Origin of the sequence: Aminivibrio pyruvatiphilus, from assembly GCF_004366815.1 — a bacterium.
GTDB lineage: Bacteria > Synergistota > Synergistia > Synergistales > Aminobacteriaceae > Aminivibrio > Aminivibrio pyruvatiphilus.
In genome coordinates this window covers 113,190-170,860 of the sequence record NZ_SORI01000005.1, presented here as the reverse complement: position 1 = coordinate 170,860, position 57,671 = coordinate 113,190, and the positions used below count along the sequence as shown (strand labels likewise).

Genomic DNA, 57,671 nt, shown 5'->3' with positions numbered 1-57,671 from the left:
TCTACGACTCCCTCATCGCCGTGGACCCCTACACCCTGGAGACCATCCCCTGGCTCGCCGAAAGCTGGACCATCGGGACGGAGGCGGGTCCGGCCGGCCCCCGCACGGTGCTCACCTTCCGCCTGAGGGAAGGGGTGGAGTGGCATGACGGCAAGCCCCTCACCGCCGCGGACGCCGCCTTCACCTACGAGACGCTCAAAAAGAACGCCGTTCCCCGGTATTTCGACAACGTGGACAATATCGACACCGTGGAAACCCCCGACGACCGCACTCTCAAAGTGACCATGAAAAACGTGAGTTTCTGGCACCTCCACAGGGTGGGGGGCATATCCATCCTCCCCCGGCACGTCATCGAAAAAGTGAACGACTGGAGAAGCTGGCTTCCCGCATCGGAAAAGCACCCCTCGGACCCCGGCCTGACAGGAATCGTCGGAACCGGTCCCTTCGTCTTCCGGGAGTACCGCCCCGGGGAATACGTCCGGCTGAGCGGGAACGAACGGTTCTGGCTCGGCAGGAAGAGGTGACGGAGGGGTGAGCGGCTACTGGGCACGACGGACGGGGAGCGCTCTGCTGGTCCTCGGGCTGGTGCTGGTCCTCAATTTCGTCCTGTTCCGCATGATGCCGGGAGACCCCGTGGCCTCCATCATCGACCCGAACTTCTCTCCCGAGGCCAAGGCCCGGCTGAGCGAAGTCTACGGGCTCGACAGGCCCCTCCCCGTGCAGTTTCTCCGGTATGTCAGGTCCACTCTGACCTTCGACTTCGGCATCTCCTTCCTCACCGGCCGCCCCGTGGTGGAAGAGCTGAAATCCAGGCTGCCCAACACGGTAATGCTTCTCGGCACCAGCCTTGTGCTGTCCTCCCTTATCGGGACCTGGCTCGGCATGAAGGCCGCGCTGAAACGGGGAAGCCTCCTGGAAAAGTGCGTCCTCTGGAGCGGCGCCCTGTCCTTCTCCTTCCCCTCCTTCTTCGTCCAGCTCGTGCTCCTCATGGCCTTCGCCGCGGCCCTCCCTCTCTTTCCCCTGAGGGGAACCCTGTCGGTCCCTCCTCCTGCGGGGGGGCTTCCCCTGCTGCTCGACTACCTGTGGCACATGGCCCTGCCGGTGTTTTCCCTCGTCCTCCTCGGATTCGGAGGATGGGCCCTCTACGTGCGGAACCTCATGGTGAAGATTCTCGGCGAGGATTTCATCCTTCTCGCCCGCGCCAGGGGGCTTCCGGAACGGAACATCATCCTGGGGCACGCCTTCCGGACCCTGCTGCCGCCGCTCCTCACCATCTTCCTGCTCTCCCTTCCCGGGATCGTCTCCGGGGCCGTGATCACCGAAACGGTATTCTCCCTTCACGGGGTGGGACGGTTCCTCCTGGAGGCGGTGACCGGCCATGACTACCCCGCCGCAGGAGCGTCCTTCTTCCTGCTGGCCCTCCTCACGGTGAGCTGCAATCTTCTGTCGGACCTGCTCTACGGCCTCACCGACCCCCGGGTGCGCATGGAAAGGGGCGGCGGACGATGAAGGGGCTGCTGAAACGGTGGAGCTTCTGGTGCCTTCTCGTCCTCGCGGCACTGGCCCTGTTCGGGACCCGGCTCTTTGACGCCCTCCCGGAAGCGGAGGTGGCGGCCCCCTTCTCGAAGCCCCTGTGGCTGGACCGCTCCCTTCCCCCCACCATGGACCTGGAACTTTCGGGCGGCCACTCCGCCGCGGAGCTGGATTGGGTCTTCGGTGCCCCTTCCCGCTTCTCCCTCCGGGTCGAAACGGCCCTTCCCGCCCCGTCCCGGTTCGTGGAATGGACCATCCCCGGCGGAAAGACCTTCCGCCTCACCCCCCTCAACAGGGGGGTGGAACTCGACGGGCGGGACATCGCCTTCAAGCGCTCCCTCGGACTGCCTCCCTTCGGGGACGCCTCCTCCGCCCTCTTTCCCGAAAGGGGAACCTACAGGATCGGGCTGTCCGGCGAAGGGGAATGGGAGGGCTCGGTGAAAATACGCCTTGAAGGGGGACGATGGGGCCTCCTCGGAACGGACCAGCGGGGCAGGGACATCGCCGCCCTCTTCGTGGCCGGAATCAGGGTCTCCCTCCTGGTGGGCATCTTCGCCACCCTCCTGGCCACCTTCCTCGGAACTTCCCTCGGCCTCGCAGCGGGCTACCGGGGAGGATGGACCGACGCCGTGATCATGAGGGCGGTGGACCTGCTGCTCTCCATCCCCCTGCTTCCCATCCTCATGGCCCTCGCCGCCCTCTGGGGAAAGGGGCTCTGGCAGCTCATCCTCATCCTGTCCGTCTTCTCGTGGATGGGCACCGCCCGGACCGTCCGGGCCCTGACCCTGACCCTCCGGGACGCCCAGTACATCGAGGACCTACGGGGACTGGGAGCCCCCGCTGGCTATATCCTCCGGCGCCACCTTCTGCCGGAGACCCTGCCCGTGCTGCTGGCCACCATGACCCTGGGCGTTCCCGGGGCTATTCTCTCCGAGGCGGGGCTCTCCTTCCTCGGCCTCTCGGACCCCAGGGTGATCTCCTGGGGAAGGATGCTCCACGAAGCCCAGTCTTTCGGCGCCTTCACGGCAGGAGCGTGGTGGATGCTCCTACCCCCCGGCCTCGGCATCACCCTCCTCTGCCTCGTCTTTCTGGACCTTGGAAAATACCTTGAAGAGCGGGTCGACCCCCGCCTGAGAGGAGGAAATGTCCTGTGATCGACATACGGAATCTCTCCGTCACCTACGGCCGGATGACCTCCGAAGGAAGGGGAAGCCAGGCCGCCGCTGTGAAAAACGTCTCCATGACCATCAGGAAAGGACTGTTCTCCGCCCTCGCCGGCGAATCGGGGAGCGGCAAGAGCACGGTGCTCATGGCCATCCCGGGGCTGCTTCCCCCGGGGACCGCCGTTTCCGGGGAAATCCTCCTGGACGGGAAAAACCTCCTCGCCCTGCCCGAGAATGAACTGAACCGCATCCGGTGGCGGAGGATCGCCATCGTCCCCCAGGGGGCCATGAACTCCTTCACCCCTGTGCTCACCGTGGGCCGCCACGTGGAGGAAGTGCTTTCCGTCCACCTGGGGCTCTCCCGGAAGGAGGCCCTGGACCGACTCACCCCCCTCTTCGCCCTGGCCGGTCTGGACGGGGAACTGGCCCGACGGTACCCCCACGAACTTTCGGGAGGCCAGAAGCAGCGGGCGGCCATTGCTCTCGCCCTGGCCTGCTCTCCGGACTACCTTCTCTGCGACGAACCCACCACGGCCCTGGACGTGATCACCCAGCGGGGGATCATCGTCACCCTGAAAAATCTCGTGGATGAAAAGGGGCTCGGACTCCTCCTCATCTCCCACGACCTTCCCCTTGCGGCCTCCGTCGCAGACAGGCTGCACATACTGAAGGACGGAGAGCTGGCGGAGGAGGGAGATCCCGCCGAGATCACCGCCAGGCCCCGGAATCCCCACACCCGGGCCCTCGTGAAGGCCCTGCTGGACCTGGAGGAAGGATCATGACAACCCTGCTGGACATCAGGAACCTCTCGGCGGTCTTTCCCGGCAGGAGGCGGCGGGAACCCGTAAGGGCCCTCTCCGGCCTCACCCTCACGCTGGAAAGGGGAGAAAGCCTTTCCGTCATCGGCGAATCGGGCAGCGGCAAGACCACCCTCATGCGGTGCATCCTCGGCCACGTTCCCCCGTCGGAGGGATCCATCACCCTCTTCGGGCAGGACACGGCTTCGGCGGACGGGGAGCAAATGACCGCCCTCCGGCGGCGGTGCGCCATGGTCTCCCAGGACCCCTACGGCTCCCTCCCTCCCACGCTCACGGTCCTCGGGGCGGCAATGGAACCCTGGCTCCTCGTCAGGGGAAAACATGCCGCGAAAGAAGGGGAAGAACGGGCCCGGAACCTTCTTGGAGAACTCGGGCTCCGGGACGAGGCCATCCTCTCCTCCCGGGTGCGCCTCTCCCTCTCGGGGGGCCAGCGCCAGCGGGTGGCCATCGCCAGGGCGCTGATCCTCGACCCCGAACTCCTTCTCTGCGACGAACCCACCAGCATGCAGGACGCCTCCACCAGGGGGGAGATCATCGAAATCCTCGCAAAGCGCCAGAAGTCAGGCATGTCCATGATCTTCGTCACCCACGACCTCTTCCTCGCCCGGAAGGCCGCGCCCAGGGGCATGGTCCTCCACAGGGGGACGATGGTGGAGGAAGGCCTGTGCCGGGACATCCTCTCCGCCCCGAAGCACCCCTACACCCGGGCTCTTGTGGCCGCGCTGCCGCGGCTGATCTCTCCCCGCATCCCCTGAAAAATCTATCTCAGGCTGCTTACAAACAAGAAACAGCGGAGGCCATCAACAAGCCTCCGCATCTTTATTTGCCCCCGAATTAAAAGACTTCGGGCAGAACGTTTTGAAGAAAGCAGGATACATCATTCCTGTAACACCGAGGCCAAATTATGCCTAATCATTTTTGATAATTTCACTATTTTTGTTCATAGATGATGCAAATTTATGAAAATATTAGCTCTTGCCTTATTCTTCGCTTAGAGCTACTATTTTTCCGAAACAGATTCCAGTCATTGCGTTAAACAACACATCCGGGAGAATTGCTCACGAAAGGAGCTGATGGTCTTTGCTCGATTTGGTGTTTGCGCTCTCAGGCAATAAAATTCCCGCTGATCACGGATATTTTCTGCATTCTGCCCTCTCCGGCATCTTCCCTGTCCTCCACAACATGAAACAACGCGGCAACACAGGAGTTCACCCGATTTACGGCATTCCCTGCGGCAACAGAATGCTGGCCTTGGGCGGCAAGAGCAGGCTGATTCTCAGGATCCCGGCAGACAAAGTGGCTGATTACCTGGAACTCTGCGGCAGACAACTCGAAATCGGCAGCGAGGTTATTTCTGTTGAGACCCCATCTTCCCGTAAACTCAGGCCTGCCGCAGCCTTGAAAAGCCGCCTCGTGACCATCAAGGGATTCACCTCTCCCCATGAATTCCTTGATGCCGCACACAGACAGCTTCAGGAATTGAATATCCGGGGCAAAACACACCTCATCCCCCGTAAAGACAGTCTCGCATCTGAAGGCAGATCGGACAACCGCGAAACATCCCCTTTTATAAAGCGTACTATTTCGATTAAAGGAAAGAGCATCGTGGGCTTTGCTCTTGTCGTCACCGATCTCACCGCCGACGAGTCCCTCCTGTTGCAAATTTCGGGGCTCGGAGGCCGGAGAACTATGGGGTGCGGCATCTTCGTGCCGGCAGAGTAGGAGCACAAGCTGTGGCTGTTCTCGCAAAGAAAAGCATTCTCATCAATGGGCGAATACAGGAAAAGACGCTCAGGCAGCATACGATGGACGTGCTTTCGGCGTTCACGGCTCTTTTCGGAGATGAACAAAAGCCCGCACCGTTCGCTGAACACTGGTTCCGGTTCTTCCGGATCCCGGATGGGGATCGAATGTCTTTTTTTCAATGCACAAAAGCGGCGGTCATCCTCCACGACGTGGGGAAATCGAACAACCACTTCCAGGAAGCGGTGAAAGGAGGCGGAGGTCAGTCTCTCCGGCACGAATTTCTTGGAGGATGGCTGATGGGCTTCGAATCCTTCAGGAATCTGCTCGAGCATGTCGATTCCGCAGATTTTCAGATTATCAGAGCTTCCGTCATGGGACACCACCTGAAACTGAGGAGAGGGATCATGGAAACGGCCGACTGGGATAGGCCTTACATTACCCTGTGTCCCGAAGGAATTCAGGAGCTTTTCGATCTCTTCGCCTCAGAGTTTTCACTCGGCTCTGCTTCCCAAATCCAAAGCCCTTCGCACATTTCCCTTCATGCCCTTTCGGACGATTTTGACTCTATCGAGTCCGACCTGGAACTCTCGTTTGAAGGGGATACAAGGCGTATCCGCCTTCTCCGGGCAGTCAGGACCGCACTCATTCTTGCCGACGCGGCCGGTTCAGGCCTTGCGAGAGAGAGGGACCAGACGGTTTTTATTCCGGTGGAACAGTGGATCGCGGACGCCTTCAACGATTCCCGCGTCCTGTCGGGGAACCGGATCGAAGACATGATCATCGCACCCCGTCGTAAACAAATCGAAGCCGGGCAAAAGAAGACCTTCTCCTTTTCCACCTTCCAGGTCGAAGCCGCCCGCCTCTCCGACCGCGCCCTTCTGCTCGCTTCGTGCGGCAGCGGGAAGACCCTGGCAGCCTGGAAATGGGGTACTGGTGTAGCTTCACGGCGAACAATCAACCGATTCATCTTTCTCTACCCGACCAGGGCTACCGCCACTGAAGGTTTCAAGGATTACGTCGCCTGGGCTCCGGAGACGGACGGCGCATTGCTCCACGGCACATCCGCCTATGAACTGCAGGATATGTTCGATAACCCTGACTCCCGTTCCGGGAAGGATTTCCTTTCCAACGACCGCCTCTTTGCCGTTGGATTCTGGCAGAAGCGCCTGTTCAGCGCCACGGTAGACCAGTTTCTCGGCTTCATGGGGCACGATTACCGTTCGTCGTGCCTCCTTCCTCTCCTTGCTGAAAGCGCCATTGTCTTTGATGAGGTCCATAGCTTTGATGCACGACTCTTCTCCGCTCTGCTCGGATTCCTCCGGGAATTCGATGTCCCGGTATTGTGCATGACCGCCAGCCTCCCTCCAAACCGCCTGAAGCAGCTGCAGGAGGCCGGCCTGGAGATATTCCCCCCCGAGCCGGCGTCCTTCCCCGATTTTTTTGAGAAATCATCGGCGCCCCGATACACGATCCGCCGCTGTACCAGGGAGTCCGCCAAAAAGGAAGCAACAGACACCCTGGGCAGAGGCGAGAAAATCCTCTGGGTGGTCAATACGGTCAAGCGATGCCAAACCCTCGCCGAAGAGCTATCTTCCATGGTTCCGGAAGCGCGGATAATTTGCTACCACAGCCGCTTCCGCCTTAAAGACAGGCAGGAGAGGCACAAAGAACTGATTGCGGCTTTCCGGGAGAATGGCCCCATGATCGCCCTCACCACCCAGGTATGCGAGATGAGCCTCGACCTGAGCGCAGCGCTCCTGGTTTCAGAATTCGCTCCCCTGACTTCCCTTATCCAGAGAATGGGGCGGTGCAACCGGAAACTGGAACTTGAAGGATACGGTCGGGTGCTCCTGTACTCCCCCGAAAAGGAGCTTCCGTACTCAAAAGACGAGATGGCAAACGTGGAGGCGTTCATCGGCGATTTGGACGGCAAAACAGTCAGCCAGGCAGACCTTCAGCAGCTCCTTGAAAGATTTTCGCCGGAAACGCGGGAAATGGAAAAACTGCTGCCGTTTCTCGCAGATGAAGGATTTGCCTTCTCTGCAGGAGACGGAATCCGTGATATTGACGGACACAGTGTTACAGCAATACTGGAATGCGATGCAGGAAACTATTGGAACCTTCGCAGAAACGCGCAGCCGGTGGATGGACTCATTCTCCCCGCCCCATTCAAGTGCACCGAAAAGGGCAAGGGGCTTCCGCCGTATCTCCGCGTCGCAAAAGGAGACTACAGCGAAAAACTGGGACTGCTCTGCTGAATGACTGATTTTTCGAAAGGAGGGTATTGCGTGGCGAAAAAGGCGGACGATCACAAGGAGACACAGGACACGCTGGAACTGAACTACATCCTGGGGCACCTGCCGTCGGCTCAGCACAAAACCGGGCTGGCGGGGCTCATTTTCCTTCTGGACACAATGGAAAAGCGAAAGATTCACCCACTCCCAGAAGTTTCGGAAGAAAGCGGCGGGGTATGGAAATTCCGTTTTACGAGGGAGAGCTTTCAAAAAGTCTTCGATGAACTCTACGATGCGGAAACCATAGAAGTTGAAAGCCCAACGAAATGGAACAACGCCGATCTCATCGAAATCAGGGAAAAAGTAACAGACAAGGGCAACTCGAAAAAGACGGAAAAAGTCTTTGTTTACGAAGTCGTCGTTCCCAAGGGGGCTTTCCTGAAAGGCGCATTGCCTGCAGACGATGAAGGGGGAAAAAAGCTCAAGCTGTGGCGGGACATGCTGTGGGCCACGTACCGCGGGAAACCAGCCGCCCGGGGAGTCTACAACGAAAGAGCGGGAAGAAACCCCTGCTCCTTCGCCGATAATTCCTGGAGCGCATTGCAAAAGAAACCGGGAGCCGGAGAGCAGCTCGCCGGCTCTCTGCTGCTCGGTGCCGAGGGATCCAACGCTGAAGGGGTTCCCCTCAAGGGAACCTTCGAAGAAAACCTCCTTCTCCAGTTTGCCCATACCGCCTGTCCTCTTTTCGTTACACGGGCCTTTTCCGTAAAACGGGGAAATAAAGAGAACCATTCCACCTACTCGGTTGAATGGACCGAAGGGGGATTTGTCCTCGTTATGCCGGAGATAGTGGATATCCGCAAATACCTGGCCCGGTACGCGAAGTGGCTCGGAAGCCAGACACCGACGACACGACACTTCCGCCCCTTTTCTTCACTCATCGACCTCCCCGAAGAAAGCGGACTGGAATTTCTTTCCGCCATCACCGAACGCCGGGTGGAAAAACAGGGGCGGGGCTTCTTCGACACCGTTGAAGGAGTGGAATACTACTACATGGTAAAAAAAGGCAATTCCGTCAATCTGCTCGCATCGGCGTACGTTCCTCTCAGCCCGGCCACGCTGGACCAGTACAACCACCTCGTAGCGCCCCAGGGCAGCAAAAAACCACTGAATTTCCTGTTCAAAACCTGCCGAATCCGCAACATGCTCGACGGCTCGCCATGGTACACCGGAATGGAAAGCATTTTCGAACAGTATCCTACGGAATTTTTCATCTGGTCCAGGGAAGGCAGCCCCCGAAACACACCATTCTTTGGACAGGACATACACCGGCATCTTAAGAGCATCGCGGAAAAAATTCAGATCGAAACGGAGGCGAACACCATGGGCACAAACACTCATGCCGGCCCTGCCGGCATCGACCGGGACGAGCGTCTCGCATCAAAGACACGGAGCATTGTCAGGCAGTTCGTTATCTCGGAATTGAAAGAACGGGTCCCCAAAGACCTGCCTGCCGGGAAAACGCACCTGGAATGGACCAAGGAAGACGGTGATCTTCACCTCTCTGAGGGATACCGGAATGCCCTTGAAAAGGTATGCTCCGGAGCCTTTCTTGCTCTCCGGGGGCGCAAGGGGGCGGACATCGCCGAATTTTTCACGGGAACACTGTGCGCCCACCCCCAGTTCCTGCGGAACTCATCGAAAGACGGTGAAAAGGATGACTATCTCCTCATAGCCCAAAGCCTGGTCGATCCGGACGAACGGGAAAAAATCAAGCTCTTCGCCATGCTTGCCCTTTCAGCCTGCTCTTATGTCTACACAAAAGACGAGCAGGAAAAAACAGAAACGAAATAACCTCACAAGGAGGGAATGACATGAACCTGTACGCCACAGTCCTGACATACGCGGCTCCCAGTGCCAACTACCGCGGTGAATCCGCCGAAAACCGGGCCGTTCTCCAGAAAATCACCAAAGGGCGCATGCAGTACGCGGTCATCTCGCCGGAAGCCATGCGCAACGCCATACGGGAAGGTATGAGGGCGACAGGCCTTCCCTGCAACCGGAGCAGGCTGCATGACGAAGAACAGCTTGCCGTCAAGTTCGACGACTATCCCGACGCGGACGCATATGCGGATGATTTCTTCATGGGGTGGCTCATCGCGGCCGGAAAAACCGACAGGGAAAAGATAGAAAAAGAACTGGAAGCGAAAGGACGCAATAGGGCCTCTTTTTCCTTCAAACGGGATTCCGTGCTGCGCATGAATCTCGCCGTCGCACTCGAACCATACCGGCACGACACGATCTTCTCCCAGTCACCGAAGCAGGTAGACAGCCCCTGGAAAAACGCCGACTCCTCCCAGCTTCTCCACAGGGAGACAACATACACGCCCTTTCAGTACCCCTTCGCCCTTAACCTCGACGAATGCAGGGAAAAACAGGCGTGGACGAAAGGCCTTCTTTCAATTCTCGGCCAGCTCGGCAATGTGGCCGGCAACCATGCCCGGAGCCTGTACGATATGTCCCCGGCGAGCTTAGTCCTCAGGCTTACCCCCAGACTTGCGCCCGGATATGACTCGTACGGGTTCAGAATCGCCGAGGATGGAACCCATACATTCCCGGAGATTGTGGACGCCCTGCTGAACGGTGATCTCCCCGGCGCGGAATTTTTTATCGGGGGGAAAATAGTCCGGGATCTGGACGATACCACCCGCAAAGCGCTCGAAAACAAGGGCGTCTTCCTTGAAAGAAGCGCCGAAAAGATACTTGAGCTCGCGGGCGCCCGCGCATTCGAGTAAAGAACATGCTCCGTCTCCGTGTAACGGCTCCCTTCGCCGCGTTCCGCCCAATGGCGGCCGGCAGCTTTCGCCCTACCGCAGATTTCCTGACTCCGTCGGCGGCGTTCGGACTGCTATTGAACATCGCGGGCGTGGAGATGCGCGGAGCAGAAGAAAAAAGCGGCGGAACCACTCTCATCGCAAACAGCCTGCCCCCGGTCCGCCTGGCAATAGGAGCCTGCTCCTTCCCGGAACGCCAGCAGCTTTTCCAGCAGCTCCACAACTACCCGGTGGGTACAAGCGGAAAAGAGAAGGCCCACCTTGCCAAGGGGTCAAAATACAACATCAAGCCCGTCTCCAGGGCCTTCCTTTCGGACTTTGACGCAATCATCGCCGTGGAAGCGCCCGAGCTGGAACCGGAAATCAGGAAAGGGCTCCACGGAAAAAGCAGCCGCAGATACGGCCTTCCCTTTCTGGGAGACAACTCCTTCCTCCCCGACAGGCTGGAAGAGGCCCCGGAATCTGCCGGGGCTCACTGGTACTGCGCTCTCGACCATACGTCTTCTCCCCTGGAGAAACGGCGCATTTCGAGACTCACCATCACCATAAACAGGGAGGACATGGCCGGGACGAAAAGCAGGCTTTTCGCCCCGCTGAAGGAGGCTTCCCCCGAAGTTCCGGCAGCGGCATGGGTGGAGGTGATCTATTGAGTGCCGCAGCGGAAAATGACGCTCTCCTCCGGGTAAGCGCCCTTCACGCCCTCCTTTACTGTGAAAGGCTCTTCTATCTCGAGGAAGTCGAGGAGATTCGCATAGCTGACGCCAGCGTCTATGCCGGAAGAACGCTCCACGAAGAACTGGCCGGGGAAGAAGGAGAGGAACAGCGCTCCTTCTTCCTCAGCAGCGAAAAACTCGGACTCACCGGAAAACTCGATGCCGTACGTCATAGAAACGGTAACTGGGTGGTCTACGAACACAAGAGAGGCAAGCCTCTCCTTCGCAAGGGGGAGGAACCCCAGGCGTGGGAAAGCGACATCATACAAGTCGCGGCATACTCCCTCCTTCTCGAAGAATATCTTGACAAGGAGCTTCAGGAAGCAAGGATCAGGTATCACGGCCAAAATACTACCGTTATCGTCCCCCTGACGGCAGAAAACCGGAATAAGGTAATTGCCGGAATTGATAAAGCCAGGAAACTTCGGTCAGCCACAAGCAGGCCTCCGGTCTGTGAATCATCAAAAAAATGCCTGAGATGTTCTCTCGCCCCCGTTTGTCTGCCTGAAGAGGAACGATTCGCCCGAAGCAGCGAGTGGGAGCCCCTTCGCCTCTTCCCTCCGGAGATTGAAGGCGCCGCTCTCCATGTGACAGGCCATCAGGCACGGCTAGGCCGGAGCGGAGACGCCTTCAAACTGGAAGAAGGCGAAAATGCCGCCCGGAAACTGCCGTCTGCGGATATCCATTCCATCACCATACACGGCAATGGCCAGGTTTCCACACAGGCCCTTCACCTGTGCGCCGGAAAGGGAATCCATCTACACTGGTTTTCGGGGGGAGGAACATACCTCGGAAGCTTCTCCCCGGGACCAGGCCCTGTCCAGAGAAGAATTCGCCAGTACCAGGCCCTGACTGATCCCGGCCTGTGCCTCAGGCTATCCCGCAGAACGGTCCGGGCCAAAGTCGAGAGTCAACTCCGCTTCCTTCTCCGCTCCACCCGCGGGGGGAAACGGAATGACCGCATTGAGGCCGGCATTGAAGAAATTCGATCACTGCTGAAGACAGCATCGACAGCCGAAGGGGTCGACGCTCTTCGCGGCCTCGAGGGAAGCGCTGCGCAAACTTACTTCGACCTTCTTCCCGGCATTCTGAACGACGACATACAGGAGGAACTGATCCCTTCAGGAAGATCCCGGAGGCCGCCGAAAGACCGCTTCAACGCCATTCTCAGTTTTGGTTACTCGATGCTCTATCGCGCGGTCTTCGAAGCAATTCTGGCCGTAGGGCTCGAACCCGCCTTCGGCTACCTGCACACCCCCCGTTCCAGTGCACATCCGCTGGTGATGGACGTACTTGAACTCTTTCGCGTTTCTGTCTGGGACATTGTTGCCGTATCCTCCATCAACCGGAAGCAGTGGAATGCGGAGAGCGACTTCGCCGTCACAAAGGAAAAAGTCTGGCTTTCCGACGAGGGCAGAAAAAAGGCCATCGTCCTATTTGAAAGGCGCATGCAGGACAAGTGGAAACATCCGGTGCTTGACTATTCTCTTTCGTGGCAGCGGACCATGGAGCTTGAAGTCCGTCTTCTGGAAAAAGAATGGACGGACACCCCCGGGCTGTTCGCCCAGTCCCGTATTCGTTGAGGAGCAGAAAGCATGAAAAAATGGTTTCTCATCTCCTACGATGTGCGGAATGAAAAACGTCTTCGCAAGGTGGCCAAAATAATGGAAGGCCATGGCCAGAGAATCCAGTACAGCGTTTTTCGGACTCACCTCAGCGACCGGGGCCTGGAACGGCTTCGGTGGGAACTGGAAAAAGTGATGGATCCGAAGGATGGGCTGTTGATCACAGAACTCTGTGACGCATGCGTAAGAAAAATACGGAAACGAAACGCCGAAGAGGCATGGCCTGACGAACCGGAAAAATGGATTGTACTGTAGACCGGTTCAAGCACCTCCGGCTGAAATGGGAGCATCGACGGAAAACAAATCTTCCCCTGTTGAAACGACAGGAAAAATCAAGAGCTCGAACCTTGAAAACTGCTTGATTCTGTCCGGGCAATGACGTAGCATGGTTTCTCAGGCATTAACAAATCCAGGTTTACCCTTGGACGAACTCGTAAGGTACCGCAGGAAATCCACCATGAAACAACATCGGCTGAACATTGATGCCAGGCTGACCCGGCCACTTTGATCTGCCAAAACCTCTGATGCCGCAAGGCGTTGAGCACCACGGACAGGGCGGTGTCCGTGCGGCGTTCGGCTTCTGCCAAAACCTCTGATGCCGCAAGGCGTTGAGCACCTCAAAACTACTCCCGCACCGGGGGCACCCGTAGCTGCCAAAACCTCTGATGCCGCAAGGCGTTGAGCACCTTCCATCCGCATATCTCTTTCTGCCTTTATCTCCTGCCAAAACCTCTGATGCCGCAAGGCGTTGAGCACGAAAAGCCAGATAAATTTATTGAACGCAAAATACTTCTGCCAAAACCTCTGATGCCGCAAGGCGTTGAGCACAAGAGAATCCCCCTGCCCCGTTCCGCGCCAGTAGACTGCCAAAACCTCTGATGCCGCAAGGCGTTGAGCACTACTCCCACCTATCTTTGGCCACAGACCACCGAGACTGCCAAAACCTCTGATGCCGCAAGGCGTTGAGCACATGGGGGACACCCTCTTCAGCCCATTGACCCAACACCTGCCAAAACCTCTGATGCCGCAAGGCGTTGAGCACGTAATCGTCGGGTATGAGCAGGAGGGCCGTTGCGACTGCCAAAACCTCTGATGCCGCAAGGCGTTGAGCACTCTCTCCCACGCTCATCGTGTCATACCTGTTCCACTGCCAAAACCTCTGATGCCGCAAGGCGTTGAGCACACAGTGATTCTGTGGAGCCTTCGCCCAGTGTGAACCTGCCAAAACCTCTGATGCCGCAAGGCGTTGAGCACACTATGACGCGAGTTGCCGGGGTCAGTTCCGCCACCTGCCAAAACCTCTGATGCCGCAAGGCGTTGAGCACGGATGTGTCGCGGGGCCGCGACCGTGATACCCGGTCTGCCAAAACCTCTGATGCCGCAAGGCGTTGAGCACTTTCAATCAACGGCGTCAAGGTGCTTGTCTACGGCTGCCAAAACCTCTGATGCCGCAAGGCGTTGAGCACAGTAGCCTTTCAATTTCCGAGTTTCTGCGCAAGGCCTGCCAAAACCTCTGATGCCGCAAGGCGTTGAGCACGCCGCCCCCGCTACGCAGTGACGGCCTTTCGATCCTGCCAAAACCTCTGATGCCGCAAGGCGTTGAGCACTCCGGGCTCCACTGTCCTCCCCAGAAGGCCGGATCTGCCAAAACCTCTGATGCCGCAAGGCGTTGAGCACAATTTCTTGTCGTAGGGGCAAAGAACGGCCACGGCTCTGCCAAAACCTCTGATGCCGCAAGGCGTTGAGCACGGGGGGGAACTGCTGATGACGCTGCTTATCGACGCGCTGCCAAAACCTCTGATGCCGCAAGGCGTTGAGCACAGGTCTCCGCAGTGCGTGGAGTAACCCTGGCCGACCTGCCAAAACCTCTGATGCCGCAAGGCGTTGAGCACGGGAAGCGTCCATGTCGTTCTGTTCGTGTTGAAGTTCTGCCAAAACCTCTGATGCCGCAAGGCGTTGAGCACCGACGTATACCGACGCAATGGGGCTGCTTCTACAGACTGCCAAAACCTCTGATGCCGCAAGGCGTTGAGCACTCTGTCAGGGTATTGGCGTTTTTGTCGTCTTCCCCTGCCAAAACCTCTGATGCCGCAAGGCGTTGAGCACTCACCATCGATGAGGAGGGTCTTCACGTTAGCACTCCTGCCAAAACCTCTGATGCCGCAAGGCGTTGAGCACCCAGAGATTCAAGGGCTTTTTCTCTCCGGTTCCACTGCCAAAACCTCTGATGCCGCAAGGCGTTGAGCACTCTTCAAAGTTCCCAAACCCACCCCACCATCCCCCATCCTGCCAAAACCTCTGATGCCGCAAGGCGTTGAGCACATGGATGTTGAGTTGGATTTTTTGCAGGCACTTGCTGCCAAAACCTCTGATGCCGCAAGGCGTTGAGCACCCGAGGCGTAGAGGTTCCCGTGCGCCAGGCCGACTGCCAAAACCTCTGATGCCGCAAGGCGTTGAGCACGGATAGTGTAATTGATGAGGAGGTGGCGGAATGACGATCTGCCAAAACCTCTGATGCCGCAAGGCGTTGAGCACAAGCGGTTAGAATCGCACGTCGTACATTTGTGGGGCTGCCAAAACCTCTGATGCCGCAAGGCGTTGAGCACAGTCCATAGACTTTTCCGTGTTCTCGCCTCCATCTGCCAAAACCTCTGATGCCGCAAGGCGTTGAGCACGCGGCATAGGCTCTTGAGCCGCCATCTCTATCAACTGCCAAAACCTCTGATGCCGCAAGGCGTTGAGCACCACTTTTTTTATGAACTTGATAAGCCCGCTAGCCATCTGCCAAAACCTCTGATGCCGCAAGGCGTTGAGCACTATCTAAATAATCAATATATCCTCGTAATAATACGCTGCCAAAACCTCTGATGCCGCAAGGCGTTGAGCACTCTTCTCCACGGAGGATACGCCGGAGACAAGGCAGTCCTGCCAAAACCTCTGATGCCGCAAGGCGTTGAGCACTTGAGGCCACGGTCCGTGAGGGTGCAAAGAGGTTCTGCCAAAACCTCTGATGCCGCAAGGCGTTGAGCACTGCAGCCCGCAAGAGGACTCAGCGTAGTGACCCCTCTGCCAAAACCTCTGATGCCGCAAGGCGTTGAGCACATCACATTGTCAAGAAAGCGCACAGCTGTTCTGACAACTGCCAAAACCTCTGATGCCGCAAGGCGTTCAAAACTAGCACACCGCCGGCATCATCCTTCACAAAGGGACGGTATTGGTGGAAGACCTGTACCGGGATATCCTTTCTGCCACGAAGCCCCTACACCCGACACCTCTGGGCCGCGCTGCCGCAGCTGAGATAACCCGTATTCCCCGCCAGAAGCAGGAGAATGCCTGGCCCATCTGTTCATGACGAGGCCGGTACTCTCCTGCTTTCCATTTTTCCCTGTACCCAAACCCGCACTTTGGCTGAAAACAGAATAAAGTCAGATTTTGGTCGTTTTTGAGCAATGGTTTTCCGTACTAATATGATGCATCGCGCAGAAACGTTCAAATTTTAGAAAACAAGAGCAGGAAAATCAAGGAGGGTGTTGCAAATGGACAACGCGGTGAACAGTTTCGACATGTGGATTGCCTGCAGCATCATGGTGATCGCGGTAGTTGTGCAGTCGCTCGTCTTTTTTAGAGCCGGACTGAAGAGAGCACGGGAATTGAATATTCCCCGGGAAAAACTGATCCATGGCTGCCGTTCAGCAGCCATTACGGCCATCGGGCCCACGCTCTCTTCCTGTATCGTTCTCCTGGCCTTAGTCGCCGTGATCGGGGCGCCTTCGGCATGGATGCGCCTGAACGACATCGGTGCAGCCAGGACGGAAATCGCGGTAGCCACCATGGTGGAATCCGTCGTGCCCGCCGGATCCACTCCCACGGTCAAGCTCGCATATACCCAGTGGGCCATGGGGCTTAACAACATGGGATGGATGCTCGTCGCCCTTCTGCTGACGCCGTCCATGGGAACAATGCTCAACAAGATGAACAGCAGCTTCAATCCGAAGGCGGTCAAGATGGTCATGCATGGGGCCGCTCTCGGGCTCTTCGCCAACCTCCTTGCAGGCGGAACGATCGGCAAACCTGTTCCTAGCTGGCTGGCCGCTGTGGCAGCAGTCTTCGGCATCGTCTTCATCCTCAGATTTTTCGGCAAAAACCAGCGCCTTCTCGAACTTTCCCTCGGCATCGCCATGGTGATCGGCATGACCGCGGGAGCGGCATATTATTACATGACCCTCTGATACGAGACAAAGGAGGCTGAACAGAATGAACAGTGATTTCAACGCAAAAGTCATCCGGCTGGGAACAATCACCGTCAGCGCCGCCATAGCGGCAAATTTCGTGCCGGCTCTCTGGCTTTGGTTCCGGTACGGCGCAGTCCCTTCGCTTTCCGAGATCATGACCATGTGGGGAATGGTCACCGCGGCCTTCGGGATGAGCTGGCTCGTCCAGAATCTATCGTATTACGGAGGACTCGGCTCCGTTGGAACCTATGTTTCCTGGGTTGCCGGAACGGCGGCTGATATCCGCATGCCCGGAATGACCATGGCCCAGAAGGTCACGGGAACGGAGGCCAACACTCCGGAAGGAGACGCCATCGGCGCAATGGCCGTCTCGACGACAGTCTTTGTAAGCGTAACGCTCATCTCCATCTTCAGTGTTATCGGCGGGACGATTCTCCCCCTGCTCCCTGAAGCTGTAAAAACGGCATTCAAGTATATCCAGCCCGCACTTTTCGCCTCCGTATACGCAAGTATGTTTCCCAAGGATCTGCGGGCATCCATTCTTACCCTTGCTGGTTCATACGCGGCGCTCCTGTATCTTCCTGTCCTCGGTTTTCCGAAGGCTTTCCTGATGCTTGCCACTGTAGCACTTGGAATGGCTGCCGGGTATTTAAGCTTCCGCCTGCAGAACAGATCTGCCGCATAGAACCGGCAGAATAAGGGAGGATACGTCATGTTCGATATCAAAATCATCAACGGAACAGTCATCGACGGTCTTGGGGGAAAAGGCCTGCGCACGGACATCGGCATTTCGGGGGATACGATCACCGCCATCGGCGATCTCTCAGCCGCCGGGGCGGCGGAGATAATAGACGCATCGGGTAAGGTTGTCTCCCCGGGCTTCATTGATATGCACACCCATTCGGACGTTTCCGTGGTTTACGACCGGAAGGTCAGCAGCAAGATTCATGACGGAGTGACCACCGAGGTGGTGGGCAACTGCGGCATCGGTGTCGCTCCCGTAAGGGAAGACAGGAAGGATCTGCTCATTGCCTACCTGGGGACGCGGCTCGTGGGCAGCATCCCTGTGAAGCTCGAGCTTCCCTGGAACACCATGGACGAATATCTCGGCCATATCGAAAACATGCCTCCGGCGGCTAATATCGCCCCCCTGCTGGCCCACGGTCCGGTACGCATCAACGAAATGGGTTTTTCCAAGGATCACCCCACGGCATCGCAGATGGAAAACATGAAAAAAGAAATCGCAAGGGGGATGGAGGCGGGGTGTGTCGGCTTTTCCAGCGGGCTCGTTTACATGCCGGGAGAATACAGCACCGGCCCCGAACTGGCTGAATTATGTACGGCCGTCGCCCCCTACGGCGGATTTTACGTGACCCACGTCCGCACTGAGAGCAGGGGGGTTTTCGAAGCTATCGACGAGGCCATAGAAATAGCCTCAAAGGGAGGAGTTCCCCTTCATGTTTCTCATCTCAAACTCGCCGGAATCGATGTATCAGGTAACGCCGAACAGCTTCTCACAAGGCTTGACACCGTCAGAACGGCCGGTCTTGACGTAACGTTCGACGTTTATCCCTATGACACGGGATGCACGTCTCTCGGCGCCTGCATTTCTCCCTGGGCTTTCGAGGGAGGCGTGGAGAAACTTGTGGAACGTCTAAAAGACCAGGCCGTAAGGGACCGCATAAAGAACGATATTCTCAACGGTATCGAGGGGTGGCAGAATTTCGCCCACGCTTCAGGAGGATGGCAGAACATCACCATTGCCACCGTCTTCAGCAGAGAAGGGGAAAAATTCCTCGGCAAAACCATTGAAGAGGCCGCCGCAATGGAGAACAAGGATCCCTTCACGTTCATTTTCGATTTTATAATCCAGCAGCAGAGCCGAGTTCAGATCCTTGTAAGGATGATGACGGAGGAAGACATTGAGAAAATCATCTCCCATCCGATGTCCATGATCGGCTCTGACGGCATGAGTCTCTCCACCGAGGGAATCCTGGGCATGGGAAAACCCCATCCCCGCGCTTTCGGAACCCGAGCCAGGGTCCTGTCGCGGTATGTTAGGGAGAAAAAACTGCTCTCTCTGGAGGACGCGGTCAAAAAGATGACGTCCATGCCCGCTTCAAGGCTGCGTCTAGACCGCCGCGGCATTCTGAAGGAAGGATACTTTGCTGATGTCACAGTCTTTGACTCTGCCGTGGTGGAAGACATGGCGACATACCAGGACCCGAAACAGTATTCAAAAGGGTTCGACACTGTGATCGTCAACGGGAAAACAGCCCTCCGCGATGGAAAAGAAACTGCCGTCTTCAGCGGGAGGGTTCTGAGAGCCCGTCGCTAGGAAGACACCGTCCGCGTTCAGACAGGAGTTTCCGGGGTGGGAGGCAGCCCGTCATCCCGGAAACTCCTGCTTGAACGAGCGCGTTACATTCTCCCCGAGAGGTACCTTCTCCGGACACTGTTCTTTTGTGCCCCGTTTCTGTAGAATGAGCAGATCTGAACCCGCCCACCCTTCCGGCAGCGAAATATCTCCCGGGTCTGGGTTTGTTCAGCCAGTCCGGTTATTGGGGGGCACTGAGTGAAAATCGGATTCGTAATTCCACGACATACATATTACGAAAAAACCCATGCCGTCATGGAAAAAGACTACCCTCAGCACAAGGCGGAATACCTCCTCTACGACAATTACACAGAGGCTCCCGACCTTCTGCGGCAATGCAGGGAGCACCTTGACGCGGTGATTTTCGGCGGTGTCGGCCCCATGGAATACACGGCGGAACGTCTCCCCCAGCAGGCCATCTGGAGCGCCATACCAAAATCGAGCAGCGCGCTGCTCCGCGCCCTGATGGAGGCTGAGCAGAGAGGCTGGGATCTTGCGCGGATCAGTTTCGATTCCTACAGCCCGGATTTTCTCGGGGAGGTGTACGAGGAGATCGGTTTTCCTGAAGGGAAACACAGGGCGTTTTACACTACCGGGATAATTTCCCATGAGGTGAGCCGGAATGAAAGCACTCTTCATTTTCATTCCGGGCTTTTCTCCAGGGGGGAAACAGACGGCTGCATAACGGTCCTGTACTGGGTTCATAAAAAACTGACCGAAGAAAAAATACCCTCCATTCTCGCCTATCCCCCGAAAAACAGCATCCGGCAGCAGGTTGAGTTCGTCATGCAGCTGCACGCCGCCAGGAATTCCCTTCCTGAAAATATCGCCGTCTGCCTTATCAGCATCGATTTTCCGGCGGAGTATTCAGCAGCTCTTCAAAGCGACTACCAGTTCATGATCGATCGGACAAACATCCTGAAGCAGGTCTACCGTTTTTCGGAACAGCTCATGGGAACCGTCGTGGAGCTTTCTCCCCGGGAATTCATGATCCTGTCCACCCGGGAAGTTATTGAGATAGCCACCGGGCAGTACCAGTGCTGGGAAATAATTGACTGGATGCAGAACAACAGCCTCCAGGCGATGTCCATCGGCGCCGGCTGCGGAAGCACAGTGGCAGCGGCAAGAAAGAATGCCGGAAAGGCGATGATGAAATCGCTGAACTACAAAAAGAATACCGTTCATGTTCTTGAAAGCTCGGAAAAGATCATCGGGCCATTTTTCGGAAAGAAAGCCCCCCCGACGGCCAGGGATTCCATTGCGGACCCCCACGTGCTCGAGAAGCTGCTCAGGGTCGCCGACCGGTCAAAACTGAGCGTCAACACCGTCCATAAAATATACTATTTCGTCCAGTGCCTCCAGCACCGCCATTTTGTCCCCAAAGAACTGGCTGATTTCCTGAACATCAGCCGGAGAAGCACGGACCGGATCCTGGAAAAGCTGGAGAACAGCGGCTATGCCTTCGTAACGGGGCGTCGCATGAACAAGACGAGCGGGCGGCCGGTACGAATAATGCAGGTCCATTTTGACGGGGCCTGCCTCCCGGAGGACCGGGAAGAATAAGACTAAATGTTAAGTGCCAGCACATCGTAGACAAAAAATGTGCCACCACATCGCAGATTGGTATTCTTTTTCGCTTTATCGCATATACTCTATTTGCTTCATCAGTTTTCCGTCATGAGAAATTGTAAGCTTCTGCTCCTTGACATCTATAGTGGCGACGGCATATTCGAACTCCAGTTCCGGCGGCACCGAAAAGCTCTCTCCGAATATGTTCAGCCTCAAGTCGCTTCGGATCAGGCGCACGAAATGGTATCTGCCCTTTTCCGGTTCTTTCCGCCAATCCGGCGGAGGCGCCTCCGGATCGGGGAATCGAAGCGTTCTCTTCATCGAGGCCAACGCTTTCACCGGAGTCTTTCCGCCGATCTTGCTGTAACGCCACGTGGTGTTGTGCCTGTTCTCGAAAGCAAGAGACCCGTTCGTCAACTCATCTACGGAGAACATCTCGACCTTGCCGAGAAAACTCTGCTGGAAAAAGTCGTTGAATCGCTCCACGCTTCCGTTCCTCCATGGCTCCGACGGCGGAATGAACCACGGCTCCACCCCGCTGTGCAGGCAGAGGCGGATAAGAGGTACCATGCTTCGCGGATATTTGGGACTACCGGCGAAGGTGAAGGTATTGTCCACCTGGACTCTGTCCGGAATATCCATTCACGCCTTGCCCCAGGACATAAAAAAACCGATTTTCACCGGGTTTTCTCGCTTTTTGATCCTCTGTTTTTTACCTGTTTCTTTGTCTCTGGTGGGGCTAAGGCTCCAGTCTAGAAATTCACGACTCAACAATTCAGCACAGAGGCTGTTTTTCGTTGCTACTCCTAATAATTCACCATCCCTAAGGCTGTTGTGAGCTAATATCGGATGTCCGCCACCTTCTCACAATTAGGATTCTTCGTAACACAAAGGCGCGCATGTAAATTGGTTCCGCCTTAGCGTAGTCTTTTTGTTGAAGTAAAAATTGGCAAGGCTGTCCAGAGTTGCTGCCACATCAAGATGCTCCTTGCTGACTCCAATTGGAGGCGAGATGATAATGGGGGTCTTTTTCAAGAATTTCGGAATGGATATTTTTGCCCAAGAACAATACTTCGCTTTTTTGACGAAGTGCGTATGCGAAGAGGGGAAAATATTTCCCGGATACGCATGCACGTACTTTTACAAAAATTTCGGCCGGGCCGAGACGATAGTCACCGTAGCCCCGGATGCGGAGTCGGAACAGAACGAGGTGTTGGGATTCAACACGCATATCATGGGGAATTGTTTCTGGAAACTGAGAGTGTCCACGATGGGGATAGGCAGCAAAAAACATGATCCGTATTCCTATTCCGTGATTTTCAACGACATGGACGGGCACGGTTTGATTCCGATCAATATCATTCATGCCGACGTGATACCGAGTTTCCTGAAAGACGACGTAGTCCGCATGCAGGTCTGTGCCTTCCCGCTGTTGATACATTACTTTCAGGATGATTCGAAATGTGACGATTCGAATATGGAAACGGTAATGGGCAAGAAGTTGGTATTGAGCGAAGGCGTGTTCCCGATAGGGTTGTTCGGCGAGGATGAAGCGAACAAGGACGTCTCGATTCTCAAGGGAAAAGTTGCGGCGGTTGAAGAATATAAAGTCCCCGTTGAAGGAAGCGAGGAGAATTTCTTTTGTGTCACGGTCGACACCCCGTACGGACCTATCGATATTGCGCATACTGCCGATTTTGTGATTCCCGAAGAACGATCTCTCATCCGAAAAGGCAGCATCGTCGAGACGTACTGCGTCATCTCCGGTGACGTCGCCTTGGACGACTACCAGTCGGGTGCCGTCTACGACGAGGAAAACGAATTACGGCTGCTGAGGAGCTGTATTGAGCATGGAGATTTCGAAAGGATGACCGGGGCGCTTTCCGAGAACGCCATATACAAGAATGCGGTCGGTCCAGCCCAGATCATCCATACCCTGAAAGGGATCAACGCTCAAATCGATAGAGAAGTTCGGGAAAAGGGACTTAGGTATTATTCCTATATGGGGACCTTGGCGAAGATAGAAAACGACCCGGACGGTGTTCAGAAGTATCCATTGGGCAGGAGATGTGTAGTCCTTGCAACGCCTGAAACTGATAATTATAATGGATTTTTGTTAATAAACAGAGACATAGAGGGGAAAATAAAAGAAATAGAAACTTGCACTAATAAAAATTACCGTTTCAGACTGGACAAGATTCCTGTTTCCAAAATGCCGTACGATGATATTGACTTTAAGCCGATTCAATTAGAACGTGAAGAATCTGAATGGTTAGATTTGATCAGCGAATGTTTTAGTAATTTAAGTTTTGATAGTAGCGAATTCTATTTTGGAATGGAACCTGAGGCAGAAATATATTTAGTCGATGATGATGGCAAAAGTGAATGTATTTTAAAAGATAAAGAACAAGTATTCAAATACATGGCAAACAAAGTGGAAATGATGCGGCGGAAAGATGTGAAGCCGCGAAGCGAGATCGTTGAGGCACCTGGAATGGACGAAAAGCATGGAGTGATGGTCTCGGGCGGGGAGGAAAAGTTTCTTTTGACGATCGATATAAGCGAACAAAAGCGATTGATCAGGATGAAGATCGCATATCGCTGAGTACTCAAAGACACAAGAACGGATGTTCTCCGTATAGGGAAGCGTCCGCACCCCCTTGTCTGAATTCAACTTTTGCGAAAAACTCTTGACACTACCGATGGGTGTCGTTGAACCCGGCGAAAGGAAGAGCCGGATACGGAGTTCCCTTGGGGGAATAGCGCCCCGTTCTTCGATGGGTCAGTTCGTTCCGCGCGAGAATCCTGTTGATGGTGCGGAACGACGGAAGGGGCGAAATGCTCAGGCTATCCTCTAGCTCCCAGAGGATAGCCTGAGCACCGCAGAAGACTTCTTTGTTGTAGAGGTTGAGACGGACAAGCTTCACGATCTCCTCGATTTCATCAGGCGTTCTGTTGGCGCAGTTTTTCGGACGCCGGGAGGTGTCCTTGTTCCATAGTTCTTCGTTGTCACGGTGCTCCTGGTGTTATAGCCCTTTGTGGAGCCAGGCTCTCGATTTGCCGACTGAAGCGCAGATGGATTCAGGCTTTTCACCGTTTTGAAAGCGTTGAACGGCCAGATTTCTCTGCTGCTCATCCTTATTTTTTATGGGTTCCACCTCGGTAATATTAGGATACCCATGAAGATGAAGCGAAATCAAAACTATCGCAAGAAAAACTTTTGTAAACGATGTCCTGGCACAAAAATCAGTCTACGATGTATTGGCACTTAACAACTAAAAAAACAACCCCGCGGGGAAATCGAGGAGTGTTGTGCATGTGGAAAGGGAAACTGCAGCACCGGCATCTGTCAACGGGACAGCAGGGATACGCATCTGCCCGCCCGCCCGTGTACCCGGAAGGGATCGAGATTATCGACTGCGCCCTGGGAACGAACCCCCTGGGGACGCCTCCATCCGTCCGCCGGCTTCTTGAAGGGCTGAAGGACGTTTCCGTCTCCGGCTACCCCCAGCCGGAACCGGAAAACCTGAAAAAAACCATCGCCTCGAAATACGTCTCCTGGCAGGTCCTTCCGGAACAGATCCTTGTCGGCGGAGGATCCATGGGCGTCCTCGTCACTCTGTCACGGCTTCTTCTCGGCCCCGGGGCATCCTTTACCGGAATTTCCCCGCAGTTCACCGACGCCGTTCTGCAGGCGCTCTTCACCGGCGCTTTCTACAAGCCTCTCCGGCTGAGAGGCCCGGACTTCTCCATCGACTCCGCCATGCTGGAGCGGCTGACCGTGCAGGGACACCCGCTGATTTACCTTGACCGCCCAAACAACCCCACTGGACAGGCAATTTCCCTCGGTTCGGCGGAACGGCTTGCCCGGGAGGCCATGGAGAGGGGAACCTGGGTCATCATCGACGAGGCATACGGAGACTTTCTGCCCGACGAAGAATCCGCGGCATCCATCGATCTGCCCAACGTCATCACATGCCGGTCCTTCTCTAAGGGGCAGGGCGGCGCAGGGCTTCGGGTGGGCTTCGCCGTCTCCCGAAGTCCCGAGCTTGCGGCGGCATTCAGAACACTCCAGCCGCCTTTCGCCGTCGGGACTGTGGACTCCCTTCTGGCGGAGGCCATTCTGCAGGACGGTTCCTTTCTTGAAGAAACGAGGACGTACGTCCGGACGGCCAAAGAGAAGATGACCGCCGTTCTGGGGGGGAAAAAAGACCTTTCCGTTGCGGAGACGGACCCCAGGGTTCCCATCTGTCTCCTGACCCGGGAGTCTGGCGACCTCGCGGCCGGGCTGGCGGCGGCGGGCATCTCCTGCGAAGCGGGATCGGGGTTCTTCGACCTGGATGAACGATCGGCGCGGCTCCGGGTTCCGTCTCCGGGGCAGCTGGACGAGTTCCTCCGGCGGATCGCCTCCTTGTGATTCCAGTAAAGAAGCCCCTCCGGTTTTCACCGGAGGGGCTTCTTTTCGTACGTCCGAAAAAGCAGCTGATACTACTGTCCCTGTTTGGAGAGCTTATAGAGGCCCAGCGTGAAGAGGGCGACTCCCTGGAGGCCGAAAAACACCCAGCTTATGGTGCCGTATCCCTGGGCTATCAGGCCGATCAGGCCGAAATTGGAAATGAAGAGTCCCATCAGGGCGAGGAAGGCTCCCACGGCGCCCCTGGCCGCCTTGCTCATGCCGACTCCTCTTTTTTCAAGAAGGGTGGCGTTGATCCTCTCGTTGATGGAGTGGAAGAACCCGACCCCGGTCTCGATCATGGTTCCGAAGAGAACGATAAGCCAGACGGGCAGAAGGAACTTCACCCCAAGCTGGGCGATGATGCCGTTGGAGGGGATCTCCATGGAAAGAACGTCCGGGTAGAATCCCGTCATGACGATATAGAAGAACACCCCGGGAAGGATGCAGATGAAGGCCGCCATTATGCCCGAAATAACCGCCTCTTTCCGGCTTTCGAGATAGTTCAGCGAGAAGAGCACCGTGGACGTTACGGCAATATTGTAGAAGGCGTATTTGAACCCGCCCATCTGCCACCCCGGCTTCACCGTGTCCGCCGCGAAATTGGCGGAGATGGCGTCACCGAATTTGGAGAACCCAAGGTAGAGAAATACCGCGAAGACGACGTACAGGAGGTAAGACCACCAGGAAAGAGCCACTTCGATGGTCTTGCTTCCGCTGTAGGTGAGGTACGCCACGAAAACGAGGAAAATACCCGAGCCGACGAGAGGCGGAAGGCCGAAGGAATCCCTCAGGATGCTTCCGGAGGCTGCGCCGACCACTCCCATGATGAGGCAGAGGAGCACGATGAAGGCAATTTCGTAGATAACCCACCCCGGGCCGATGAGCTTTTCAAAGAAGGTCCGGTAGTCGTAGGCCTTGAACACCCGGGCGAATTCAAAGCTCAGGGCGAAGAGCGCCGCCCAGAGGACAAAGGTCAGCCCCATGCCCATGAGCCCCCCGGTAGGACCATACTGGCCAAAATACTCAACCAGTTCCCTTCCTGTGCCGTAGCCGCCGGCAACAAGCACCGACTGGGCGATAAATCCCGGCAGCAGGTACTTTTTGTACCATCCGTAGTTCATGAAAAAACTCAGCGGACCGCCTTTTTTCTCGTTCTCCATCATAAATCCCCTCCCTGACAGGATGTGTACTCTTTCCCTTTCATGGCTGACCGCTGCCCCTCCCGGAAGGAGCAGTGACAATAATGCCGGCATGAACATTGTCATGAAGGAGAAAGGCCGGCTTCCGCTATCTCAGCCCGTTAACAGTATCCGCGGATTTTCCGGAACGGGTCCCGGACCGGAAAAGATGCGGATAATCTTAGAACGGCCGGTTTCACCTGTCAAGCAAAACAAATAAATCTGAAAGAAAGGGCACTCTGCGGGACAGTCCCGGAAAAATCATTTCCTTTGCCCCAAAACACCATCGGGGAACCAGCACCGCGGCCTCTTCACTACGGAAATCAGCGGTTCCGTTCCCTCAGCAGGAGCAGCAGCGGAAGAAAAAGCACGAGCCCCGTCAGATTGAATGCCCCGGCAGTGCACCCTCCCCCCGCCCCGTCCGATGTTTCATGAGCGTAGGCCAGGGGGGGCACCTCCAGGGTATTTCCGTCGGCGAAGGTCACCAGCAGGGGCGACTCTCCCGGGTTGTAGGCCGTATACACCCTGCCGCCCCGTCCGTCCAGGAAGCTTGCCGCCGACGTGTGGTTCGCGTCGTTTTCCCAGTGGTGGGGCACGCCGTGGGCAAGAAGCGTGTCGATCCACCAGTATACGGCGCCCCGGGAGGTGTCCTGGAGGATCAGGTTGTTGAAGGCCGGAGTGGGGATCTCCCACTGCATTTTCCACGAGTCAAGGGGCAAGGCTCCTCCTCCGGCCGGGGTGATGAGGGCTCTCGGGTCGGCGGTGTACCTCGCCGTCATGGCCTGGAGCATGAGCAGCTTGTCCCTGTTGCTGGGGGATGTGCCGCCGTCGGCCAGTTTCGGCAGGTCGTTGTCCAGGTAGCCTGAAACGATAGCGTCCGCGTTTCCGGGCGTGGAACCAAGGTACAGGGACGACCCCGTAAACGGAAGTATCTGGATTCCGAGCTTCAGCAGCGGGGGATTCCCGAAGTCCGTCTGGTACGTCATTTCGTTCTGGTTGACCTGGGAGACCATGGAGGGCACATAGGGCTTGGGAACGGCGTCGGACTTCACCGAATACTGCCGGAAACTCAGGTGAGGCCTGAAGTCCCCGTCATCGGTCAGGCCGAACCAGTAGAATTCCGCCGCTCTCGCCTCGGAGGCGAACATGTAAGCCGCCCACCGCTCCAGGTCACCGTTCTCCCCGTTCTCGGGATAGTTGAGCTGCGACCAGAGAAGTATGGCGCCCCAGGCCTGGATGGCCTCGGGTGTGGACTCCTGCTGCCCTCCCTGGTTGCCCCTCGACGAGCCGCTGGCCCATGAGTGCCCCGCATAGGGGCTGAAGTGGCGGAGGAAGGGGAAGTCGGGATCCGCTCCGCTCCCTTCGCGGCTCGTGTTGGCAATGTTCTTGATGAGCATCCGTATCATGGGGGCGTAGGAGGATGCCCACCCCCTGTTGGCAGGATCATCCGGGTGGGTCTTTTCCCACCGGGCGATTTCGGCCGCTATTTTGATGAAGTAGCCGTAATGGAAATGGTGGTCGTTCAGCAGGCTGTCCGCCGCAAATCCGTCCTCGGGGGTCGGGAGAAGGGCGCCCCACCTGGAATCGTAGTAGAAGAGGTGCTGTGCCGCGTTCTTGAGGGCAGTGCCGTCCTTCGTGGCTTTCAGCCAGCCGGCCATGGATTCCGACACGGCGGTGTACATCTCCCTGGCAGCCTGGTCCGCGTCCGCCGGCCTGGAGGCCGTGTCCCGGATCATTTCCGCCGCCGGGAGGAGCATGGCCAGGCGGTACATCTGCTGGGCGCCGAAATAGCTCCCCTGGGAAAGAAACCGGGGATTCTGCGAATCCAGCGCCTGGCGGAGGTACGCAGTCATGCGGTCGGCCTTCTGGCGGTCAGGGGCGTCTATGGGAGCGGGAAGGCACGGGGGGACTTCAAGGACGTTCACGAAGGAATTCCCCGAGGCCAGGAGCAGAGGGCCCTTCAAAGACGGCCAGTGCCACCCCGTCCGCCATGAAGCGGAGGAGACCTGATTCATCGACTGGTCAAGGATGTTCACCCGGGACTGGCCCAGGTACTGGTGGGGGTACATTGCCCGAAGGGGACCCCCTGCCGCAGGTGACTCCGTGCCCACGGGGGCGGTGGTGTAGGCGCAGGTCACGGTGATGTCGTGGCCGTCCGACTGGGGTGCGTATCCCGGAGTTACCCGGGTGTCGGTGACTTCAGCGAAGGCATGCCCCGCGAAATGGGCCAGCAGGTCCTTCACCTTCTGCTCGTCCGGCTCGTCGTAGATACCCTTGCCCCATGGATAGGGCAAGACCGCCACGGCATAATAGGTTCCCGCCGAACATTCCGCCGTGTTCAGGACGTTCCGCAGCTCCTTGGCGTTGGCCGTCCAGGTGACGGTGCCGTCCGTCACGGTTCCCCCCGCCGACGCGGGCCATGCGGGCTCCGACGCCCCGCTGGTCCCCGCCCCGTTGGCGGTGTAGAAAAAGCCGTTGGCTGCCGAGGGTTCGACAGGGTTTCCCGGCAAGTAGGCATGAGAGGCCGTCCAGGCTGGAAAGGGCCCCCGAATTTCGGAGTTGTACTGGGTATCCTTGAGCTGCCATGTCGACCCGGAGGGACCGAAGACGGCGTAGACGGTGTAGGTGGCGTATTCCTTGGCATCCGCGGGGGCCTGGGGTTTTCCGTAGGGCACCTTGTTGACCACGGCGAAGGCAGCCGAAGGAACGGCCTGAGCCAAAGCCTGCCCGGCGTTGAGGGAAAAGCTCGCGCCCTGGAGAGGAATGACCTTGCCCACGTTCCATGTCCGGAAGGTCACCTGGGGCCTTCCCGATTGGGTCTTCACAAGGAGGAAGGGTGATCCGGCCCCGGCGGTCACGTCCAGCCGCTCCGCCGGTGCCGCGGACGTCAGTGAAAAGTTGACGAACCAGTCGCTCCACCCCGTCACCTTCACCTGCCCGAAGGAAGCTGAATTCCACCCGGCCTCTGTGGACCCGAGATACATGTCCTGGTCGAAAAAGGCGTTGAAATAGGGGGAAATTCCCTTTCCTCCGTGGGCATCGTCACCCACCACCTCGAGCATGAAGCCTTCCCCGGCCGTGAGGATGCCTCCTTTGACGGCCGCTCTCCGGCTGTCGGGAATGTTGAGTGATACCGCAACTCCGCCCTTCTGGGGCTGGAAAACCAGGGGTTCGCTGAAGACCTGCCATGAAAGGCCCCTCATGGATGGAAGGGCCGCAGGGTCGGGCAGGTCCGCGGGATCGAGCCACGCCAGGGGGGTCCACCAGTCGGCGGTGGGAACCTTCCGCGAACCGGGGGCATCCGTGTTCGGCCCCACGGCGGGAGGTACCGCCCGGACAGTCCCCGAGTCTCCTCCGGGATCCGCGTCGGAATGCTTTCCCTCCGCGGGGACCGTCACGGCATAGCTGCCGTCCCCCCCACCGGGGGGAGACACCCATAAAGGAACAGCGTACAGGGGCTCTCCGAGAAACAGGGACAGAAGAATCGCCGCCGGAACAGCCCGAAATACGTTCCGCTTCGCTTCCTTCAACATCTTGCTCACTCTCCAGGAAAAAAGGATAAGGGACTGACCGTGATTCTTCCGCATTGAAACAGGGGTCTGACTTTTGGGAATCATACGGCACTTATTTATTTTTCGCAATATATACATTTTGCCCCTATACCCTGCCATTCCCGCATTTCTTCCGCCGGCGGAACGGAGTCGCCCCTGGAACAGTCTCTCCCGGCCGGACGTCCCACCCGGCCTTTCAGAGCGAAAAGGACGGGTGTTGTGGCCCGCTCCCCGGTGATGTATCATATCAGCGAAAAGAAGCGATGCCGAAAGATAACCAGCAAGGAGGACATTCCATGTCAACAGTAAAAATTGCGCGCCGTTTTGCCTCGCTCCAGCCCTCGTCCATGATCAAAATATTCCAGGCCGCCTCGGCCGTGGAGGGCCTGATCAACCTGAGCTTCGGCGAACCGGATTTCCACACCGAGCCGGAGATCGTCGACGCCGCGGCGAAAGCCGCCCGGGAAGGGTGTACCCATTACCCTCCCCTCCAGGGCTTCGAGGATCTGAGAAAGGAAATAGCCGCCTACTGGAAGCGCCATCACGGACTGGAGACGGACCCCGCGGACATACTGCTCACCGTGGGAGGGCTCCAGGCTCCCCACCTCTGTTTCCAGGCCATGCTCAACCCCGGCGACGAGGTTCTGGTGGCGGAGCCCTGCTTTTCCGCCTACTTCCAGCAGGTGGAGAACAACGGCGGCGTTGTGGCGCCCGTACCTTCCAGGGAAGAGAACGGATTCTTCCCCACGGCGGAGGATTATGCACAGGCGGTGACGCCGAGGACAAAAATCCTGGTGGTCAACTCCCCCTGCAACCCCACGGGAGGGGTGCTGACCATGGAGCAGGCCCTGGAGATCGCCGACGTGGCGGTACGGCACGATCTTTTCGTCATCTCCGACGAAATTTACGAGGCCTTCATTTACTCCGGCAAGCACATTCCACTGTCGTCCCTTCCGGGCATGAAAGAGCGCACCATGACCGTGGGAGGATTCTCCAAGAGCCACTGCATGACCGGCTGGCGGATCGGCTACGCCATGGGCCCGGCGGAACTGCTGAAGGTGATGACCACCCTGTCGGTCTCCCAGACCTTCGGCGTCAACACCCTGGCCCAGAAGGGCGGCGCCTTTGCCCTGGCGACCCAGGACGAAAAGGTGAAGGCCCGCACGGCGGAATTTGAAAAGCGGGTCCGGTACTGCGCAGGACGGCTGAACGCCATGCCGGGAGTGTCCTGCCCTGAAGCGAAGGGAGCCTTCTACCTTTTCCCGGACATCTCCGGGACGGGCATGACCGACGAGGAATTCGCGTGGTGGCTTCTCGAGGCGGGCAAGGTAGCGGTCATCCCCGGCACCGCCTTCGGCGCGAGCGGAGCCGGGCACATCCGCATCGCCTGCACCCTTTCCATGGAAGACCTCGGGAAAGCCATGGACAGGATGGAGGAAGCGCTGAAGAAGAGAGGCTGACGCCCGGTATTGACGGTTTTTCGCCGGGCTGTGCTTCCGTTCTTCCGGGGAGCTTTCGGGCTCCCCTTTGCTTTTCCCGCTGAAGAAACCTTTCGGGGAAAAGTCAGGAAATCCCCATGTACACCTGCACCGGAATGTGGTAGAAACAGTCCATCCATGTTCCGGTCATCACACCGTCAGGAGATGAGAGACTGATGAAAAGATTCGCCACGGGAGTCCTGCTGTTGTTGTGCCTTGCTCTTTTTGCATCCTTTCCCGCCGATGGAGGAGAAGGGAAACGAACGGGAGAAAAGGAACCGATATGGGTGGAGGGAGAGGTGATCGTCACCTGGCGCACCCCTCAGGAACATTCCAGCCTTCAGGCCGCAGGCGCCGGCGGAGGCTCGGTACAGGAGATCAGCGGCCTTTCCCGTGAGTGGGGAAAAACCGTGGCGGTCGTGAAAATCCCCGGGAAGTCCACAGAAGAGCTTCTTCGCAGCTTTTCGTCCGACCCCGGCGTGGAGAGAGTCTCACCGAACTACATCCTGCGCATCCTGTCCCCCGTGACGCCCAACGACCCCCGTTTTTCCAGCCAGTGGGGGCTCTCCAACACGGGGCAGAACAGCGGCAGGGCCGGCGCCGACATTGACGCCCCCACAGCCTGGGGAATCCGCACCTCGGCCCTGACAACAAAAGTCGTCGCCATTATCGATACCGGCATCACAAAAAACCACGAGGATCTGAAGGACAACCTCTGGACGGGCCCGGGAGGCATCCACGGCCGGAACTGCGTGTACGACAACGACGACCCCGAGGACGACCACGGCCACGGCACCCACGTGGCGGGGATCATCGGCGCGAAGGGAAACAACGGCATCGGCACCGCCGGGGTGGCGTGGAACGTGAAGCTCATGGCGGTCAAGGCTTTTAATTCCCAGGGAACGGGAAAAACTTCAGACGAGCTGGAAGCCTATGCGTGGATCCTGCAGAAAAAGCGGGAAGGGGTGGACATCGTGGCGGTGAACGCATCCTACGGAGGACCGGGGTTCAGCGGCGAGGCCAGACAGGCCATCCAGGACCTGGGAAACGCGGGGATCCTTTTCGTCGCCGCGGCGGGCAATTACGCCACGGACAACGACCAGAGCCCTGAATATCCGGCCTCCTACGGCCTTCCGAACATCATCTCCGTGGCGTCCACGGACAGAAATGACGCCCTCTCCGACTTTTCGAACTACGGGAGGACGTCCGTCCACCTGGCCGCTCCGGGGACCGACATCTGGAGCACGTGGACCCCTTCGTACACCCCGTCGGCGGGGGACATCTTCTTCGACGACATGGAATCGGGGGACGGGAAATGGACGACCTCCGCGGAGCATTATTCACCGCAGATCCACTGGATGATCGTAGACTCCACGAGGGACGGCCGCCCCACGAAAGTCTGGACCGACGGGCCGGAGCAGCATACCATTGGAAACCAGAAAACCTACCTGACCGTCAGGGACGATATCGACCTTTCAGGCCGGGAAACGGAACCTCTCGTGTTCGGCATGGAGATCCGTCCGGATCTGGAAAACGGGGCGGATTTCCTTCGTCTCGAGTTCTCCCCCGACAGTGGAACAACCTGGACCACGGTCCACAGCTTCACAGGAGGCGGAGACGAGTGGACCTCCTTCTCCACGCCGATTCCGGGTACCTTCAGGACGGACCGGTTCCGGTTCCGGTTTGTCTTTGAGACGGGACTCTCTTCCACAGGGTACGGGGGGGTCGAGATCGACGACGTGGGGATCGGCAGAGGGGTTTGGAGCTACATGTCCGGTTCCGGCACCTCCATGGCCACACCCTTCGTCACCGGGGCGGCGGCCCTCGTGTCGTCCCAGTTCCCGGGAGAATCCATGGACCGGATCCGGTCCAGGATCCTGGGCGGAGTGGATCGTCTTTCCTCCCTGAGCGGCAAGGTTTCCACCGGCGGAAGGCTGAACCTGGCCCGGTCTCTGGGGGCCGCCGTGCCTGACGGTGACTCCGGTGGCGGGGGCGGGTGCAGCGTGGCGGGAATTCCGTCCCTGCTCTTCCTTCTGCCCCTGCTCCTGCTCGTCCGAAAGTAAAGGGCGACCCGGGGTAAACAGAGAAAAGCACGAAGAAGCGACCGGCCGGGGCCGGTCGCTTCTTTTTATGTTCTGTTACCCGCTGTCTACTGAATGGAGGTGAAAAGCACCGGTTTCTGGGGAAGAGGGAAGGCCACAACCTCCCAGGGGCTGGAAAGGGCCATGGTGACGAGATTCTGGGGCCCCGGTTCCTGTTCGCGGACGGAAACGGTCACCCTGTCGCCTGTTTCGATGATGGCCTCCACCGATATGGAATAGCCTCCGCTCCGCTTGAGCCCCTGAAAGACGGCCGCAAGGACCTGTCGTGAGAAATCGATCTCAGGCAGGGGGGGAAGGGGAAGCACGTTGCCGTTTATCTCGCCCCACAGTTCCTTCCATTCAATTTCGTCCTTCACCACCACGAACCGCCGGTCATTGACCCCTCCGTAGCTGCCCTTTCCCACCGGGACAAAAGCGACTACCGCCCCGTCGTCGTCGTCACAGGCGGCACATGCCTCGGCCGTTCCGGCAGTCACAGAGGATATCAGGGCTGAAAAGATCAAAAGGGCCAGAACCGCTGCATTTTTCACTGGAACATCCCTCCATTTCCAGGCTGCTATTTCTTGGCACAGCATAACAGAAAGAAAGGGGAGGCTGATGCGTAAAAGGGCTTATTTTCCAAACCGTACAAGTGCCGCATCCAGGTGCTTGCACTGTCTCGACCGCTGGAAGGCGGGGCAGGTGCATGCCCTGTGAAGAAGGTCCACCGCGTAGTCCTCCGTTCCGTGGGCAATGAGAATGGAATCGGTGACCCGTTCCAGCCTGTCAGGGTCGAAAGCGGGGCGTTCACGGGAGGAGCGGGGCGGTTCCTTCGGACCGTCGAGGGCGATGTTGGAAAGACGGTCCGCCGCGGCATTCTGATCCCTGGGAACCCAGGATATGCTGCTTTTCGTCCGTCTCAGCAGATCCATCGCCCGGTCAGCAAGCTCTCGCAGCCTGGGTTCGTTGATCTTCCACCGGCCCGTCACCTGGTTCACCACGAGCTGGCTGTCTCCCAGGATGTCGGCGGAAATTCCGCGGCGCTCCACTTCTTCGAGCAGCAGAAGAAGGGCGAGGTATTCCGCCTCGTTGTTGGTCCGCTTGCCCAGGGGCCGGGCGCACTCCCAGGCGGGGGCACCCGATTCATCGAAAAGCACAGCCCCGGCCCCGGCTTCACCGGGGTTCCCCCTGGAAGCCCCGTCGAAATGCCCCCGAAGCCTGTCCTTGCCGGAAGGGCGGTGGCTCCTGTCCCCGGTGCCGGGTGCGAGAACGTCGTCCCAGTCGGAATCAAGATCCAGGAATTGGTTTGATGCCACTTCAGGTGATTTTTTTCTCATTTAGTACTTCCTTTCGCTGGTTCTCAGGGCTCATTTGCCTTCCCCAGGGGCCCCTGAAGTTAAATTACTTTCGACCTCCTGCGGTAAAATAGACTATAATGCATAAGGTCTTTTATATATTCATTTAGGGGGTTGTTCAATAGTGACGCTTTCGCCGAACCATGCACCCGGATCGCGCCGCCTTCCTTCCCGGCCGGGAACGGTCCTTGCGGGGCTTTGCATTGTCCTTTTCCTGCTTCCTCTTTTCCTCGCAGCACTTCCTCCCCTGGCTGCCTCAGCTTCGGAGTTTTCCTTTCTGAAGGGACTTTTCGTCAGGGAAGTGAAAGGATATGGAATGTACACCGAGGAGCAGTCCTCCCGCTTCGAGAAGGGGTCAAGGATCTCGGTCTACCTCGAAATCGACGGTTTCCAGAACCTGAAGAAGGACAACGCCTACGAGGTCCACCTCAGCCTCGACCTCCTGGTGAAGGACGACAAGGGAAACGTGGGTATCGAGCAGAAAGACGTGGTGACTTCCGACCTTATCGTGAAAAGCCCCTGGAGGGACTTTTTCTTCACGGTGAATATCGACCTGGCGGAGCTTCCCCCGGGAAAATACACCCTGGGCTTTGTCGCTACCGACCGCTCCAACGACAAAAAAGCCTCCCACGACATGGACATCGAGATCTACTGAACCATTGCCCCTGCAGGCCGGTCAGCCTCCCCGGAGCTCCGGGGAGGCTGACTTTTCGTCGCTTTGTTCTACCGTTCCCGCACCATCTGTTCCCTGAGCTTCCGTTTCAAAACTTTCCCCACAGCAGAAAGAGGCAGTTCAGTGACGAACTGGACTTTCCGGGGCACCTTGAAGTGGGCCATTTTCTCCTTGCAGTGGGAAATCACCGTTCCGGCCTCGAGCTCGGCCCCTTCCTCCCTGATGATGAAGGCCACCGGAACTTCTCCGCTGACGGGATTCTCCACGCCGATGACCACCGCTTCCCTGATGCCGGGAAGTTCCTTGATCACCGTCTCCACCTCCTGGGGATAGACGTTGAATCCGCCCACGATGATCATGTCCGACACCCGGTCGAGAATGGTGATGTATCCGTCCTCGTCCACCCGCACCATGTCGTCGGTGTTCAGCCAGCCGTCCTTGAAGCGCTCCGCCGAGAGGACGGGATCCCTGAAGTATCCCCGGGCGACGGAGGGGCCCTTCAGCCAGAGGACGCCTTCTTCCCCTCTCGGGAGGGCCTTTCCTTCGCTGTTCCGGACTTCCACCGAGTAGCTCGGCAGGGCGGGCCCCACCGTGCCGGTCTTCCGGAGGGCATCGCTGGGATTGCTCGAAACGACGGGAGAACATTCCGTCAGGCCGTACCCCTCGAAGGTGATGACGCCGAGCTGGTCCCGGAAGCGCTTTTCAAGGCCCGGATCCAGCTTGCCCCCGCCCGTGAGGATATAGCGCAGCTCCGGGGGCAGGGACTCCCCCTTGGACGCCACGCCGAGAAGGAAGGGAAGCATGGTGGGAACGGCGATGAGAATGCCCGTCCGTGATTCCCTCAGTCCCTCGAAGAGGTTCTTCAGGGGAAGAAAGCCGGGCAGAAGAGCCTCGGGGAGTCCCCAGACAAGGGGCAGGACGCCGCAGACGGTATAGCCGAAGGAGTGGAAGTTGGGCAGCACGTTCATGAGAACCCGTCCCCTGTCAAACCCCTCCACCGTTTCGTGGACACCCTTCGTGTTGTCGTAGAGGTTTTCGTGGGTCAGGGGCACCGCCTTCGGGGCTCCCGTGGTGCCGGAGGTGGCGAAGATCACCGCCACGCCGGGATCCTGTTCCGCCCGGTCCCGTCGTCCCGTGAACGGAGGGATTGTTCCGTCGGGGGACGCTTCCACGGCAGGTATCCCCTCCGCACGGACCGCCTCCGTAAGGGCTTCCATTCCTTCACCGAGGACCACGCCGAAGGGATCCACGTGATGGAGTATTTTCAGGATCCACTCCGTGCCTCCTCTGGGGTTCAGGGGGACGATGGTGCCTCCGAGACGCCAGGCCGCCATGGACAGGTGGAGCACCAGCGGGCTGTTGGGCAGAAACACCGCGAGCCGGCTGCCCGGCTGGAATCCTCCCAGGCGGAGTGTTTCGGCGCAGAGGGCGGTCTTCCGTTCCGTCTCCGCGGCATCTTCCCAGGCTCCCTTCCACCAGAATACCCGCTGGGACGGATCCCCGGCAAACCTGTGCGCAATCTTCTCCTCGAGGCGAACGGACATGGACGGATCCTCCTTTTTTGTCACAAACTATCTTTGTAAGGATAGCACACTCCGCCTCCATTTTTCTGTCCCGGGAATGATAGAATGGGAAAAAACGGCCTCACCCGGCCGGAGGCGAAAACCGGAGGAATCTGATGAAGACCCTGTATCTCGACTGTTTCGCCGGCATCGCCGGCGACATGTTTCTCGGAGCGCTGCTCGACCTCGGACTGGACAGGAAAACCTTCCTCGAAACCATGGAGAGCATCGTCCTCTTTCCCGGCGGCGGACATGACCATGACCACGATCATCACCACGATCACCACGATCACCACCATCACCACGGACCGGGAGCGGATGACCGGCTGAAAATCTCCATCAGCCGGGGAAGCAGGGGCGGTATAGCCGGCACGAAGGTATCGATACTCAACCTTGAGGATCACCCCCACCGGGGGCTTTCCGACGTCCTCGCCATCATCGGGGCGAGCCCCCTCTCCCCCCGGGTGAAGGAGCAGAGCGCCGCGGCCTTCCGCCTTCTGGCCGAAGCGGAGGCGAAGGTCCACGGCACCACCCCGGAGGATGTCCATTTCCACGAAGTTGGGGCCATCGACTCCATCGCCGACATCATCGGCGCCTTCGTCCTGGTGGAGATGGCGGGCATCGAAAAGACGGTCTCCTCCCCCCTCAACGTGGGGTCGGGCACCATAAAGTGCGCCCACGGCATTCTCCCCGTTCCCGCACCGGCCACCATGGAACTCCTGGAGGGGATCCCCGTCTACGCCGAAGGAGCCCCCATGGAGCGGGTCACCCCCACCGGGGCACTCCTGGTCCGGTGCCTGGCAGGTGAGTTCGGCCCCCTGCCGGCGGGAAAAGTCCTCGCATCGGGCAAGGGGCTCGGCGATCGTGACAGCGACATCCCCAACATGGTGCGGGCCGTGATCGTGGACACTCCGGGCGGGAGCGGCGAGGACGTCTTCCGGCGGGACCGGGGGGTCGTCCTCGAGACGAACATCGACGACATGAACCCCCAGTATTACGGGCCGGTGATGCAGAGGCTCTTCGCCGAGGGGGCCCTCGACGTCTGGGCGACGCCCATGATCATGAAGAAGGGGCGCCCCGCCGTGACCCTGAGCTGCCTCTGCCTTCCCGAAAAAGAGGAAGTCCTGGCGGAAATCCTCCTCCGGGAGACCACCACCCTCGGCTTACGGAAATACCCCGTGGACCGGCTGAAGACGGACCATGAGATCGTGGAGCGGGAGACCTCCTGGGGCCTGGTCAGGTTCAAGGTGGCCCGCCTCGGCGGGGAAACCCTCAGGGCAAACCCCGAGTTCGAGGACGTCCGGAGGCTGTCCGAGGAATACTCCATTCCCCTGCCGGAAATGCGGGAGCGCCTGGCGGGAGAGTTTCTTCCCTGAAAAGCGGAAAGCGGGGTGCGGGAAATACCCCGCACCCCGCTTTCCGCTTCCGGCTCATTTTCCCCGGGGAGCTTTCTTCGCCGCCGGGCGGCTTTTCGGCGGAGGAGCCTTTGCGGGAGCCCTCATGGAGATGGCCCTTCCGCCGCCCGTCACAATGGCGGCGTACTTTTTATACACCGCCGGAAAGTCCTTCAGGATGTCCTCCCTGAGCATGTCGAAGGGAACCACCACGTACCGCCCGAGGGGAGACCGCCGGGGATTGTACAGCAGCGTCCCGGTGACGTTCTCGAAGGATATCCGCGTCTCTCCCCTCATTTCCGTCTTGACCACGTCAAGGGAGACGAGCAGGCCCACGAGCTTGTGGAGCTCCTTCTGGGCGGAGAGAAAATTGCCGAGGGAATAGACCACGAGGGTGCTCTTCACCATGGCCACGGGCTGGACCACGTGGGGATGATGGCCGAGAACGATGGAAACTCCGAGAGAGGCGAGGTGCTCCGCGATTTTTTTCTGCTCCGCGGTGGGGGCGAACACATATTCGCTCCCCCAGTGCATGGAGACGATCACTACGTCGGCTTTTTCCTGGGCCCGGACCACGTCGGTCTTCGCTTTTTCCGGGGTGTAGAGGCTGACGTAGTGCTCTTTTCCCTTCGGGGCTTTCAGGCCGTTGGTGGCGGTGGTGTAGGCGAGGAAAGCGCAGGAAATGCCGTTCACCCGGAAAAACCGGATCTCTTTCTCCTTCTCCGCCGTCAGGCTGCTTCCGGCGGTCACCGCGTCCTTCTTGTCTTTCCAGTATTCCAGCGAGGCGAGAACGCCCTTCTCCCCCCTATCCAGAGTGTGGTTGTTCGCCAGGGACACCAGGTTGAACCCGGCGTCGAGGAAGGCGTCCCCCACCTCCCTGGGGGAATTGAACATGGGGTAGGTGGACAGGCCGAGTTCTGTGCCGCCGAGGATCGTCTCCTGGTTGTAGAAGGCCATGTCATGGGGGGCAATACGGCTCTTCACGAGGCGGAGCATGGGCCGGAAATCATACCCCCCGCCCTTGATAACCGCCGCATCGTACACCCCCTTGTGGATCAGGGCGTCCCCCACGGCGGCCAGGGAGAACCGTGCCGCCCCGGAGGCGGGTCCGGGGAGGCAGAGGATCGTGAGCAGCAAAATAGTTCGAAGACTACGGAAAATATTCATTGTACGGCTCCTCCTGTCGATCCGCGGTGGGGCTGCGGCTGCCTGCGTTGCGAAAAGAGAGAACGGGCAGTATCCTATCCCTGTCCTTCGGGACCGGAAGTATTTTTCTTTCCCGGGGAGGACATGCACTTCCCGCACCCGTGGCACCCCCGATAGCAGGGGCGGATGCGGGACGACCCCGCAAACAGGGGAATACAGGCAAGGACCAGTATCACGGCAAGAGCGACATAGTTCATCCCATCCACCTCCGGAAGGAAATACCGTTCCAAGAGTATACCTTCCGGGTGTCAAAAAAGGGAACGGCGGATGAAAGAAAGATCGGCATTCCGGGGAACCGGCCTTCCCCCGGAGAAAGGACGGTGAAGAATTTGCGCTGCATCGCCACCTTCGAGGTTACCAGCATGGCGCTCCTCTTCGAACGCACCTGCAGAAAAAAGGACATTCCGGCAAAGGTGGTTCCCGTTCCGCGGAGACTGTCCTCCAGCTGCGGTCTCGCCTGCGAATTCCCCTGCGAATCCGGGGACGACGTGCGGGCCCTCTGCGAGGAGAGGAAGATCGACGTGGAATCATACCACGAGATGGAAGACGACTGGACATAATCCCCCATGAAGAATACCATATAGGGGATAGTGGTATTATCCCAAAAGGAGGGGTATGGTTCATGGAAAGAAAAAAGGTGCTCATCATCGGGGGCGTGGCCTGCGGCGCCAAGACGGCCGCCAGGCTAGCCAGGCTGGCCCCGGAGTTCGACATCACGGTGCTCGAGCGGGGGGAACACCTCAGCTTCGCCGGGTGCGGCTTCCCCTATTTCGTGGGGGACGTGGTGAAGGAGTACAAGGACCTGGTCTGCACTCCCCTCGGCATCATCCGGGACGCGAACTTCTTCCGGACGGTGAAGAACGTCACGGTCCACACAGGCTGCCTCGCCACCAGGATCGACAGGGAGAACAGGTGCGTCACCGCCTCCGACGCATCCACCGGAGAAGAAAAAAACTTTCCGTACGATAACCTCGTGCTCGCCACGGGAGCGTCCCCCATCCGCCCCCCCATACCGGGCAGCGACCTCAACAGGGTCTTCACCCTCTGGACCATGCCCGATGCTCTGGCCATGAAATCGGCCCTCTCGTCGGGAAACATAAAAACGGCGGTCATCATCGGCGCCGGGCTCATCGGCATGGAAGTCGTGGAGGCCCTTGCGGAACGGGGAGTAAAGGTTTCGGTGGTGGACGCCCTTTCCACCCCTCTCCCGGCCCTCGTGGGCGAAGATTTCGGCCTCCGGATCGCAAGGGCGGTCAAGGCGAAAGGCGTCGATTTCTTCGGCGGCGAGAAGGTCACGGAAATCACCGGCGAGGGCGGTGTCGTCACCGGAGTCAGGACGGACAGGCGCTCCCTTCCTGCGGACATGGTGCTCCTTGCGGTGGGCATCCGCCCCAACACCAGTCTTGCCCGGGACGCGGGCCTGGAGCTCGCCCCCAACGGGACCATCGTGGTGGACGAGCTGATGAGGACGAGCGACCCATCCATATACGCCGGAGGCGACTGCGTCCAGACACGGCACCTTGTCACGAAAAAGCCCGTATGGCAGCCCATGGGCTCCACGGCTAACCGCCAGGGCAGGGTGATCGCCGACAATATCGCCGGGCTCGCCACGCCCTTCTCGGGAGTCCTTGGGACGGGCATCCTGAAGCTCTTCAACCTGACCATAGGCAAGACGGGCCTCGACGAAAAACAGGCAAAAGAGGCGGGATTCGAACCGGTGAGCATCGTGGTGGAAGAGCCTGACCGGCCCCATTTCATGCCCGGCATGGGCGCCATGACCATCCGCCTTGTGGCGGACAGGCTGAGCCGCCGCATCCTGGGCGCCCAGATCATGGGTACAGGGGTGGTGGACAAGCGCCTTGACGCCATGGTGGCGGCCGTCTCCTCGGGAATGACGGTGGACCTCCTGGCGGACGGGGACTTCGCCTACGCCCCACCCTTCTCCACGGCCCTCGATCCGAACACCCACGCGGCCAACGCCCTGAAGAACAAGATGGACGGCCTCGTGAAAACCTACCAGGCAAAGGAACTCCGGGAGCGGATGGAGGGACCCAATCCCCCGCTGCTGCTGGACGTGAGGACGCCGGGAGAGCTGGATCTCCAGGGACGCATCCCCTACGAATTCGTGAATATCCCTCTCGGCAAGCTCCGGGAGCGGGCGGGCGAACTGCCCCGGGACAGGGAGATCGTGGCCTTCTGCAAAATCTCCGTCCGGGGCTGGGATGCACTGGCGACCCTGAAAGGCGCAGGGTTCGACGACGTGGCCCTCCTTGAGGGAGGCATCATGGCCTGGCCCTACGAACTGAAGTAACTCTTCCGGACCGCAGGACGAAAAAAGGGGCTGCCGCAAAGATCCCTGCGGCAGCCCCTTCATATTTCTCCCGTTCTATTCCCGTACCTGGGCAAGCTCCACCAGTACCTTCGCCATGATGTGGGCGTTCTTCATGATGTCCTCCACGGACCACCGCTCGTCTTCCTCGTGGATTGTGTAGTCCTGCCCTGGGAAGACGGGGCCGAAGGCCACCACGTTGGGCATGGTCTTTGCGTAGGTGCCCCCGCCGATGGCCAGCAGGGTGGCTTCCTGGCCTGTTTCTTCAGTGTAGACCTTCTGGAGGGCCTGAATGAGCCTGGATTCAGGAGGCATGTACAGGGGATTCGCCTTGGACACCTTCTCCACCGCCAGGCCGTTCTTCCTGAAGGTCTCCTCGATGGGGCCCGTGACGGCCTCTTCCTTCGCCGTGACAGGGTACCGCATGTTGATGGTGAAGGAAACCCGGTCCTTCTCGGCCTTCACCACGCCCACACAGGCCGTCAGCGGCCCGGACACTTCGTCGGCCATGGCGACGCCCAAGGATTTCCCGTCGGTCTCGAAACCCGCGAGCCGTGAGAACGCGCTGAAAAATTCCCCCTGCTCGCCCTTCAGCTTCAGCCCCGCCATGAAATCCGCCAGGCAGGCGAGGGCATTGATTCCCTTTTCGGGCGTGCTTCCGTGGGCGGGGTGGCCCTTCATCACGAGGGTGACCCTGCTGCCGTCATCGTCGGAGGAAAGGGAACTGCCTTCCGGCCCCTTCCAGGCGGACGCGGCGGCGGTGATGCGCTGCCTGCACTCGGTCCTGGAGTCCTCGATCACGGCCGTAACCTCGGCCATGACCACATTGGCGGCCACGCCTCCCTCGAGGGAGGTTATCTTCATTTCGCCCGACGGGGCGAAGGGAAGGGAGACTGTGTAGGTGACGATGCCCTTTTCGGCATGGATGATGGGATACTCGGCGTCGGGGGTGAAACCGGCGGAAGGAAGGTCTTCCCCCAGTTCCACGTAGCGCTTCATGCACTTGCTGCCCTGCTCCTCGTTGGTGCCGAAGATGACCCGGACTCTCCTCTTCAGCTTCAGCCCGGCGTCGAAGATCGCCTTCGCGGCAAAGAGGCCGATTATGACAGGCCCCTTGTTGTCCAGGACACCCCGGCCCCAGACCATGCCGTCTTTAAGCTCACCGCCCCAGGGGTCCACCGTCCAGCCCTTTCCTTCAGGAACCACGTCCAGGTGTCCGAGGAGGGCCACCATTTCGTCCCCTTCGCCCATTTCGGCCCAGCCCGCCACGTTGTCCACGTTTTTCGTCCGGAACCCCATTTGCTCCGCGAAGGCGAGGGTCCAGTCGAGGCATTTCCTCGGTCCCTCCCCGTAGGGAGCCCCTTCAGAAGGTTCGCCTCCCACGCTCTTGATGCGCACGGCCTCCTGGATGGCGGCCACAAGTTCATCTTTCATTGCATCGATTTTTTCCGACAGCACGAAATTACCTCCTTGATGGGCGGGTCATTCCCCGCCTGTTTTTTTCAGCAGTTCCCTTCCGGCGATCTGGACCGGATCCCATGCCATGGAGAAGGGGGGAGCATATCCTAGGTCGAGCTCGAGAAGATTGTTGACCGTCATTCCTCCCGCAAGGGCCGTGGCGATGATGTCCACCCGCTTCGCCGAGCCCTGGCCTCCAACGATCTGTCCGCCGAGCAGTCTGCCGGAGCCTTCCTCGCCCACGAGCTTCACGTGCATGGTCTCCGCCCCGGGGTAGTATCCAGCCCGGGTCTTGGTCCGAATGACCGAGGAGACGGACCGGAAGCCGTTTTCTTCCGCTTCCCTCTCCGTCAGCCCGGTCCGGGCCACTTCGAGGCCGCAGTGCTTGCTCATGGCCGTGCCGTAAACGCCCGGGAAAGCTGCCCGGCCGCCTCCCATGGAAATTCCGGCCACCCGTCCCATCTTGTTGGCCACTGTGCCCAGGGCGACCCAGAAAGGTTTCCCCGTCATGAGGTGGGTAGTGGAGGCGCAGTCTCCGGCGGCCCAGATCCCGGGACGGGAGGTGGCCATGGTCTCGTCGGCGAAGATGGAATCCCGGACGGACAGCTTCAGCCCCGCATCCCCGGCGAGTCCCGAGTTTGGGCGAACTCCGAGGCCCATGATGACCATTTCCGTTTCTATTTCTCCGTGTTCGGTGATGACCGACCGGATCCGGCCTCCTTCGGTGCCGAAGCCCACCAGCCCTTCGCCGAGGCGGAGGGCCGTTCCGATCCCACGGATCGCGGATGCGATCAGTTCCGCCATGTCGGCGTCAAAGGTGTTCATGACCTGGGGGGACTTGTCCAGAAGGGTGACCTTCATTCCCCTGACGCAGGCGAAGGCCTCGGCCATTTCCAGGCCGATGTAGCCGCCTCCGATGACCACGGCGTGCCGGGGCCGAAATTTGTCCACGTAGCGCCTCGCTGCGATGCCGGTTTCCAGGGTGCTGAGGGTAAAAATCCCCTCCGCTTTTGCTCCCTCAACGGGAGGCACGGCAGGGCTCGCCCCCGTGGCGATAAGCAGCCTGTCCCAGGAGTCCCGGAATTCCCTTCCCGACTCCAGGTCTCTCACCAGAACCGTGCCCCCGTCAGGATCGAGAGAAAGCACCTCGTGGCGGACCTTCACCACGATGTTCTGCTTCTGCAGAAACTCCTCCGGCGTCCGGACGACGAGCCTGGTTTCCGGCTCCACGAGTCCGGCGATGAAATAGGGTATGCCGCATGCGGAATAGGAAGAATAACCGCTCCGCTCGTAGACTGTGATCTCCGCGTCGGGAAGCAGTTTTCGGATCTGCCCTGCGGCGGACATGCCCGCCGCGTCGCCCCCCACTATGAGAACCCGTTCTTTCGCCACTTCCTTCACCTCCCGGGAATGCCTGTATCAGGTATTTTCTTCTTCCCTATTATACCCGAGGGTCCGGGCACAGGGGGCTTACAGGAGATTTTTCCGCCGGTAGACCGGCTCGGAGAGAGCCCACATGGACGGCCACGCCCGGAGGAGCAGCAGGCCGATGACGAGGCTGACTGCCCCGCCGGCGAAGAGGGTGGCGGGAGCGCCGATATGGGTGGCCAGCCACCCGGCATTGAGGCTCCCGATGGGTGTGATGCCCATGGCGCAGACGATGAAGAGGCTCATCACCCTGTTCCGCTTGTCCTCGTCCACCAGGGTCTGCACCAGGGTATTGCAGGAAACCAGGGTGGAGACCATGAAGAAGCCGAGGCAGGCCATGAGGGCCAGGGAGAGATAAAAGACCCTGGAGAGAGAGAAGGCCGCCATGGAAAAGCCGAGGAGAACGCAGGACACCGCCATGATTTTACCGAGACCCACAGGGGACTTTCTCAGGGCGAGCCGGACGGATCCCGCCAGGGCGCCGAGCCCCGTGGCTCCCATGAGGAATCCCAGGGTGCGGGGCCCCCCGCCGAGAATTTCCCGGGCGAACACCGGAAGGAGGACCATGTAGGGGAAGGCGAAGAAGCTCACCAGGGCAATGGCCCCGAGGTAATTCCGCAGGGGGAGGAAGGAGGCAACGTACCGGACGCCCTCCTTCATTCCCTCGAGGACGCTCTTGCGGACCTGGTCCGTGACGAGGGGCTTCCTGAAGCGCATCAGGAAGAGGGCGGTGAGGGTGGCCGAATAGGCCATGCCGTTCATCAGGAAGCATATCCCCTCCCCCACCACGGCGATGACCATCCCCGCGATGGACGGTCCCACGAGCCGGGTGACGTTGAAGAGGGTGGATGTGAGGGCAATGCCGTTGCCCAGGTCCTTCTCGTCCTCCACGAGGCGGATGGTGAAACCCTGCCGGGCCGGGACCTCGAAGGAGTCCGAGATGCCGATGATGGCCGCCAGAATGAGGATATGCCAGTATTCCACCATTCCGCTCAGGGTCAGGAAGGCGAGGGTGAGGGCATGGAGCATGCTGATGGTCTGGCAGATCATGATGATCCTTCGCAGGTTCCGCCCCTCGAGGAAGGCCCCGGTGAAGGAGCCGAAGAGCAGGACCGGGATCTGGGTCATGAAGTCCACCGTTCCGAGCAGGAGAGGGGAGCCGGTGATCCTGTAGACCAGCCAGTTCATGGCCACCCGCTGCATCCAGAGCCCTGAGAGGGAGACAATCTGGCCCATGTAGAACAGGCGGAAATTCCTGTGCCGGAAGGCACGGAAGAGGGTGCTTTTTTCCCAGTCGGGCATGACGGCGGGCTACCCTTTCCAGACCGCGCGGTACTTTTTGAGGAACCTGGCCGGGTTGTAGGATTCCTTGGCCTGCCGGACGCCTTCCTCTCCCATGTCCTGTTCCCTGTTGGCCCAGGTGAAATCCGGGCACGAATGCTCCAGGAAAGCCCGGTTGATGGCCTGGTACACTCCCTTGTAGTCGGCGAGCCCCTTTTCGAAGTGGACCACCACCATGTCCTCCGTCATGGGTTCCCCTACGGAGTAGGCCACCATGTAATCCCCCACATAGAGGGCGCCGCACAGCAGGCCGGGAAGGCGGTCCCAGTTCTTCAGAACCCTTGAGATGGCATGGTTTTCCGCCCGGAGGCCGGGGATGTCATCGCAGCTCTTCCATTCGCACCAGAGCTGCTGCATCTCGAGAATGCCGTCCACGTCTTCCCGGTAGAGTTTTTTATAGGTAGATTCATAGGATTTGTGGAACTGCTTCCAGAGATTCTTTTTTTTGTGGAACCGGTTTCCCCTGAGGTTGATCAGCTCCTCCACGGAGTAGATGTATTCCCATTCGGAACGCTGGTCCTCCAGTATCATCCGCCCGCCGAACCGTTCGGACCAGAGAGCCGCAAGTTCTTCGGGCACTCTGTGAAACTCCGCTCCGTCCGGAAAAAGGTCGGGCAGAATCCGCTCCCAGTCGGCGGTCTCCCAGTTTCCCACAGGCGCCCAGAGGACGGGTGAGGGACGGTTGATGCGGGGCCAGAACAGGCCGTGGGCACGGGCCAGTTCATACTGCCGCTCGTCGGACCAGGCCCAGATGTTGACGAAGGTATAGTCGGACGTCTTGCCGGAACAGAGATCGAACAGGGCGGAATAATCATTCCGCATATCTATGGACAAGGGGGTAAAAGTCAATGACATTTGGTCACCTCCGGAATTTTCCAGCCAAGTATAACCGCAAAAAAGCCTGCGGGCAATTTGCAGTTGCCCGCAGGCTTCGGTCTATGAAAAACCGGCCCTGTGCCGGATTGGGGACCTGTCTCTCACGGAGACGGCATCAGACGCCTCAGCATCCTCCTCCGGACCCGTCGGTGAACTCCGCGTCCACCACGCTGTCGTCTTCCCTTGCCGACGAAGCGGGTTGGGGTTCCGGCCCCTGGGCGGACGAGGACGACAGGATCTGGATCATCTGTTTCACGTCGGAAGCGGCCACTTTCAGGGATTCGAGAGACCCGTCGTGCCTGGCGAGAGCGGACCTGCCATCCTCCGCCAGGGAGCGTGCCCGGGCCTTTTCGTTTTCCGGCACGTTCGCCCCGCCCTGCTCCAGCATCTTCTCAAGCTGGTAGACGGAAGCCTCCAGATCGTTCCGGGCTTCGGCAAGGTCCTTTTTCTTCCGGTCCTCGGCGGAATGTTCCCGGGCTTCCCGGATCATCCGCTCCACTTCCGCCGTGTCGAGATTGGTGGATCCGTTGATGGTGATCCGCTGCTCCTTGCCGGTGTCCCGGTCCCGGGCGCTCACATTGAGAATGCCGTTGGCGTCCACGTCGAAGGTGACTTCGATCTGGGGCAGCCCCCGGGGCGCCTGGCGGATACCCTCCAGCTTGAAGTTGCCGAGGATCCGGTTGTCCGCCGCCATCTCCCGCTCGCCCTGGAGCACCACGATGTCCACTGCCGGCTGATTGTCCGCCGCCGTGGAGAAAATCTCCGCCTTCTTGCAGGGAATGGTGGCATTTTTCTCGATGAGCTTCGTCATCACGCCGCCCATGGTCTCAACCCCCAGGGAAAGGGGGATCACGTCCAGAAGCAGCACATCCTTCATCTCTCCGCTGATTATGCCGGCCTGGACAGCCGCGCCCACGGCCACCACCTCATCGGGATTCACCGACATGTTGGGCTGTTTTCCGCCGGTGAGCTTCCGGACCAGGTCCTGCACAGCGGGAATTCGTGTCGATCCGCCCACGAGAACCACCTCGTCGATGTCCTTTTCCGTGAGCTTCGCTGCCGAAAGGGCGTCCTTCACGGGAGCCACGCAGCGCTCCACCAGAGGGGCGGTGAGCTGGTCGAACTTCGCCCTGGTGACTGTCATGCTGAGGTGTTTCGGCCCGTTGGCGTCGGCGGTAATGAAGGGGAGGCTGACTTCCGTGGAGGCACGGGACGAAAGCTCGCACTTCGCCTTCTCCGCACCCTCGTAGAGTCTCTGCAGGGCCTGTTTGTCCTTCCGGAGGTCGATACCGTTCTCCTTTTTGAACTCGTCGGCGATCCAGTCCACTACCACCTTGTCGAAGTCGTCGCCTCCGAGATGGGTGTCTCCCGACGTGGCGAGCACTTCCACCACGCCGTCGCCTATGTCGAGGATGGATACGTCGAAGGTGCCGCCGCCGAGGTCGAACACCATGATCTTCTGTTCCTTCTGCTTCTCCAGGCCGTAGGCGAGGGCTGCCGCCGTGGGTTCGTTTACCACCCGGAGCACGTTCAGCCCGGCGATGGTTCCGGCATCCTTCGTGGCCTGCCTCTGGGCGTCGTTGAAATATGCCGGCACGGTGATGACCACGTCGGTGATCTTCTCCCCCAGGTAGGCCGAAGCGTCAGTCACGAGCTTTTTCAGTACCGAGGCGCTGATCTCCTCGGGGGCGTACTCCTTTCCGTTCACGGAAAACCGTACGGCGCCGTTGGGCCCCTCGGTGACCTTGTAGGGAACGATCTTCAGCTCCGACCCCACTTCATTGTATTTCCTGCCGATGAACCGCTTCACCGAGAAGAGGGTCCCGTCAGGATTGAGGGTGGCCTGCCGCTTCGCGAGAGAACCGACCAGCCTGTCCCCTTCCCTGGTAAAGGCCACCACCGAAGGAGTGGTCCTCCCTCCCTCGGCGTTGGCCACGACTTCGGGCGAACCGCCCTCTATGACCGCAATGACTGAATTTGTTGTTCCAAGATCTATTCCGACCGCTTTTTTCATGGTGTCTCCCCCCTGATTTACTGACTAATGCTGACTATGGAAATTATATCCGTTTTTCCACATCTGTCAAGATTGGTCAGAAAAAAAGGACGCTCTCGTTTCGAGGGCGTCCTTCCGGGGTTTCTGTCATCGATTTGTCCTGTCATCCGTTTTCCTGTTCTTTTCCCGTTCTTCCCTGCTCGGGAAATACTTGCCCTCCACCATGAAATAGACCCTCTCCGCGATATTGATCACGTGGTCTCCCGCCCTTTCGAGGTGACGGGCGGCCCACAGTTCCACGGCCCCCCGCTCCACCTCCTCGTGGTTTCCCGCTGCCCCGGCGATGGCCGAATCGATAAATTCTTCGTAGCACTGGGCGTAGATCTCATCCACCACGTCGTCCTGCTTCCAGAGGGCGGAGGCGGCCTCCCTGTCGCCGGTGCGGAATGCCTCGAGGGCATGGCGGAACATGGAGAGTACCGTGTCCAGCATGGACAGGATCCTGTCCTTCTTGGGGAAGGCGGTGGCACTCCGTATCTTCAGGGCTTTTTCGGCGATATTCACCGCCTGGTCGCCGATACGCTCCAGGTCTGTGATGATTTTCAGGACACCGAAAACAAAGCAGAGCTCTTCCTTGCCGGGGCTTCTCATGGCGATGGATCCGAGGCACTCCTGGTCCACGGCCTCCTCCAGCCTGTCGATGAAGTCGTCGTTGAAGATGACTTTCTGGGCCAGGATCGCATCATGGTTGAAAAGGGCATTCACCGCATTTTGAAGAGCGTCCGCCGCCATCTCCCCCATCCGGATCACCGTGGTGACGATGCGTTCCCGGTCGGACGCATAAAGAAAGGCCTGAATGGACTTGTTGTTTTTTCCGTGGGTCACTGGGCTGCTCCACCTCCTGGGCTATTTCCGAACCATACCTTCCCGGTAGGCTTCACCCCGGGCAATCTCGAGGGATGTCTTCACGAGAAGGAAAATCTGGGACAGGAAGTCCACGAGGGGAGCGAGCTCCCTGCGGTTGAGGGCGTCCGCGCCGAGGCGCAGCCGGATTCTCCTGTCCAGTTCCTCAAACTCCCGTTCATATTTCCCGGCAACGACGGCGAAATCCACGTCCCCCAGGGCGAAGGCCCTCAGGGCAAGCCGGATATCCGTCATGGCCACCCTGGTGAGCTCGTCCCAGGTGGTCTTCCCGAGCTCCCTGGCGAGCTGCCCTCCCACTCCTGCCTCGGCGAGAAGCCGCAGCTCCCCGGAAAGAATTTTCGCCATCTGCCGGAAGGATACCATGGAATAGGACACCGTGGAGTAGTTTTCCCGAAGAACGTCGTCGTCCGATGGGATGTGGATGCCGTACATGTACTCCTCGCATGCCTCCGAAAGTTCCCGGATGGCCCCGGGAAGCTCCTGGAACACCTTGTTTCCGTTCGGGCCGGAAACGAAGAGAACCTGGCAGTACATTTCGATGTAGTTCGCCAGCCTGATCATCTCTTTCGAAAGCAGCAGGATGGCCAGGGACGGTATTTCAAGTAGATCCTCGTCGAGATAGACCGGGGCAGCCAGGCGCTCCCGCCCCGCTCGCTCGGCGATGGCGGCGGAGAATCGGGCGAGGGTTTCCGTGAAAGGGTAGAAAACGACGGCGTTGTACAGGGCCACCCCGACCTGAGCAAGGACGATCTTGCTCGCCAATCCCCCGGGCCCGTTGAAGATGTAGTTTTCAAACCACGGAAGGACGGGAATGTACAGGGGAAGGCAGAGCACCTTGTAGACAAAGGAGCAGATGCCGAGTTTCCTGGCGTTCTGTTTGCCCGACATGCCCGCGATGAGGGTTGTCACCGAGGACCCCACGTGGGATCCCAGAATCACCGGGAGGACCGCCGCCACCGGCATGGCGCCGGAGGTGGCAAGGGTCACCGCCAGGGCCATGACGGCGGAGCTGTTTTGCAGAATGGCCGTGACGACAAAGGCCGCGATTCCCGTCAAAAAGCCGTTTTCCCCCGCATGGGCCGCCAGGGCCGCAAAACCGGGGGTCGCCAGGAGAGGCTGAACCCCGAGTTTGAGGACGAACATGCCCAAAAGAAGGAGGGAAAGCCCCTGGAGGACAGTGCCGAGCCGATAGGCCTTCCCCCGGCCATACCGGACAAGGAGCAAGCTTACCGCGAAAAGGAGCGGTGAGATGACGGCGATGTCGAGGCTGAGCAGGAAGGTCACGAAGGTGCCTCCCACGCTGGCCCCCATCATCACCACCACGGAGCCGGCAAAGGAGAGCATGCCCACGTCCACGAAGCCTATGGCGAAGGACGTGGCCACGGTGCTCCCCTGGGCGATGGCAGCAAGGGCCACGCCGAAAAGGAAGGCCATGGGTTTCTGCCGGGTAAAACGAACCATCAGGTCCTTTGAACCGGCACCGAAACTGGATCCGAAGGCGGCGGTGGTTTTTTCGACACCGTAAAGAAAAAGAGCCAGACCGCCCAGGATATTGAAGTACGAAAAAAGATGGGTGCTCACAGTATTCCCTTCCGGGCAGCTCTCCGCTCCCGCAGGGCGGGCACAGCCACCGAGGCGAGGGCCAGAAGAAGCAGGGTCAGGGAAAGGGGCCGCTGCACGAAGAGGGAGAATCCTCCCATCATGAGGGTCGCCCTGAGATTCTTCTCGATCATGGTGCCGAGGATCATTCCGAGGACCACGGGGGAAACGGGAAACTTCGCCCTGGAGAGAAGCCATCCCACGAGGCCGAAAACGAGGCACACCCCCACGTCAAAGACGGAGGACCGCACCGCGTAGCTGCCGATGAAGGAAAAGGCGAAAATGAGGGGATAGAGCAGCCGCTTCGGTATGAGGGCGGCCTTGATCCAGAGCCTGGCGCCGAGGAGACCGAGGGCCAGGATGAACACATTGGCCACCAGGAGGCTGGAGAAAAGGGTGTTGACTATCTCCGGATGCTTGGTGAAGAGCTCCGGCCCGGGCTGGAGGTTGTGGATCATGAGGGCCCCGATGAGGACTGCCGCCGACGAGCTTCCCGGAATGCCGAGAGTCAGCAGCGGAACAAGGGCTCCGCCGACGGACGCGCTGTTGGACGCCTCAGCGGCCGCCACGCCTGCGGGAGCACCCTGACCGAACTCGGCGGGGTTTTTGCTCAGGCGCTTTTCCACGTCATAGGCGATGAATGAGGCTATCGTACCTCCGGCACCAGGGAATATGCCGATCACTGTTCCAAGGACTCCCGCCCGGAGCATGGAGAACTTCAGCTTCATATAATCCCTGAGGCTGGGCCAGGGCGACCGTTCTTTGTCGGGGGCTGCCGGAGGATGTCCGATTTCCCCCGACTCGATGCCGGAGAATACCTCGCTCAGGGCGAACAGGCCGATGAGGACGGGAATGAAGGAAAATCCGTCGTACAGGCGGAGAACATCGAAGGTGTACCGGCTGACCCCGCTGAGGGGATCCAGTCCGATGGTGTTCAGCAGCAGGCCGAGAAGGACGGCGATGAAGGACTCGAGCCACCGCCCGCCTCCAAGGGAGGCTATGGTGGAAAGGCCCAGGATGGCCAGGGCGAAATATTCCGCAGGCCAGAACTTCAGGGCGAACCTGGCCAGGGGAGCGGAAAAGAGCACCAGGATGGCGATGCCGACAAATCCTCCCACCACCGACGCGATGAGAGAGATGCCCAGGGCCGTACCCGCCTTCCCGTTCCTGGTGAGGGGGTATCCGTCGAAGGCGGTGACCACCGCTGAAGGCGTTCCCGGGGTGTTGATCATGACCGCCGTGACGGACCCGCCGTAATTCGCCGCCAGGTAGATGGCGCAGAGCATGACGAGTCCCATGGCCGGCGACATGCCGAAGGTGAAGGGAAGCAGCAGGGCCACCGCCATGGAGGGCGAGATTCCGGGCATGGCCCCGCCGAGAATGCCAACGCACACGCCTGCCAGGATCACGAGAAGGGGAACGGGGGCCATGAGTGCGCCGAGCCCTTCAGCAAGATTCGAAAGGATTTCCATTCAGTCGCTCCCCCTTCTTAGAAAAAAAGCCCCTCGGGCAGATTGAGGGTCAGCATTCGGGAGAACACGGCCCAGGAGAACAGGACCCATCCCCCGGCGAGGGACAGGACCACGAGCGGACGCCTCTCGCCGAGAAGGACGCAGAGCACGAGGAGCATGACGGCCGACGACAGATAATACCCAACGATGTCCATTCCCCAAAGGGAAAAGGCCACCACCGCCGCGGTGGCGAGAACCCGCCGGATGTCGCCGCTTTCCGGATCACGGGGAGCCCGGCCCTGGAACGTGCGGCGAAGCTGGTCGGCGGTAAAGAGGGCGAGTCCCGCCGCCCAGAGCCTCGGCGCTGTCCTGGCGCTGCTCCCCACGGCCTCGATCTCCTCGAGACCGAAGGACAGAAAGAAAAAGACGAAGGAAAGATACAAAAGGGCCGCGCAGATGAGCATCCGGACCCGGAACGGGGCCAGGCGCTCCCGTCCCGTGGCGGCCCACACTGCCAACAGCACTGCCGGGAGGCCTGCGGCCCAGAGAAGCAGCCCTGTGCCTCCCGAGAGAAAAACGAGCATTTCTTCCACCAGTTTCCACCTCCCCGGGCGGTATCGCCCGAAGTAATGATTTTTCCAGAGCCCCCGGTAAAGAAAACGGGGCGCCGCCTTCTCCGACGACGCCCCGGGGGCATCCCTCTTCAGCCTGCAAAGACGCTTACTTGATCAGGCCGTACTGCTTGAGGTAGTGAGTCGAGTCCTCGATGTCCTTCTTGATCTGGGCGGTAAATTCGGGACGGCCGTAGTCCACCACGTCGATGCCGTCCTTCTCCAGGAATTCCCTCCACTCGGGGTCGGCGGCCACTTTTTTCAGAAGATCCTCCCACCAGGCCATGGCTTCTTCGGGGGATCCCTTCCTCATGGCGAAGCCCCGCCACATGGCCTCGTCCTCGAGCCCCTGGATTCCGAGTTCCGTGAAGGTGGGGGCGTCCGGGAACTTCGGGGAACGCTCCTTGCGGGCAATGGCGACGATGGTAAAGCCTTCCCGTCCGCCGATGTCGGCGGGGTTGCCCACGTACACCGCACCCTGGCCGCTGAGAAGGGCCATCATGGCTTCAGGGCCTGTGTTGTAGGGAATCCACTTCGCGCTCATTCCGCTCTTCTCCCAGACCTTCATGGCCATGAGGTGGTCGTTGCCTCCCGCGGCGGGACCTGTCCAGAGCTGGGCGCCCTTTTTCTCCTGCGCTTCTTTGAAGACGGCCTCCCAGGTGTTGAGGGGGCTGTCTTTGGCAGCGATGAGACACTCGGGGTCCTTCATGAGCATGGCGATCCATTCGAATCCCCAGATGAACTCATCCACATCCTTCTTGGACGTGAGCACCTTCGCTATGTTGGACGTGGTGGCGGCGAAGACGGTGTATCCGTCGGCGGGCTGCTCGAGCACCGCCTGCATCCCCACCAGGCCGCCGGCGCCCTCTCTGTTTTCCACCACGAAGGTGGCGTCGGTGAATTTTTTGGCTATGGAGACGAATTTCCTGCTCGTCACGTCCATGAGGCCGCCCGGTCCCACGTAGTTGACCACTCGTATGGGTTTTTCAGGGTAGGCCGCGAAGGCGGCCGAGGCCCCGAGCACAGCGAGACTCGCGATGCACAGAACGGCAATGATCCGTTTCATGAAAAAACACCTCCTGAGAATTTTTGGAATTTCCCTGCCCCGGATCCTGTTTTCCCGGGCGAATTCCCCTATTGGTTGAAAAGTTCGTAGGCCAGCCCGTGGCGCAGGCCCCTGTCGCTCACGGTGAACGAGGAGGCGCCGAGCAGTTCCAGGATGGCGCAGACGATACATGTTCCGGCAAGGATAACATCAGCCCGCTTCGGCTGCAATCCCGTCACCCCTTTCCGCTCTTCCAGCGTCATGGAGGCGAACATGGCGGCCATGTCCTTCAGCTCCGCCAGGGTGAGGACCGACCCCTGGACCACGTCGGGGTCGTAGGTTTCCATTTTGAACTTGACGGATGCAAGGCTCGTGACGGTTCCGCCCATGCCCACGATCACCTCGGGGGAGCCGAGTACCCCTCCGCCGGTGAGGCTCGAGCGGATTTCCTTCACCGCAGCGTCCACCGAGCCCGGACGAACCGGGTCGTCGGCGAAGAATTCCTCGGTGATGCGCACCGCCCCCAGGGGTATGCTGAACTTCCGCACCATTTCCGTGCCCCTGCCGTAGACGAATTCCGTGCTTCCTCCGCCCGTATCGAAGGTGACGAGCTCCCCTCCAGCGAGGGGAAGGCCGGAAAGGACGGCAAGGTAGGAAAGCCTGGCCTCCTCCTCGCCGGGAATGATCCTGACATCGAGGCCCGTAAGCTCCTTCACCCTGGAGGCGAAGTCCGCTGCGTTCTTCGCCGTCCGGAGGGCCATGGTGCCTACGATCTCCGGCACGGCACCCAGCTCCTTCGCTTTTTCTGCGAAGGCCGCCACGGACAGGGCGTTCCGTTCAAGGGCTTCCGGAGCGATCAGCCCCGTTTCCCTGAGCCCCTCGCCGAGGCGGGCGATGTCGTTTTTGTCCAGCACGGTCTCAAGGGACCCGTCCGCTTTTTTCTTCGCGGCGTGGAACTTGATGGAATTGGTGCCGACGTCTATGACTGCCTTGACGGTGTCCATGGAATCACGCCATCCCCACGGTCTTTTTCATCGCCTGGATGTAGTTGATGTTGGGCAGATCTTCCATTCCGAGTTCCCGCACCGTCTTCATGACCACCTCGGGGTCCTCGTGCTCCACGCAGATGGTCCTGAGGGCCACACCGTCGAATTCGGTCTCGGCGATCTCGGTGACCGCCCCGTTGATGACGTAGATATACCGCTTCTTCTTCACCTGGACGAGCCGGAGATTCTGGTTGGGACGGACGATCTCGTTCAGGAACTGGTCGAAGGTATATTCCTTCCGCCCGAAAATGGGCTCGGGGGCCTTGAAATAGCCGAAAACCTTCTTCAGGTCCTCCACGGAGATGGGAAAACCTGCCTTCAGCACAGGGAACCACTGTTCGAGACCGTCGGCGTTCACTTCCTGCAGGGACTTGATGTCAAGAAGGTCGTCCCGGACCTTCACGTTCTCGTCGCTGTTCTTCGAGAGCACGTACACTTCCCCGCTCTCCTTGAAATTGCCCTGTTCGTACGTCCGGATCCTTTCCTCCGGTTCGTCGAATCCCGCCCCGAAGGTCCTCCATTCCCACCGCGCAACTATCGGCTTTGCCATGTTATTCCCTCCATATTCTGATGAAAGTGTGGTGCAAAGAATAAAAAAAACCGGGGAAGCGGAGCTTCCCCGGTAGAAGGTACACCTGTTGCATGTATGTGGGGCAAAACACCCTGAACGCACTCATCAAGCGCGCAGAATATTCTGCTTTTTCAAGTTCCCCTGCGTCTCTACTATAGCCCCGATGAATTCGTTTTGTCAAGGCACGGGAATGTCATTCTTCCAGGAAGGGGTAGCGGGCCAGGATCTCGTCCCGCTCCCTTTCAAGCTCGGCGGCGATATCCTCCTCCAGGGGGAGCCTGGAGCGGTATCGCTGTTCCTGCCCGGCGGCCCCGGCAGGGAAGATATACCTCATCCGCCCGCCGTCCTTCCTCACCGAGAGGAGAAGCCCCGCCGGAGGATTCTCCGTCTCATCCTCCACCAGGCCGTCCTCCCTGATCTTCCGGAGGACACGCTCCATCCGTTGTTCATCCTCACGGGAAAAATCGCCGTACACCAGTTCCGCCGCGAGAAAGGCATGAAGGGGCCTGGAGTAGAAGAGGAGGTCGGTGAAAACCGCTTCTCCGTCGAGGACGGTTTCTCTCTGCCGTTCCACGAGATAGAGATCCTGCCCTTTCTCGAGGAAAAAAGTCTGCAGATGGTCGATGAGAGCCCGTTCGAGGACGGTTTCCGTGAGACGCTGCCTCTCGGGGACCCCGAGAAAGGCCTGGACATGAGGATCGGAGGCGAAATCCTCTGGGTAGGAGGGACCGTCGTCGCACTCCTCTCCCGTATCCGGGCACACCAGGGGGGTTCCGTTCCCGAGCTGCCGTTCCAGTTCGGATACGGACCACCGCTCCCGAAGAGTCATCCGCTCGGCCGCTTTTCTCTCCTCCTCCCCGGGAAGGGAAAGAAGGAGGCGGTAATGGGTCCAGCTGAGCCTGGGGTTAAGGGGCGGAAGCCCCGATTCCGCGAGCTCGTTTTTTTCATGGAAGCGGATAAGGGGAGGCCGGTGGGCGTATTCGCCGTAGAATGACCGGATGGCCGCGAGCTTCTTCGCGCTGAACGCCCTCCCGAATTCCGGCGCCAGCTCCGCCGACACGGCTTCGAGAAGGTCATCCGGGACATTCTCTCCTTCCCGTGCCTCCAGGAGAATTTTTCCCATCTCCCAGTAGGCCCTGAGCATCTCCGCGTTGACGGCCGTCATGGCCGTCCGCCGGGACTCAAGAAGAACTTCCTGCAATGGTGACACGAGTTCCCGCA

44 protein-coding genes, 2 pseudogenes and 1 CRISPR repeat array (2 of these 47 cut by a window edge) are annotated in these 57,671 nt (G+C 59.1%); of the genes and pseudogenes, 24 read left to right on the top strand and 22 right to left on the bottom strand.

The window, feature by feature from the left end:
• The 16 genes from C8D99_RS05815 to C8D99_RS05740 form a co-directional block, all read left to right on the top strand.
• Positions 1–524: the final stretch of an ABC transporter substrate-binding protein gene (locus C8D99_RS05815; RefSeq protein ID WP_133957179.1), read on the top strand. The gene continues 1,147 nt to the left of window position 1, outside the view; 524 of the gene's 1,671 nt are visible here — the last part of the coding sequence; the start codon falls outside the window, past its left edge; its stop codon occupies positions 522–524.
• 7 nt (positions 525–531) lie between these two features.
• A complete protein-coding gene (locus C8D99_RS05810; protein WP_243833844.1) occupies positions 532–1,509 on the top strand; it encodes an ABC transporter permease in 978 nt (325 codons plus the stop codon).
• On the top strand, positions 1,506–2,687 hold the full coding sequence (locus C8D99_RS05805) for an ABC transporter permease (protein WP_133957178.1): 1,182 nt from the start codon (positions 1,506–1,508) through the stop codon (positions 2,685–2,687). Before C8D99_RS05810 ends, C8D99_RS05805 begins: the two co-directional genes overlap by 4 nt.
• A complete protein-coding gene (locus tag C8D99_RS05800) occupies positions 2,684–3,478 on the top strand; it encodes an ABC transporter ATP-binding protein (RefSeq protein WP_243833843.1) in 795 nt (264 codons plus the stop codon). The genes C8D99_RS05805 and C8D99_RS05800 overlap by 4 nt, the downstream gene beginning before the upstream one ends.
• Positions 3,475–4,269 carry an ABC transporter ATP-binding protein gene (locus tag C8D99_RS05795; RefSeq protein ID WP_133957177.1) on the top strand — a complete coding sequence of 265 codons (795 nt, stop codon included), beginning with the start codon at positions 3,475–3,477 and terminating at the stop codon, positions 4,267–4,269. Before C8D99_RS05800 ends, C8D99_RS05795 begins: the two co-directional genes overlap by 4 nt.
• Before the next feature lie 337 nt (positions 4,270–4,606).
• The gene (gene cas6, locus C8D99_RS05790) at positions 4,607–5,236 is read left to right on the top strand and encodes a type I-MYXAN CRISPR-associated protein Cas6/Cmx6 (protein ID WP_208321102.1); all 630 of its coding nucleotides are present in this window, start codon (positions 4,607–4,609) and stop codon (positions 5,234–5,236) included.
• Positions 5,209–7,518 (top strand): CRISPR-associated helicase Cas3', encoded by a 2,310-nt coding sequence (gene cas3 / locus C8D99_RS05785; RefSeq protein WP_338024414.1) that lies wholly within the window; start codon positions 5,209–5,211, stop codon positions 7,516–7,518. Before cas6 ends, cas3 begins: the two co-directional genes overlap by 28 nt.
• Positions 7,519–7,548: 30 nt before the next feature.
• On the top strand, positions 7,549–9,348 hold the full coding sequence (gene cmx8 / locus C8D99_RS05780) for a type I-MYXAN CRISPR-associated protein Cmx8 (RefSeq protein ID WP_166670030.1): 1,800 nt from the start codon (positions 7,549–7,551) through the stop codon (positions 9,346–9,348).
• Positions 9,349–9,368: 20 nt separating this feature from the next.
• The gene (locus C8D99_RS05775; protein ID WP_133957173.1) at positions 9,369–10,289 is read left to right on the top strand and encodes a type I-B CRISPR-associated protein Cas7/Cst2/DevR; all 921 of its coding nucleotides are present in this window, start codon (positions 9,369–9,371) and stop codon (positions 10,287–10,289) included.
• Positions 10,290–10,294: 5 nt separating this feature from the next.
• Entirely contained in the window at positions 10,295–10,978 is a 684-nt protein-coding gene (locus C8D99_RS05770) for a CRISPR-associated protein Cas5 (protein ID WP_133957172.1), read from the top strand.
• The gene (locus C8D99_RS15655) at positions 10,957–12,624 is read left to right on the top strand and encodes a type I-MYXAN CRISPR-associated endonuclease Cas4/Cas1 (RefSeq protein ID WP_133957171.1); all 1,668 of its coding nucleotides are present in this window, start codon (positions 10,957–10,959) and stop codon (positions 12,622–12,624) included. Before C8D99_RS05770 ends, C8D99_RS15655 begins: the two co-directional genes overlap by 22 nt.
• Positions 12,625–12,636: 12 nt before the next feature.
• On the top strand, positions 12,637–12,921 hold the full coding sequence (gene cas2 / locus C8D99_RS05760; protein WP_133957170.1) for a CRISPR-associated endonuclease Cas2: 285 nt from the start codon (positions 12,637–12,639) through the stop codon (positions 12,919–12,921).
• A gap of 254 nt (positions 12,922–13,175) precedes the next feature.
• A CRISPR array of direct repeats spans positions 13,176–15,841; the repeat unit is 36 nt; unit sequence CTGCCAAAACCTCTGATGCCGCAAGGCGTTGAGCAC.
• A 361-nt stretch (positions 15,842–16,202) separates the two neighbouring features.
• The gene (locus C8D99_RS05755) at positions 16,203–16,895 is read left to right on the top strand and encodes a DUF5058 family protein (RefSeq protein WP_208321100.1); all 693 of its coding nucleotides are present in this window, start codon (positions 16,203–16,205) and stop codon (positions 16,893–16,895) included.
• A gap of 25 nt (positions 16,896–16,920) precedes the next feature.
• A complete protein-coding gene (locus tag C8D99_RS05750; protein ID WP_133957169.1) occupies positions 16,921–17,583 on the top strand; it encodes a hypothetical protein in 663 nt (220 codons plus the stop codon).
• A gap of 27 nt (positions 17,584–17,610) precedes the next feature.
• Positions 17,611–19,236 (top strand): N-acyl-D-amino-acid deacylase family protein, encoded by a 1,626-nt coding sequence (locus C8D99_RS05745; RefSeq protein WP_133957168.1) that lies wholly within the window; start codon positions 17,611–17,613, stop codon positions 19,234–19,236.
• A 237-nt stretch (positions 19,237–19,473) separates the two neighbouring features.
• The gene (locus tag C8D99_RS05740; protein WP_133957167.1) at positions 19,474–20,838 is read left to right on the top strand and encodes a hypothetical protein; all 1,365 of its coding nucleotides are present in this window, start codon (positions 19,474–19,476) and stop codon (positions 20,836–20,838) included.
• A gap of 75 nt (positions 20,839–20,913) precedes the next feature.
• Here C8D99_RS05740 and C8D99_RS05735 read toward each other — a convergent pair.
• Positions 20,914–21,486, bottom strand: a pseudogene (locus tag C8D99_RS05735) (integrase core domain-containing protein); the annotation flags it as partial.
• Between the two features lie 346 nt (positions 21,487–21,832).
• Here C8D99_RS05735 and C8D99_RS05730 point away from each other — a divergent pair.
• The gene (locus C8D99_RS05730) at positions 21,833–23,449 is read left to right on the top strand and encodes a hypothetical protein (protein ID WP_208321099.1); all 1,617 of its coding nucleotides are present in this window, start codon (positions 21,833–21,835) and stop codon (positions 23,447–23,449) included.
• A gap of 94 nt (positions 23,450–23,543) precedes the next feature.
• On the opposite strand, the pseudogene C8D99_RS15755 reads toward C8D99_RS05730, so the two are convergent.
• Positions 23,544–23,807: pseudogene (locus tag C8D99_RS15755) on the bottom strand (IS481-like element ISGme9 family transposase); the annotation flags it as partial.
• A 353-nt stretch (positions 23,808–24,160) separates the two neighbouring features.
• Here C8D99_RS15755 and C8D99_RS05720 point away from each other — a divergent pair.
• Positions 24,161–25,261 (top strand): pyridoxal phosphate-dependent aminotransferase, encoded by a 1,101-nt coding sequence (locus tag C8D99_RS05720; RefSeq protein ID WP_166670029.1) that lies wholly within the window; start codon positions 24,161–24,163, stop codon positions 25,259–25,261.
• Positions 25,262–25,332: 71 nt separating this feature from the next.
• Here the strand turns inward: C8D99_RS05720 and C8D99_RS05715 are convergent, their stop codons facing one another.
• Positions 25,333–26,421, bottom strand: a complete 1,089-nt coding sequence (locus tag C8D99_RS05715; protein ID WP_243833841.1) for a YkvI family membrane protein — start codon at positions 26,419–26,421, stop codon at positions 25,333–25,335.
• Positions 26,422–26,801: 380 nt separating this feature from the next.
• A complete protein-coding gene (locus C8D99_RS05710) occupies positions 26,802–30,011 on the bottom strand; it encodes a glycosyl hydrolase (protein ID WP_243833846.1) in 3,210 nt (1,069 codons plus the stop codon).
• Between the two features lie 314 nt (positions 30,012–30,325).
• On the opposite strand from C8D99_RS05710, the gene C8D99_RS05705 reads away from it, so the two are divergent.
• Positions 30,326–31,489 carry a pyridoxal phosphate-dependent aminotransferase gene (locus C8D99_RS05705; RefSeq protein WP_166670027.1) on the top strand — a complete coding sequence of 388 codons (1,164 nt, stop codon included), beginning with the start codon at positions 30,326–30,328 and terminating at the stop codon, positions 31,487–31,489.
• Between the two features lie 194 nt (positions 31,490–31,683).
• Positions 31,684–33,570, top strand: a complete 1,887-nt coding sequence (locus C8D99_RS05700; protein ID WP_133957159.1) for a S8 family peptidase — start codon at positions 31,684–31,686, stop codon at positions 33,568–33,570.
• Positions 33,571–33,656: 86 nt separating this feature from the next.
• Here C8D99_RS05700 and C8D99_RS05695 read toward each other — a convergent pair whose 3' ends face one another.
• Complete coding sequence (locus C8D99_RS05695) at positions 33,657–34,139, bottom strand: protease complex subunit PrcB family protein (RefSeq protein WP_166670026.1); 483 nt, start codon at positions 34,137–34,139, stop codon at positions 33,657–33,659.
• A gap of 81 nt (positions 34,140–34,220) precedes the next feature.
• On the bottom strand, positions 34,221–34,904 hold the full coding sequence (locus C8D99_RS05690) for a ribonuclease HI family protein (protein ID WP_243833840.1): 684 nt from the start codon (positions 34,902–34,904) through the stop codon (positions 34,221–34,223).
• Positions 34,905–35,067: 163 nt separating this feature from the next.
• Between C8D99_RS05690 and C8D99_RS05685 the strand changes: the two genes are divergently transcribed.
• Positions 35,068–35,598 carry a hypothetical protein gene (locus C8D99_RS05685; protein ID WP_133957156.1) on the top strand — a complete coding sequence of 177 codons (531 nt, stop codon included), beginning with the start codon at positions 35,068–35,070 and terminating at the stop codon, positions 35,596–35,598.
• A 68-nt stretch (positions 35,599–35,666) separates the two neighbouring features.
• Here C8D99_RS05685 and C8D99_RS05680 read toward each other — a convergent pair whose 3' ends face one another.
• On the bottom strand, positions 35,667–37,160 hold the full coding sequence (locus C8D99_RS05680; protein ID WP_133957155.1) for an AMP-binding protein: 1,494 nt from the start codon (positions 37,158–37,160) through the stop codon (positions 35,667–35,669).
• A 134-nt stretch (positions 37,161–37,294) separates the two neighbouring features.
• On the opposite strand from C8D99_RS05680, the gene larC reads away from it, so the two are divergent.
• On the top strand, positions 37,295–38,554 hold the full coding sequence (gene larC / locus C8D99_RS05675; protein WP_133957154.1) for a nickel pincer cofactor biosynthesis protein LarC: 1,260 nt from the start codon (positions 37,295–37,297) through the stop codon (positions 38,552–38,554).
• A gap of 54 nt (positions 38,555–38,608) precedes the next feature.
• Here larC and C8D99_RS05670 read toward each other — a convergent pair whose 3' ends face one another.
• Both C8D99_RS05670 and C8D99_RS15155 read right to left on the bottom strand, forming a co-directional pair.
• The gene (locus C8D99_RS05670; RefSeq protein ID WP_133957153.1) at positions 38,609–39,739 is read right to left on the bottom strand and encodes a CapA family protein; all 1,131 of its coding nucleotides are present in this window, start codon (positions 39,737–39,739) and stop codon (positions 38,609–38,611) included.
• Positions 39,740–39,813: 74 nt separating this feature from the next.
• Entirely contained in the window at positions 39,814–39,975 is a 162-nt protein-coding gene (locus C8D99_RS15155; RefSeq protein ID WP_166670025.1) for a hypothetical protein, read from the bottom strand.
• Between the two features lie 48 nt (positions 39,976–40,023).
• On the opposite strand from C8D99_RS15155, the gene C8D99_RS05665 reads away from it, so the two are divergent.
• Positions 40,024–40,338, top strand: a complete 315-nt coding sequence (locus tag C8D99_RS05665) for a putative Se/S carrier protein (RefSeq protein WP_338024413.1) — start codon at positions 40,024–40,026, stop codon at positions 40,336–40,338.
• Positions 40,339–40,400: 62 nt separating this feature from the next.
• Positions 40,401–42,089: an FAD-dependent oxidoreductase gene (locus C8D99_RS05660; protein WP_133957152.1), complete on the top strand. Its 1,689-nt coding sequence runs from the start codon at positions 40,401–40,403 to the stop codon at positions 42,087–42,089.
• Positions 42,090–42,164: 75 nt separating this feature from the next.
• On the opposite strand, the gene pepV is transcribed toward C8D99_RS05660, so the two are convergent.
• The 13 genes from pepV to C8D99_RS05595 all read right to left on the bottom strand — a co-directional run.
• Complete coding sequence (gene pepV / locus C8D99_RS05655) at positions 42,165–43,565, bottom strand: dipeptidase PepV (RefSeq protein ID WP_133957151.1); 1,401 nt, start codon at positions 43,563–43,565, stop codon at positions 42,165–42,167.
• Positions 43,566–43,589: 24 nt separating this feature from the next.
• On the bottom strand, positions 43,590–44,957 hold the full coding sequence (locus tag C8D99_RS05650; protein ID WP_133957150.1) for an FAD-dependent oxidoreductase: 1,368 nt from the start codon (positions 44,955–44,957) through the stop codon (positions 43,590–43,592).
• A 78-nt stretch (positions 44,958–45,035) separates the two neighbouring features.
• Positions 45,036–46,295, bottom strand: coding sequence for an MFS transporter (locus tag C8D99_RS05645; RefSeq protein ID WP_133957149.1), 1,260 nt, complete (start codon positions 46,293–46,295; stop codon positions 45,036–45,038).
• Positions 46,296–46,304: 9 nt separating this feature from the next.
• A complete protein-coding gene (locus tag C8D99_RS05640; RefSeq protein WP_133957148.1) occupies positions 46,305–47,189 on the bottom strand; it encodes a DUF2156 domain-containing protein in 885 nt (294 codons plus the stop codon).
• Between the two features lie 145 nt (positions 47,190–47,334).
• Positions 47,335–49,224 carry a molecular chaperone DnaK gene (gene dnaK, locus C8D99_RS05635; protein WP_133957147.1) on the bottom strand — a complete coding sequence of 630 codons (1,890 nt, stop codon included), beginning with the start codon at positions 49,222–49,224 and terminating at the stop codon, positions 47,335–47,337.
• Between the two features lie 126 nt (positions 49,225–49,350).
• Complete coding sequence (gene phoU / locus C8D99_RS05630) at positions 49,351–50,088, bottom strand: phosphate signaling complex protein PhoU (protein WP_133957146.1); 738 nt, start codon at positions 50,086–50,088, stop codon at positions 49,351–49,353.
• A 21-nt stretch (positions 50,089–50,109) separates the two neighbouring features.
• Positions 50,110–51,708 carry a Na/Pi cotransporter family protein gene (locus C8D99_RS05625; protein WP_166670024.1) on the bottom strand — a complete coding sequence of 533 codons (1,599 nt, stop codon included), beginning with the start codon at positions 51,706–51,708 and terminating at the stop codon, positions 50,110–50,112.
• Positions 51,705–53,198, bottom strand: coding sequence for a tripartite tricarboxylate transporter permease (locus C8D99_RS05620; protein WP_133957144.1), 1,494 nt, complete (start codon positions 53,196–53,198; stop codon positions 51,705–51,707). Before C8D99_RS05620 ends, C8D99_RS05625 begins: the two co-directional genes overlap by 4 nt.
• A gap of 17 nt (positions 53,199–53,215) precedes the next feature.
• Positions 53,216–53,761: a tripartite tricarboxylate transporter TctB family protein gene (locus tag C8D99_RS05615; RefSeq protein ID WP_243833845.1), complete on the bottom strand. Its 546-nt coding sequence runs from the start codon at positions 53,759–53,761 to the stop codon at positions 53,216–53,218.
• Between the two features lie 136 nt (positions 53,762–53,897).
• On the bottom strand, positions 53,898–54,854 hold the full coding sequence (locus C8D99_RS05610; RefSeq protein WP_133957142.1) for a Bug family tripartite tricarboxylate transporter substrate binding protein: 957 nt from the start codon (positions 54,852–54,854) through the stop codon (positions 53,898–53,900).
• Between the two features lie 68 nt (positions 54,855–54,922).
• Positions 54,923–55,837 (bottom strand): Ppx/GppA phosphatase family protein, encoded by a 915-nt coding sequence (locus C8D99_RS05605; RefSeq protein ID WP_133957141.1) that lies wholly within the window; start codon positions 55,835–55,837, stop codon positions 54,923–54,925.
• Between the two features lie 4 nt (positions 55,838–55,841).
• Positions 55,842–56,429: a hypothetical protein gene (locus C8D99_RS05600; protein ID WP_133957140.1), complete on the bottom strand. Its 588-nt coding sequence runs from the start codon at positions 56,427–56,429 to the stop codon at positions 55,842–55,844.
• A 214-nt stretch (positions 56,430–56,643) separates the two neighbouring features.
• Positions 56,644–57,671, bottom strand: the 3' portion of a protein-coding gene (locus C8D99_RS05595; protein ID WP_166670023.1) for a PDDEXK nuclease domain-containing protein. It continues 19 nt past the right edge of the window; only the last 1,028 of its 1,047 coding nucleotides appear in the window; its start codon lies off the right edge, out of view — the gene reads right to left on this strand; it ends in the stop codon at positions 56,644–56,646.

Coding starts and splice junctions, on each gene's coding strand:
- C8D99_RS05710 (WP_243833846.1), bottom strand. CDS start 30,011: ATGTTGAAGGAAGCGAAGCGGAACGTATTTCGGGCTGTTCCGGCGGCG.
- C8D99_RS05745 (WP_133957168.1), top strand. CDS start 17,611: ATGTTCGATATCAAAATCATCAACGGAACAGTCATCGACGGTCTTGGG.
- C8D99_RS05715 (WP_243833841.1), bottom strand. CDS start 26,421: ATGAACTACGGATGGTACAAAAAGTACCTGCTGCCGGGATTTATCGCC.
- C8D99_RS05620 (WP_133957144.1), bottom strand. CDS start 53,198: ATGGAAATCCTTTCGAATCTTGCTGAAGGGCTCGGCGCACTCATGGCC.
- C8D99_RS05615 (WP_243833845.1), bottom strand. CDS start 53,761: ATGCTCGTTTTTCTCTCGGGAGGCACAGGGCTGCTTCTCTGGGCCGCA.
- C8D99_RS05640 (WP_133957148.1), bottom strand. CDS start 47,189: ATGTCATTGACTTTTACCCCCTTGTCCATAGATATGCGGAATGATTAT.
- C8D99_RS15655 (WP_133957171.1), top strand. CDS start 10,957: ATGGGTGGAGGTGATCTATTGAGTGCCGCAGCGGAAAATGACGCTCTC.
- C8D99_RS05645 (WP_133957149.1), bottom strand. CDS start 46,295: ATGCCCGACTGGGAAAAAAGCACCCTCTTCCGTGCCTTCCGGCACAGG.
- C8D99_RS05600 (WP_133957140.1), bottom strand. CDS start 56,429: ATGGCAAAGCCGATAGTTGCGCGGTGGGAATGGAGGACCTTCGGGGCG.
- C8D99_RS05705 (WP_166670027.1), top strand. CDS start 30,326: ATGTCAACAGTAAAAATTGCGCGCCGTTTTGCCTCGCTCCAGCCCTCG.
- C8D99_RS05775 (WP_133957173.1), top strand. CDS start 9,369: ATGAACCTGTACGCCACAGTCCTGACATACGCGGCTCCCAGTGCCAAC.
- C8D99_RS05770 (WP_133957172.1), top strand. CDS start 10,295: ATGCTCCGTCTCCGTGTAACGGCTCCCTTCGCCGCGTTCCGCCCAATG.
- C8D99_RS05720 (WP_166670029.1), top strand. CDS start 24,161: ATGTGGAAAGGGAAACTGCAGCACCGGCATCTGTCAACGGGACAGCAG.
- larC (WP_133957154.1), top strand. CDS start 37,295: ATGAAGACCCTGTATCTCGACTGTTTCGCCGGCATCGCCGGCGACATG.
- C8D99_RS05605 (WP_133957141.1), bottom strand. CDS start 55,837: ATGGACACCGTCAAGGCAGTCATAGACGTCGGCACCAATTCCATCAAG.
- dnaK (WP_133957147.1), bottom strand. CDS start 49,224: ATGAAAAAAGCGGTCGGAATAGATCTTGGAACAACAAATTCAGTCATT.
- C8D99_RS05750 (WP_133957169.1), top strand. CDS start 16,921: ATGAACAGTGATTTCAACGCAAAAGTCATCCGGCTGGGAACAATCACC.
- cas2 (WP_133957170.1), top strand. CDS start 12,637: ATGAAAAAATGGTTTCTCATCTCCTACGATGTGCGGAATGAAAAACGT.
- C8D99_RS05700 (WP_133957159.1), top strand. CDS start 31,684: ATGAAAAGATTCGCCACGGGAGTCCTGCTGTTGTTGTGCCTTGCTCTT.
- C8D99_RS05660 (WP_133957152.1), top strand. CDS start 40,401: ATGGAAAGAAAAAAGGTGCTCATCATCGGGGGCGTGGCCTGCGGCGCC.
- C8D99_RS05610 (WP_133957142.1), bottom strand. CDS start 54,854: ATGAAACGGATCATTGCCGTTCTGTGCATCGCGAGTCTCGCTGTGCTC.
- C8D99_RS05795 (WP_133957177.1), top strand. CDS start 3,475: ATGACAACCCTGCTGGACATCAGGAACCTCTCGGCGGTCTTTCCCGGC.
- C8D99_RS05805 (WP_133957178.1), top strand. CDS start 1,506: ATGAAGGGGCTGCTGAAACGGTGGAGCTTCTGGTGCCTTCTCGTCCTC.
- C8D99_RS15155 (WP_166670025.1), bottom strand. CDS start 39,975: ATGAACTATGTCGCTCTTGCCGTGATACTGGTCCTTGCCTGTATTCCC.
- C8D99_RS05680 (WP_133957155.1), bottom strand. CDS start 37,160: ATGTCCGTTCGCCTCGAGGAGAAGATTGCGCACAGGTTTGCCGGGGAT.
- C8D99_RS05670 (WP_133957153.1), bottom strand. CDS start 39,739: ATGAATATTTTCCGTAGTCTTCGAACTATTTTGCTGCTCACGATCCTC.
- C8D99_RS05755 (WP_208321100.1), top strand. CDS start 16,203: ATGGACAACGCGGTGAACAGTTTCGACATGTGGATTGCCTGCAGCATC.